Annotated in this window: 46 protein-coding genes; 23 read left to right on the top strand and 23 right to left on the bottom strand. The window is 40.4% G+C overall.

The window, feature by feature from the left end:
• Positions 1–305: 305 nt before the first annotated feature.
• The 10 genes from IQ244_RS12530 to IQ244_RS12575 form a co-directional block, all read right to left on the bottom strand.
• Entirely contained in the window at positions 306–1,466 is a 1,161-nt protein-coding gene (locus tag IQ244_RS12530; RefSeq protein WP_193894401.1) for a hybrid sensor histidine kinase/response regulator, read from the bottom strand.
• A 132-nt stretch (positions 1,467–1,598) separates the two neighbouring features.
• Entirely contained in the window at positions 1,599–2,045 is a 447-nt protein-coding gene (locus tag IQ244_RS12535) for a response regulator (RefSeq protein ID WP_193894403.1), read from the bottom strand.
• Positions 1,999–4,296 (bottom strand): sensor histidine kinase, encoded by a 2,298-nt coding sequence (locus IQ244_RS12540; RefSeq protein WP_193894412.1) that lies wholly within the window; start codon positions 4,294–4,296, stop codon positions 1,999–2,001. The genes IQ244_RS12535 and IQ244_RS12540 overlap by 47 nt, the downstream gene beginning before the upstream one ends.
• A gap of 413 nt (positions 4,297–4,709) precedes the next feature.
• A complete protein-coding gene (locus IQ244_RS12545; RefSeq protein WP_193894421.1) occupies positions 4,710–6,161 on the bottom strand; it encodes a dolichyl-phosphate-mannose--protein mannosyltransferase in 1,452 nt (483 codons plus the stop codon).
• A 17-nt stretch (positions 6,162–6,178) separates the two neighbouring features.
• Positions 6,179–6,760 (bottom strand): GNAT family N-acetyltransferase, encoded by a 582-nt coding sequence (locus IQ244_RS12550; protein ID WP_193894422.1) that lies wholly within the window; start codon positions 6,758–6,760, stop codon positions 6,179–6,181.
• A gap of 123 nt (positions 6,761–6,883) precedes the next feature.
• Positions 6,884–9,397, bottom strand: a complete 2,514-nt coding sequence (ppsA, locus tag IQ244_RS12555) for a phosphoenolpyruvate synthase (protein ID WP_193894424.1) — start codon at positions 9,395–9,397, stop codon at positions 6,884–6,886.
• A gap of 493 nt (positions 9,398–9,890) precedes the next feature.
• Positions 9,891–11,654 carry a response regulator gene (locus IQ244_RS12560; RefSeq protein ID WP_193894427.1) on the bottom strand — a complete coding sequence of 588 codons (1,764 nt, stop codon included), beginning with the start codon at positions 11,652–11,654 and terminating at the stop codon, positions 9,891–9,893.
• 255 nt (positions 11,655–11,909) lie between these two features.
• A complete protein-coding gene (locus IQ244_RS12565; protein ID WP_193894429.1) occupies positions 11,910–14,921 on the bottom strand; it encodes a response regulator in 3,012 nt (1,003 codons plus the stop codon).
• Positions 14,922–15,260: 339 nt separating this feature from the next.
• Positions 15,261–17,096, bottom strand: a complete 1,836-nt coding sequence (locus IQ244_RS12570) for an alpha-amylase family glycosyl hydrolase (protein ID WP_193894431.1) — start codon at positions 17,094–17,096, stop codon at positions 15,261–15,263.
• Between the two features lie 126 nt (positions 17,097–17,222).
• Positions 17,223–18,362 carry an acyltransferase family protein gene (locus tag IQ244_RS12575; RefSeq protein WP_193894433.1) on the bottom strand — a complete coding sequence of 380 codons (1,140 nt, stop codon included), beginning with the start codon at positions 18,360–18,362 and terminating at the stop codon, positions 17,223–17,225.
• Between the two features lie 42 nt (positions 18,363–18,404).
• Between IQ244_RS12575 and IQ244_RS12580 the strand changes: the two genes are divergently transcribed.
• Positions 18,405–20,060 (top strand): glycoside hydrolase family 10 protein, encoded by a 1,656-nt coding sequence (locus IQ244_RS12580; RefSeq protein ID WP_322746061.1) that lies wholly within the window; start codon positions 18,405–18,407, stop codon positions 20,058–20,060.
• A gap of 266 nt (positions 20,061–20,326) precedes the next feature.
• On the opposite strand, the gene IQ244_RS12585 is transcribed toward IQ244_RS12580, so the two are convergent.
• Positions 20,327–20,512, bottom strand: a complete 186-nt coding sequence (locus IQ244_RS12585) for a hypothetical protein (RefSeq protein ID WP_193894435.1) — start codon at positions 20,510–20,512, stop codon at positions 20,327–20,329.
• Positions 20,513–20,713: 201 nt separating this feature from the next.
• On the opposite strand from IQ244_RS12585, the gene IQ244_RS12590 reads away from it, so the two are divergent.
• Positions 20,714–22,699 (top strand): potassium channel family protein, encoded by a 1,986-nt coding sequence (locus IQ244_RS12590; RefSeq protein ID WP_193894437.1) that lies wholly within the window; start codon positions 20,714–20,716, stop codon positions 22,697–22,699.
• A 184-nt stretch (positions 22,700–22,883) separates the two neighbouring features.
• On the opposite strand, the gene IQ244_RS12595 is transcribed toward IQ244_RS12590, so the two are convergent.
• A complete protein-coding gene (locus IQ244_RS12595; RefSeq protein WP_193894605.1) occupies positions 22,884–23,738 on the bottom strand; it encodes an amino acid ABC transporter substrate-binding protein in 855 nt (284 codons plus the stop codon).
• 308 nt (positions 23,739–24,046) lie between these two features.
• On the bottom strand, positions 24,047–24,484 hold the full coding sequence (locus IQ244_RS12600; protein ID WP_193894439.1) for a BON domain-containing protein: 438 nt from the start codon (positions 24,482–24,484) through the stop codon (positions 24,047–24,049).
• Positions 24,485–25,062: 578 nt separating this feature from the next.
• Between IQ244_RS12600 and IQ244_RS12605 the strand changes: the two genes are divergently transcribed.
• Positions 25,063–25,407, top strand: coding sequence for a DUF760 domain-containing protein (locus IQ244_RS12605; protein ID WP_193894441.1), 345 nt, complete (start codon positions 25,063–25,065; stop codon positions 25,405–25,407).
• Positions 25,408–25,515: 108 nt separating this feature from the next.
• Here IQ244_RS12605 and IQ244_RS12610 read toward each other — a convergent pair whose 3' ends face one another.
• A complete protein-coding gene (locus tag IQ244_RS12610; protein ID WP_193894443.1) occupies positions 25,516–26,010 on the bottom strand; it encodes a pentapeptide repeat-containing protein in 495 nt (164 codons plus the stop codon).
• A 130-nt stretch (positions 26,011–26,140) separates the two neighbouring features.
• Here IQ244_RS12610 and gcvT point away from each other — a divergent pair, with 130 nt between their 5' ends.
• The 6 genes from gcvT (at position 26,141) to IQ244_RS12640 (ending at position 33,991) form a co-directional block, all read left to right on the top strand.
• Positions 26,141–27,256, top strand: a complete 1,116-nt coding sequence (gcvT, locus tag IQ244_RS12615; RefSeq protein ID WP_193894445.1) for a glycine cleavage system aminomethyltransferase GcvT — start codon at positions 26,141–26,143, stop codon at positions 27,254–27,256.
• Positions 27,257–27,532: 276 nt separating this feature from the next.
• Positions 27,533–27,919, top strand: coding sequence for a glycine cleavage system protein GcvH (gene gcvH, locus IQ244_RS12620; RefSeq protein ID WP_193894447.1), 387 nt, complete (start codon positions 27,533–27,535; stop codon positions 27,917–27,919).
• Between the two features lie 306 nt (positions 27,920–28,225).
• Positions 28,226–31,063: an aminomethyl-transferring glycine dehydrogenase gene (gene gcvP, locus IQ244_RS12625; RefSeq protein ID WP_416209773.1), complete on the top strand. Its 2,838-nt coding sequence runs from the start codon at positions 28,226–28,228 to the stop codon at positions 31,061–31,063.
• A gap of 74 nt (positions 31,064–31,137) precedes the next feature.
• Positions 31,138–32,109: an AEC family transporter gene (locus tag IQ244_RS12630; protein WP_193894451.1), complete on the top strand. Its 972-nt coding sequence runs from the start codon at positions 31,138–31,140 to the stop codon at positions 32,107–32,109.
• A gap of 323 nt (positions 32,110–32,432) precedes the next feature.
• On the top strand, positions 32,433–33,338 hold the full coding sequence (locus tag IQ244_RS12635; protein WP_193894453.1) for a M23 family metallopeptidase: 906 nt from the start codon (positions 32,433–32,435) through the stop codon (positions 33,336–33,338).
• A gap of 119 nt (positions 33,339–33,457) precedes the next feature.
• Positions 33,458–33,991: a late competence development ComFB family protein gene (locus tag IQ244_RS12640; RefSeq protein WP_193894455.1), complete on the top strand. Its 534-nt coding sequence runs from the start codon at positions 33,458–33,460 to the stop codon at positions 33,989–33,991.
• A 70-nt stretch (positions 33,992–34,061) separates the two neighbouring features.
• Here IQ244_RS12640 and IQ244_RS12645 read toward each other — a convergent pair whose 3' ends face one another.
• Complete coding sequence (locus IQ244_RS12645; protein WP_193894457.1) at positions 34,062–34,856, bottom strand: L,D-transpeptidase; 795 nt, start codon at positions 34,854–34,856, stop codon at positions 34,062–34,064.
• 1,022 nt (positions 34,857–35,878) lie between these two features.
• On the opposite strand from IQ244_RS12645, the gene IQ244_RS12650 reads away from it, so the two are divergent.
• Both IQ244_RS12650 and IQ244_RS12655 read left to right on the top strand, forming a co-directional pair.
• The gene (locus IQ244_RS12650) at positions 35,879–36,535 is read left to right on the top strand and encodes a sigma-70 family RNA polymerase sigma factor (RefSeq protein ID WP_193894459.1); all 657 of its coding nucleotides are present in this window, start codon (positions 35,879–35,881) and stop codon (positions 36,533–36,535) included.
• Positions 36,536–36,707: 172 nt separating this feature from the next.
• Positions 36,708–37,334, top strand: coding sequence for an anti-sigma factor family protein (locus IQ244_RS12655; RefSeq protein WP_193894461.1), 627 nt, complete (start codon positions 36,708–36,710; stop codon positions 37,332–37,334).
• 1 nt (position 37,335) lies between these two features.
• On the opposite strand, the gene IQ244_RS12660 is transcribed toward IQ244_RS12655, so the two are convergent.
• Entirely contained in the window at positions 37,336–37,770 is a 435-nt protein-coding gene (locus IQ244_RS12660; RefSeq protein ID WP_193894463.1) for a gamma-glutamylcyclotransferase family protein, read from the bottom strand.
• An 80-nt stretch (positions 37,771–37,850) separates the two neighbouring features.
• Positions 37,851–38,216, bottom strand: a complete 366-nt coding sequence (gene folB, locus IQ244_RS12665) for a dihydroneopterin aldolase (protein WP_193894465.1) — start codon at positions 38,214–38,216, stop codon at positions 37,851–37,853.
• A gap of 124 nt (positions 38,217–38,340) precedes the next feature.
• On the opposite strand from folB, the gene menD reads away from it, so the two are divergent.
• Complete coding sequence (gene menD / locus IQ244_RS12670; RefSeq protein ID WP_193894467.1) at positions 38,341–40,071, top strand: 2-succinyl-5-enolpyruvyl-6-hydroxy-3-cyclohexene-1-carboxylic-acid synthase; 1,731 nt, start codon at positions 38,341–38,343, stop codon at positions 40,069–40,071.
• A 184-nt stretch (positions 40,072–40,255) separates the two neighbouring features.
• On the opposite strand, the gene IQ244_RS12675 is transcribed toward menD, so the two are convergent.
• The 3 genes from IQ244_RS12675 to IQ244_RS12685 form a co-directional block, all read right to left on the bottom strand.
• Complete coding sequence (locus tag IQ244_RS12675; protein WP_193894469.1) at positions 40,256–41,068, bottom strand: hypothetical protein; 813 nt, start codon at positions 41,066–41,068, stop codon at positions 40,256–40,258.
• A 45-nt stretch (positions 41,069–41,113) separates the two neighbouring features.
• Positions 41,114–41,782, bottom strand: a complete 669-nt coding sequence (locus tag IQ244_RS12680) for a hypothetical protein (protein WP_193894471.1) — start codon at positions 41,780–41,782, stop codon at positions 41,114–41,116.
• Between the two features lie 153 nt (positions 41,783–41,935).
• Entirely contained in the window at positions 41,936–42,757 is an 822-nt protein-coding gene (locus IQ244_RS12685; RefSeq protein ID WP_193894473.1) for a DUF2887 domain-containing protein, read from the bottom strand.
• Between the two features lie 110 nt (positions 42,758–42,867).
• On the opposite strand from IQ244_RS12685, the gene menB reads away from it, so the two are divergent.
• Positions 42,868–43,701 carry a 1,4-dihydroxy-2-naphthoyl-CoA synthase gene (gene menB, locus IQ244_RS12690; protein WP_193894475.1) on the top strand — a complete coding sequence of 278 codons (834 nt, stop codon included), beginning with the start codon at positions 42,868–42,870 and terminating at the stop codon, positions 43,699–43,701.
• 191 nt (positions 43,702–43,892) lie between these two features.
• Here menB and IQ244_RS12695 read toward each other — a convergent pair whose 3' ends face one another.
• Together IQ244_RS12695 and IQ244_RS12700 are read right to left on the bottom strand one after the other, a co-directional pair.
• A complete protein-coding gene (locus IQ244_RS12695; RefSeq protein ID WP_193894477.1) occupies positions 43,893–44,234 on the bottom strand; it encodes a hypothetical protein in 342 nt (113 codons plus the stop codon).
• 929 nt (positions 44,235–45,163) lie between these two features.
• Positions 45,164–45,709 carry a DUF721 domain-containing protein gene (locus IQ244_RS12700; RefSeq protein WP_193894479.1) on the bottom strand — a complete coding sequence of 182 codons (546 nt, stop codon included), beginning with the start codon at positions 45,707–45,709 and terminating at the stop codon, positions 45,164–45,166.
• A gap of 133 nt (positions 45,710–45,842) precedes the next feature.
• Between IQ244_RS12700 and IQ244_RS12705 the strand changes: the two genes are divergently transcribed.
• The 10 genes from IQ244_RS12705 (at position 45,843) to IQ244_RS12750 (ending at position 55,621) form a co-directional block, all read left to right on the top strand.
• Positions 45,843–47,087 (top strand): hypothetical protein, encoded by a 1,245-nt coding sequence (locus IQ244_RS12705; protein ID WP_193894481.1) that lies wholly within the window; start codon positions 45,843–45,845, stop codon positions 47,085–47,087.
• Between the two features lie 178 nt (positions 47,088–47,265).
• Positions 47,266–47,973 carry a PspA/IM30 family protein gene (locus IQ244_RS12710; RefSeq protein WP_193894483.1) on the top strand — a complete coding sequence of 236 codons (708 nt, stop codon included), beginning with the start codon at positions 47,266–47,268 and terminating at the stop codon, positions 47,971–47,973.
• A gap of 160 nt (positions 47,974–48,133) precedes the next feature.
• A complete protein-coding gene (locus tag IQ244_RS12715) occupies positions 48,134–48,919 on the top strand; it encodes a PspA/IM30 family protein (RefSeq protein ID WP_193894485.1) in 786 nt (261 codons plus the stop codon).
• A gap of 219 nt (positions 48,920–49,138) precedes the next feature.
• A complete protein-coding gene (locus IQ244_RS12720; RefSeq protein ID WP_193894487.1) occupies positions 49,139–49,474 on the top strand; it encodes a thioredoxin family protein in 336 nt (111 codons plus the stop codon).
• Between the two features lie 67 nt (positions 49,475–49,541).
• Entirely contained in the window at positions 49,542–50,735 is a 1,194-nt protein-coding gene (locus IQ244_RS12725; protein ID WP_193894489.1) for an LL-diaminopimelate aminotransferase, read from the top strand.
• A gap of 172 nt (positions 50,736–50,907) precedes the next feature.
• Positions 50,908–51,291 carry a hypothetical protein gene (locus IQ244_RS12730; RefSeq protein WP_193894491.1) on the top strand — a complete coding sequence of 128 codons (384 nt, stop codon included), beginning with the start codon at positions 50,908–50,910 and terminating at the stop codon, positions 51,289–51,291.
• Between the two features lie 309 nt (positions 51,292–51,600).
• Positions 51,601–52,968, top strand: coding sequence for an NF038130 family PEP-CTERM protein (locus IQ244_RS12735; protein ID WP_193894493.1), 1,368 nt, complete (start codon positions 51,601–51,603; stop codon positions 52,966–52,968).
• A gap of 494 nt (positions 52,969–53,462) precedes the next feature.
• The gene (locus IQ244_RS12740; protein WP_193894494.1) at positions 53,463–53,885 is read left to right on the top strand and encodes a response regulator; all 423 of its coding nucleotides are present in this window, start codon (positions 53,463–53,465) and stop codon (positions 53,883–53,885) included.
• 559 nt (positions 53,886–54,444) lie between these two features.
• The gene (locus tag IQ244_RS12745) at positions 54,445–55,488 is read left to right on the top strand and encodes a diguanylate cyclase domain-containing protein (protein WP_322746062.1); all 1,044 of its coding nucleotides are present in this window, start codon (positions 54,445–54,447) and stop codon (positions 55,486–55,488) included.
• Positions 55,460–55,621, top strand: coding sequence for a hypothetical protein (locus IQ244_RS12750; RefSeq protein WP_193894496.1), 162 nt, complete (start codon positions 55,460–55,462; stop codon positions 55,619–55,621). The genes IQ244_RS12745 and IQ244_RS12750 overlap by 29 nt, the downstream gene beginning before the upstream one ends.
• A gap of 35 nt (positions 55,622–55,656) precedes the next feature.
• Here the strand turns inward: IQ244_RS12750 and dxs are convergent, their stop codons facing one another.
• The gene (dxs, locus tag IQ244_RS12755) at positions 55,657–57,564 is read right to left on the bottom strand and encodes a 1-deoxy-D-xylulose-5-phosphate synthase (protein ID WP_193894498.1); all 1,908 of its coding nucleotides are present in this window, start codon (positions 57,562–57,564) and stop codon (positions 55,657–55,659) included.
• Positions 57,565–57,671: the final 107 nt, after the last annotated feature.

The following is a 57,671-nucleotide window of genomic DNA, read 5'->3' on the forward strand; positions in this document are numbered from 1 at the left end:
GTTCAGATTTGTTACTAGGATTCAATCATTTAATTGCCGCAATGAATCAATTTAAACCCTGTTATGCTTCTGGATGATTTAGCTTCTTTACTACTTGCTTAGTCCGGAAAGTGACAGAAGAGGGATAACCAGAAAGTCCCGCTGAAACCAGAAAAGTAGTTTGGTTAGAGCAGTAGCGAAACCCAACAAGGTCTTAATAATGTTGGTTTACTAAAGCCAGCGTGTCTAAGTTCCTTAACCAAGCTCCGCTTAACAAGTAATCAACAAGTCAGTGCGTGATGCAATTGCAAACAGCCTTTCAGAGTTTAAAGCTTGATTAAAGGTAGATTGACGATAAATGTAGTACCAATCCCAACTTCGCTATTCAGCATAATTTCGCCACCATGTGCATCGACGCACTTTTTGACAATTGCCAAGCCTAAGCCAGTACCCGGAATTCTGCCAACGTTTTCTGCACGTTGGAACGGCTGAAACATCCGCTTTTGGTCGTGCTTGGGAATGCCAATTCCCCAATCTTGAAAGCGAAACATCACGGAATTTTCTTGACCAATTAATTCAAATTGAATTTTGCCATTGGGGAGTGAATATTTAATCGCATTGCCTAGTAAATTACCTAAAATGTGGCGCAGTAGTGTTTCATCCCAGACTGTTTCAACTAATTCTCCATAACTTGTGAAGACAAGCGTCAAATTCTTGTCTTTGAGAGATAATTGTGCTTCTTCGACTAGTTGACGGCAAAATATTTCTAGATCTAATGGCTCAAGGTCACATTGGAATTTGCCAGAATCAGCCCTACCAATTAAGGAAACTTCATCTAACATTTGTGCCATATTCTTGATAGCTGTGCGAATCATCTGCAAATGATTGCGCTTTTTCTCTTGAGTTAATTTATCTTCGTTATTTTGCAGTAATCCAGCGGCTAAGAGAATGGTATTTAGCGGTTGACGAATATCATGAGAAAGCATCGAAACAAATTCTGATCGGAACTGATTGATTTCATTTGCTTTCACTAGTTCGGCGGTGCGCTCGTCCACGCGCACTTGTAATGTCTGATTAACTTGACGTAATGTTTCTAATAGCTGTTTACGCTCGATCGCATAAGAGATAGAGCGAAGTAAGCCATTGGCGTTGACGTGACGCTTGACTAAATAATCTTGCGCTCCTTCCCTCACTGCTTCTACTGCCAGTTCTTCGTCGTTAGTATTGGTGAGTACGACAATTGGCAAGCTAGGCGCACAATTAATCAAGACTGGCAGAGATGATAATCCTTGACTGTCAGGTAGGGTGAGGTCTAATAAAATGATGTCGTAATTGTCGGAGATGAGTTGATTGAGTCCTTCTTGTAATCGCTTGACATGAACTAGCACAAATTCTTTCGCATCGGCTTGCTGCAAAAACTCTTGCAATAACCTAGCTTCTGCCAGATTGTCTTCAATTAACAAGATTTTTACTAAGCTTCCAGCCATAGTTTTCTGATTACAATCCTGGGAAGTGGGAGTGGGGAGGCAGGCGGCAGGAGGCAGACGGCAGGAGGTAAAAGACTATGTGGCTTTTTCTCCCCTGCACCCTTACACCACTGCACCCTTACACCCATATACTTACTCTGACGGTAAGGTAACGATAGACAACCAAAAGTCTTCGATGCCTTTGACGATTTGGAATAGTTGGCTGAGGTTACGAGATTTAGTAATGTAGCAGTTTACGTGGAGGTCGTAGCTGTGAAAAATGTCATCCTCGTTTTTGGAGGTTGTCAGCACTACTACGGGGATACGTTTGAGTAGGGGATCGTTTTTAATTTCTGCTAACACTTCCCGACCATCTTTTCTCGGTAAGTTCAAATCTAGCAAAATCAGGTCAGGACGGGGAGCATCGGCATACTCCCCTTCTTGGCGTAAGAATGCCATAGCATCTACGCCATCTCTCACTGTCACTACTTGGTGCGGCACTGAGCTATTTTTCAATGCTTCTTGGATTAAGCGCACATCGGCTTTATTATCTTCAACCAAAAAGATTGTTTTGAGCTTTTCTTCCATTTCTACGCTCACGCTCACGCCCTCCAACTGGAATTGTAAAGTAGAAGGTAGCTCCCTCTCCAAGTTGTGATTCTACCCAAATGCGACCTCGGTGGCATTCGGCAATCTTTTTACAGATAGCTAGACCCATACCTGTACCTGCATACTCGTCTCGTGTATGTAGGCGTTGAAAGATGACAAAAATGCGATCGCTAAATCTGGGGTCAAGACCAATACCATTATCTCGCACCCAGAACAACCATTCATCTTCTAATCTCTCGGCTCCGATATGAATTTGCGGTGGTTGGTCGCTACGGAATTTGATGGCGTTAGCAATCAAGTTCTGAAATAGCTGCATTAGCTGAGTACTACCAGCCATGACTGTGGGTAAGGGGTCATGGGTAATTATCGTGCCGGTTTCGGCAATGCGCTGTCTGAGATTACCGAGGGCGCGTTCTAAGGCGGTTTCGACTTCAGTTAGTTGAAAGGCGATCACCTGTGTGTCTACTTTGGAGTACGCTAGGACATCATCAATTAATGTCTGCATTAAGCTGACACCCTGAACGGCGAAGTTGATAAACTCTTTCGCATCTTCGTCCAGTTCTGCGTTATAGCGCATCTCTAACAACTGCACATAGTTCGCCACTTGATTAAGTGGTTCTTGCAAGTCATGAGAAGCAACGTAGGCAAACTTTTTCAATTCGGCGTTGGAACGTTCTAAATCTTGTGCTAATTGCGCTAGTTCATCGGCTTGGCGCAATACAATATTAACAATTGCTTTCCGTAATTCTAAGGCGGCTTTAATTTCAACAAGTTGCCACGGTAAAGATGTCAGCTTAACTGTTTCTTTCCACAGTTCAAAAGATTTTCTGGGACATAGACGCACATCGCCATCTGTTTGGCTAACTTCAAAAGCCTGATTAGGATTACCACCCCAATTCACTGTTTGAATAACTTCGGGACGGAACCACAAAACATAATTCCGCTTGGAAATGGGAATCGCTAACAAACCACTGGCAACATTTTTAAATCTCTCCGCATCGGGATAAACCTGTGGCAAAGAATTTGTATAGAAAACTTCTTCATTGACATTATTCTTTAACCACTGCACCAAAAAATTCAGGTCTTCTTCTGATGGAGTCTCACCAATTAGTGTACAGCGATCGCCAAAACACACAGCCGCACCTTGGGCGCTCGTTAAATCTAAAAGATTTGGCTGATGTTTAACTAAACCATCAATAAAGTTTTCTTCTTGGGACATATATTCAACCAACAATGATTGAATATGTGTCAAATTCATGCGATAGTCGTAATCTTCTGTTTCTTCTCTGGCTGAAATTTCTGCAAATATCACTCGTCCTAAAAATTCGCAGGCTTTTCGCATTTCGTAAGAGACAAATTTAGGCGTTTGATGATGACAAGCAATTAAGCCCCAGAGTTTGTTGTCTTTAATTAAAGAGATACTCAAAGAAGCACCGACACCCATATTGTGCAGATATTCCAGATGACAACTAGCCGCACTTCTAAGAATTGAGTTAGTTAAATCAACGGGACGCTGACTAACTGGATTAGTCGCCGGAATTAGTTGCACTGCTTCTGCTTTAGCATCTGGGATGATTCTAATAGAATTAGATGCAAATAATTTTCTCGCTGGTTTGGGAATATCTGACTCAGGATAATGTAAACCCAAATATGGTTCTAGAGTTTCTAGCTTTTCTTCGGCGATGACTGAACCATGTCCATCATCATCAAATTTATAAAGCATTACCCGATCAAAACCCGTCACTTTCCGCACTTCTTGGACAATTATCTGACAAAAGTCCCGCAGATTTGAGCTTTTCTCTAACTGATTAATAGAAGCTCTCGCCAGATGGTAAAAACTTAAAAATGGGATATTTTCTTGGGTAAATGTTGGCTCTAATTCTAAGATTAAATATCCTTCAGGATTGCGGTGAAAAACTGCGTCAAAAATTACATATTCATCACCTTTTTTTCTGAACCAAAGTTTCGTTGGGTTGATAAATTCCAGATTATCTTCTGCTAACCCTGCTTTAATTCTTTCGAGTTGAAACGAGTCGAGTAAATCTTCTAGTTTTTTTTGCAACATTTGTTCGGGGTCTATCCCGAAAACAGTCCAAGTATTATTACTAACTTGTAATATTGCTAATTCTGGTTCTGACAATACTAACAAAACTCCGTGGGGCTGAATTTGCCGCGAAGTATGAATTGGAGCTTCTTTCAAACTAGTAACATTGATGCTTGGAAGTTGTAAGTTTAATTCCATTAAAATTATCCTCTATTTCTAGAGAGCATCAAAAATAGAGTCTATATAGGTTTTGTATACCTATTGGCTTTATAAATTTATGACACTTCCTAGATGTAAACTTGTATAGTTTTTACGCTTAGAAATTAACTAGTTAATCAATTTTTACTGTTAAAAATTCAGAATGATGGATTTTGAGAGATTTCTTCATCAATTCTGTTGTTGGCGAGATCTGACTTTTAATACCTCAGTTGCGTTGTATAGCTTTTATCTATCCTACTTGCGTTTTCAGTCTAGCAGGCAGGCTCTATAAATACAGATAAGAAATGTAAAAAATAGGTGATTGGCTACATTGCATATATGTAGCATTATTAAGTATGAAGAGGTTACAGGTTATAGATTATAGGTGACAGTTATTTTAAGGCTAAATAGCTTTAAATCCAATAGCTAAACCACATTCGTAGCCTATAAGCTTCGCTTGAGATTGGTAAACCTAAATAAATGGGCAACCAAAACACAAAAGCAGCCAAAATAATTAAAGAAAGGGTGAAGCCAATCGCCTGCAATGGCGCATAATAGCTACGTAGACACTGATCGACAAACCAAGCGATCGCTAAAAATGCAAATACTACAGCCGTCATGTAGTGGTAAATAAAAGCGCACCGCGAAACCCTCATCCAAGGTGCTAAGTTAGTGGCATAATTTACAACTAAATATAAGGCAATCCATGTATCAACGGTGATATTTTTTGGGAAGGTAAACTGTTTTTTCTGTTGCCAAAATGTGAATATTGCCACAATCAGCATTCCCATTAAAAATAATATGGCAGCAGCACCAAACCACCACAAAAAAGGATTACCCATTGCATGAACATCATAAATAGTTTTTCCAGCGTTAGCAGGTAAATCAGGCCCCAAAACAGGTAATGGTTCTCTAGAGTTTTGGGCAGTTTTGTAATAATATGCCATTGGTCTTGTCAACAATGGCCATTTATACCAGGCTGCACAGTAGGGATGCACTTGAGCATTATTCCCCCCTAACCGTTCGTGAAAGGCTAAAATTTGCTTGTGGACTTCGATAAATCCGTATTTGCTATCTAGTTGTAAATGGGGAATCCAAATCAGACTATAAACCGTAAGTGGGAGAAATCCTAAAAATAAGACAACTTGCCAAATATACAATTGAGTTAAATTTTGTAGTGGTGAGGAAGATTGTTGATGATCCTCTGGAGGATTCTGATTAATTTTTTTGCCTAATATTTCCCATATCCAAGCAAATATCCACAAAAAATAAACACCAGCTAGAAAAAATAACCCATTCCATTTAGTAGCAATTGAACAACCAAAAGCGATACCCGCAATTATTAAATATAATTTCCGCTTTTGTCTCTGGTTATTTAAGGCTAAAAGAAATAACCAATGGCCTAACAAACCAAATAAAACTATATATATATTAATTAAGGCATAGCGAGATTCAACGATAAATATGCCATCAACAGCGGTGAATAAACCAGCAATTAAGGCAAAACTACGCCGAGAACTTAATTGATAAGCAATCCCCGCATTTAATAAAGGGATAAACGAGCCTAAAAAAGCATTAATCCAACGATAATCCCAAGGCGATCGCAGTGAACCAGTAAGTCCATTGAAGCTTTCATGCACAAATGTTACATGACTACCGAGCCATATTCCGATCGCAATAATATACTTACCTAATGGGGGATGACCATCAAAAAAGGGAACATGGGTGAGATAGTTGTTCCCAAATTTAGCGTAGTAAACTTCATCAAAGACTAAGGTGTTAAACCTATCTAACCCCCAAAACCTCAAAGCGAGTGAGAGTAAAAATATACTCGCTAACCCAATGCGGAACCAAGCTTTAGTCATTAGTCAATCGTCAATATTCATGTGTTATTTGTCATTCTTTGCCGTGTCTCTGTGTTCCCTGGTTCCCCAGCTTCTTTTTGGAACAAAAATAATTCTATGCCGTAATACTTGTTTGTTCTACCCATAGGTTTCATACCTAGTCGCTGAGTAACGCGGATAGAGGCATGATGTTCTGGTTTGACAACAGCATAAATTACAGGCAATTGCAGTATATTAAATCCGTATTTGAGCATAGCTTGTGCTGCTTCTGTTGCATACCCTTGACCCCAAGAAGCACGTCGTAAGTGCCAACCAACCTCATAATCCTGAGTAGGTAAACGATGATTATCAGGTAGTTGTTCGAGGAGGATCGTGCCGACAATTTCTCTGGTTTCTTTTTCTACAATTGCCCAAGACCCAGTACCATTATTTAATCTTTGGTATTCCTCGACGTTCTCTATTAAGTACTGGCGTTGTAATTCTATGCTCTTGATCAGAGCATTTATACCAAGAAAGTACGTTACTTCCGGATCACCATAAATTGCAAACGCTTGTTCAGCATCGCTTTCGGGTATCCAACTGCGAATGAGCAAGCGTTCAGTTTCAAACAGAATTGTCATCTTACCTTGGGTTGAGATTAGCAGCGATCGCTACCTTTAGGTCATAATCTTTCACTGCTGCTAATCTTACTAACTCTAGATGCACTTTTAACCATCCTACGGCTGAAAATCTATTTCTAGTTTTTACTCAGGATTTTCCACTTTGGCGATTTCCAGCATTGTTTTTAACACCGAATCAGGATTTAAACTGATAGAATCAATTCCCTGTTCTACTAAAAACTGGGCAAATTCTGGATAATCGCTTGGTGCTTGTCCGCATATACCGATTTTGCGGTGGCGTTTTTTGGCTGATTCAATGGCCATTTTGACCATTTGCTTAACGGCTGGACTGCGTTCATCAAATAATCTGGCGACTAAAGCTGAATCTCTGTCTAAACCCAAGGTTAGCTGCGTTAAATCATTGGAACCAATAGAGAAGCCATCAAAGACATCAGCAAATTCTTCTGCCAAAATTACGTTACTAGGTAACTCGCACATGACATAAACTTGCAAGTTATTCACACCTTGTTTCAAATCATTTTTTGCCATCTCTGCTAATACCAAACGCCCTTCTTCAGGAGTGCGACAAAATGGAATCATCGGGATGACGTTTGTTAAACCCATTTCATCTCGAACGCGTTTGATGGCTTGACATTCTAAGGCAAAAGCGGCTTTATAACCTTCATCATAATAACGTGCTGCACCACGCCAACCCAGCATAGGGTTTTCTTCATGAGGTTCAAATTGTTTACCACCTAATAAGTTGGCGTATTCATTACTCTTAAAATCCGACATCCGCACAATCACAGGTTTGGGATAAAATGCTGCGGCAATTCTGCCTATACCTTGGGCTAATTTATCAACAAAATATTGCGGTTTATCATCATAAAGTGAAGTAATTTCCGTAATTTGGGCTTTCACTTTTTCATCTTGCAATTGGTCGTAGTGAATTAACGCCATTGGATGAATTTGAATTTGATTCGCAATGATAAATTCCGTCCGCGCTAAACCTACGCCATCATTAGGAATTGCAGATAAACTAAAAGCCTCTTGAGGATTTCCCACATTCATTAAAATTTGGGTGCGGGTGCGGGGTAGGTTTTCTAAGGGGACTTCTTGGACTTCAAAAGGTAATAAGCCGGGATAAACTTGACCTTCTTCGCCTTCAGCACAGGAAACGGTGACTTCTTGATTATTTTGCAAGACTTGTGTCGCATTCCCGCAACCCACAATTGCCGGCACACCCAATTCTCGTGCAATAATCGCTGCATGACAGGTACGTCCGCCAGCATTGGTAATAATTGCACTGGCGCGTTTCATAATTGGTTCCCAGTCGGGGTCGGTTCTCTCGGTAACTAATACATCCCCTGGTTGAAATTCCTGGATGTTGCGGACATCTAAAATTAGGCGGACTTTACCTTGGCTGATGGCTTCGCCTATAGCGCGTCCTGTAACTAGAGGCGTTGGGGTTTCCTTAGCTGATATCAAGCGATAACTCCGCAATACATTGCCGTTTTTCTGCGACTGCACAGTTTCCGGACGCGCTTGCACTATAAATAGTTGATTGGTAATGCCATCTTTTGCCCACTCAATATCCATTGGGGTGTAATTACCGTGGACTTGGGAGTAATGGTCTTCGATAACGCACGCCCATTTTCCTAGTTGTAAAATTTCTTCATCATTCAGGGCAAATTTAGTGCGATCGCTTTCACTAACGGGTACATTTTTGGTTAACTTACAATTATCATCATCGGCTCTAACTGTTAATGTATGGGCGCTATCAGCAGCACAAGCCATGACATCTATTTCCGTTGCCGGCACATAAATCATTTTGATTTCTTTACTACCCAATTTCTTATCTAAAATTGGGTGGAAACCTGTTTTTAATGTGGGTTTAAATACAACATATTCATCGGGATTGACTGCACCTTGCACGACGTTTTCACCTAAACCGTATGCAGCCGTAATCAAAGCGGCATCTTTAAATCCGGTTTCGGTATCAATAGAAAACATTACTCCCGAAGTTGCTAAATCAGAACGCACCATTTTCTGCACACCAACTGATAAAGCCACATCAAAATGATCAAATCCTTTAGTATGACGATAAGAAATAGCGCGGTCAGTAAATATAGAAGCAAAACATTTATGACAAGCTATGATTACTTCTTCAACACCAACAATATTTAAATAAGTTTCTTGCTGTCCGGCAAAACTCGCATCGGGGAGGTCTTCAGCCGTGGCGCTAGAACGAACTGCAACATCAGTTTCTGTTAAGTATTGCTCACATAAACTTGCGTAAGCTTTAGCAATCGCCTGTCGTAAATCTTCAGGGAATGGTGTATGCAGTAATAGCGATCGCGCTTTTTCTCCACGTTCGCGTAAATTGTTCACATCCTCAACATTTAAATCAGCAAAAAGTTGGCGTAACTTTGCTTCTAAACCTGCTGATTTAATGAAATAACGATAAGCATAAGCAGTAGTCGCAAACCCCATTGGTACATTCACACCTTTGGGGGTTAATTGTTGAATCATCTCTCCCAAGGAGGCATTTTTTCCACCTACTAGGTGTATATCTTTAATGCCTACCTCATCAAACCAAAGAATTAGCGATCGCTCTTGAGAAAGTGAAGACAATGTTTGATGAGATACTGTAACCATAAGTGTTACCTCCCAAATAGATACTCTAGTTAATGAGCTTTAAATTTTAGTGAATAACTTTGATATCTCGCACCCAGCAGGTATTTTGGCGCTTAATCAGCGTTTGACAAATCTTGTGGGGGCTTAATAATTCCTTTGGGATCACGATAACAAATAAATCCAGTTTTTGGGTACGATATGCAGCATTCCTTAAAATAGTGCATCAAGTGTCAACAAATACTCCATGAATCCGTAACTCTCTCTCACAATTACGCAAAATGTAACGAAAAATCAAGAGACATTGCATTGCAACATCTCTACAAAGGTTTGAGGTAGATGCACTACTTTGATTCGCCGTTAAGTTAGCGAGGCTGATTCCGCCGTTATTGAGTGGAGGAGATAAAAGCATTTGGTTGTGGTGTGTAAGTAACAGGATGAACTATGATGATTGATTGCGATCGCTCACTGTTGATTTTGACCCCAGAATCCACACGCCTGTAGACTGGGGAGTATGTCAAGGGTGATTATAAGTATAAGGAAGCAACGGCAAAAGTAGGGTAAAGCAAATTTCTTTGGTGCGTGATTCGACAAAGATAGAACCACCCAGATTTTCTGCTAATTTTTTCACCAATGCCAACCCCAAACCCGTACCTCCAGGCGTTAAATGTCCCATATTGGGGATGCGGTAAAATTTATCAAAAATGCGGGATAATTCAACTTCAGGAATTTCTACACCAGAATTAATCACACAAAGATGTAACTTATCATCTTTTTTGTGAGCCGTTACTGTAATATTTTCGCCGGGAGGCGTATACTTACAAGCATTTTTAACTAACTCACGCAGAATCCTGCTCAAGCTAGATATATCGGTAGTTATTAATGGTAAGTCAGGAGATAGTTGAATTTGCAGATTTTTGTGTTGTTGTTGAGATTGGATGATAAAGACTTCTATCGTGTAGGGAATCCAATCAAACAGATTAATAGTTGTCAATTGTAAGGGATAAAACTCAGCGTTTAAATATTGTAAATCAAGTAAATCTTGAATTAGCTGGAGTTCGCCTTCGCACTCTTCATGCAAAGTTGTCAAACACTGAGATATCTGTTGATCATCTTGAATCGAGTGAGTTAATTCTGTCTCTAGTAATTGGATAAATGATTTAATATTAGCTATAGGATTTCGTAATTCGTGAGAGATAGAACAGAGAAAATCATCTTTTAGTTGATTCAGCTTTTGTAACTCTTGCACTTGTATTTGAGCAGCCTGATATAGTCGAGCTTGACGCAAAGCGATCGCACATTGATTTGCCAACTGTTTGACTAATCTGACTTCCAGTTCATCAAAGGCTTTAGCTGCTGATTTGAACAACCACAAACTACCCAAAATTTTTTGATTATCAAAAAGTTGGCATAATAAAATAGCATATTTTTTCTCATTTTCATTATCACTATTGAGAAAATACCAGCAAAATTGAGTGCTGTGTTCTGTCCGCAATTTCGTCGGAAATTCAACCCAGCTTTTGACTTGCTGAATACAATTAAGTCCCCAACCATGATCGCTATCGTTGCTATATTCATAGGCAACAGAACAAGTTTTCAAATTATTATTACAAATAGTTGCATAACAGCAATCTAGTTCCAAGCCAACTACCAACTCTGCTACTGCTGCACGCCAAATTTGTCCTTCATCCAAACTGTCACGGACTGTATCTGTAATTCGTTTCAATCTGTCCTCAAATTCTAGCGCTCTTTCTAATTGCTTAGTACGTTCAATAATTTGTTGTTCAAAACCCCGATTGAGTTCTTGCAAAGCTGATTGTGCTTGTTGACGTTCTTGAATTTCTTGCTGTAACTGTTGGTTTTGAGCCATCAGTAATTGTCGTTGCTCATAAATAGTTAATTGATTTTGCACCCGTGCCAGTACTTCCAACTCTTGAAAAGGTTTGGTAATATAATCTGCTCCCCCTAACTCAAAGGCTTTGATTTTATCTGTGGTTTGATCTAACGCACTAATAAAAATTATGGGGACATTAGCTGTTTTTTCATGTAACTTTAATTGCTGACAAACTTCATAGCCATTAATCTCTGGCATATTGATATCTAGTAAAATCAAATCAGGCGGTTCCATTTGTGCAGCCTGAATTGCCATTTTACTACTGACAGTTTTTTTGACTTTAAATCCTTGAGACTCCAGTATCTTAGTCAACAGGCGCAGATTATCTGGTGTGTCGTCAACAAGCAATATTAATGCCGAATGAATCAGAGATGGAGATAAGGACATAATTGAAAATTCCTTGGAGAAAACAATGGAAATACTCAGTCATAAGTCAATACGGTTCAGTTAAGAAAGTTTTCTTGTGGAGATAAGGGAACAGGGAACGGGGAACAGTACAAGATAAAAAAGCTTATCTGAAGCGTATTAAGTCATAAGTAACAATAATTAATTTAAATAACTTGTATTGCTATAGCTAGATATAGCGGTATGCACTTGAATGATATATAGAATAGGCTGCAAGATCCCTATATTAAAAGACTTCTAATCCTGTCCCCTACTATATTGTTGATATTTGATAATATCTTCAGTTAAGTTTAAGATTGTTTCTAAATGAAAGTTCTCAACCAAATCTTTCAATGCATCAGCAATATGATGCTTACTTGTAGGTATCTCTTGGAAGAGTTGATAGAGTTTTTCATCATCAATAATTACAGCGGCTTCATGGACTTGGGTAATCCAGGTTGTTGGCATTTCTGCTAAATCAGATAAAGTTACTTTTTGATATGGGGGTTTTAACTCAGGCAATTCTTGTTGATTATTTTCGGCATAAATGTAACGTACACCGAGATATTTTGCCATTTTGTCAAATAAAACTGTTTCTTCAAAAGGTTTGGCAACAAAATCATCACAACCTACTTGCAAAATTACTTGTCTGTCTTCTTCAAAAGCACTCGCCGTTAAAGCGATAATTGCTAAAACTTTACTTTGAGCATGAGCGCGAATTTGCTTAGTTGCTTCATAACCGTTCATCACTGGCATTTGTATATCCATCCAAATGAGATGGGGTTGCCAAGCTTTGCAGATATCAACGGCTATCACACCATTCTCCGCAGCACGTACTTCAAAACCAACAGACTCCAGCAGTTTTACCATTAACTGCCGATTTTCTAAAACATCCTCAACAATTAAAACTCGATATCTAGGTTGACCAGGTTCTAAACCAATTACTCGCTTAGTTGCTTGTGTAGATGGCAAAACATCGACTTTCTCTGCAACATTCATTTGCACGTGACAAGTAAAAGTTGCGCTTTGACCGAAGACACTCTGAACGCAAATATCACCTCCCATCAATCTGGCAAACTGGCGGCTAATAGCGAGTCCCAAGCCTGTACCTTGCATAAATTGTCGTCCACCTTTAGCCTGGACGAATGCTTCAAAGATTAACTCTAAATCTTCAGTCGCAATTCCTGGGCCAGTATCTTCCACAATAAATTCTACAGTTATCTTGCCTGATTCTTTTGAAAATGAAGCATGATCAACATAAGATACTCGCAGGGCGACATGACCAACAAGTGTAAATTTGATCGCATTGCCTAGCAGATTAATTAGTATTTGTCTGAGTTTACCTTCATCACCATAAACATATTGATTTACTTCTGTACCTAATTCAGTAATGATGTTTAATCCTTTATCCGAAGCTTTAAGGGTAAACATTTCTTGCATTGAGTAAATCAAACGATGCAAGTCAAAATAATTCTCATTCAGAGTTGGCTGACCAGCTTCAATCTTCGACATCTCTAAAACATCATTAATTAAAGCCAACAAATGTTCACCACTACGACTAATAATATCTAAATGCTCTTTGTCTTTGTGAGATAAAGAACTATTCCGAGTCATAATCTGCGTGAACCCTAAAATAGCATTCAGTGGCGTACGCAATTCATGACTCATCTTAGCTAAAAACTGACTTTTAGCACGGTTGGCAATTTCTGCTTGTTCAGCGGCTTGCTGGAGTGCTACATGGGAAAATTCCAGCGCTGCTAACATTAAATTATTTTTCATCTCCTGTGCAACTTCAATTTCAAATATTTGCCAGGGATAAGATTTATCTTGAACTGTTTGTTTCCACAGTTCAAACGACTTACGTGGAGTTAGACGCAAAGTATTATCTGAAGTTACGGAAATTGATGTATGAGGATTACCAGCCCAATTTACTATTTGCACTTGCTCAGGGCGTAACCAAATAATATGATAAGACCTTTGATTGAGAAAAATAGAAATTGCAAGAATGCCGCTGACTTTATCTTTAAATTGTCTGGCTGGAGGATAAATTTTGGGTAAAGAATCTGTAAAGAAAATTTCTGGAGGTTTTCGCTCAGAAAGCCAATTTATGAGCTTTCTTATTTCGGTTTCAGCAGGAGTTTGACCAATCAGGGTTAGTTGTTCTTCTAATAAGATGGCAACGCCTTGAGCTTGGACTAAGTTTAATAAATTGGACTCATTGCGTTGAAAGACATTGCCAATATATTCTAATTTGTTAGATAATGCTTGCCTAAGTTGTTCTTGAATTGCTTTAACTTGTTGGCGATAGGAATTTAATGCCCGTTCTTTCTGGTTGATTAATTCCACTGAGGCAAACTGTCCGATAAATTCACACATTTTGCGAGTTTCATAATCAACATTTTTGGGAGTGTAATTATGGCAGGCAATTAAACCCCAAAGTCTATTGTGGTTGATAAGAGAAATACACATAGTTGCTGTCACACCCATATTCCGCAAGTATTCTATATGCCAGGGTGAGACACTTCTCAATGTTGCTCCACTCAGATCTAAGGGTGAATTTACTGGAATTAATTGAACTGGTTGATAATTGATATCTGGAATTAGCCGCAACCATTTTTCGTAATAAAGTTTTCTGGCTTGCTCTGGAATATCCGAGGCTGGATAGTGAAGTTCTAAATAACTTTCAAGATGGTTGTGTTTATCTTCAGCAATGACAACTCCACTGTAGTCTGTTTCTAATCTATAAAGCATTACCCGATCAAATTGAGTAATGCTTCTGATTTCTTTGACGATAATTTGAAATAGTTCTAGGGAATTTTTAGCCCTGACTATTTGAGCAACTGTTTTTTCTAAAAGATGATAATTTTCTAGAAAATAATTAGGTTTTGGAGGAGAATATGGTTCTAATTCTAAGATTAAAACATTGTGCGATCGCTGCATAGTTCCGAGAAATACTGTATGAGGATTGCCTTTATCAAAATTAGGCAATTCAGGTTTTATTTCTAAGAGGTGAATAAAAGTGAAAGCTTCTATTTGAAGAGAATCATTAATCAATTTAATTTGTTCTAAAGAAAACAGATAATTTAAATTTTGACCAATTAAATCCGCTGCGGGTATACCAAAAAATTGACTAGTATTCTCACTCGCTTGCAGAATTTTTAGCTGTGTTTCTTCTAAGGCTAAAAGTAACCCATGTGGCTGGATATAACCAGGAATATGAATTGGCTCATGATCACAGTCAATAATATCGATTGTGTCTAAATTTAGCATTTTAAAATTTATTTTTTTGAATATGATTTGATTATAAAAAATTACATCTAAGACTAATACTGTGTGAAGTGACACAGTAGCTACCCATAAGATGCCGTTGGTAGCTATGGGAAACTTCCTCTTTACATACCATGTAGGTTGGAAATTATATATATTTTCATCCTGACGTAGGATTAATTTTTATATTCAAGTCTGTTATTCTTGCATAGAATATTCCTTGCAGGAATATTTTAGTGACAAAAATTTGAAAACTGCGATCGCCTGTTAAATCCAAATGAAAAAAGGGCGCATATATATATGCACCCTATGAGGAGAGAAATTTGAGCAATTAAGGGAAATTTAGCCGTAAATTACAAAGCCAGCCGCTGGGACAGTAATTTTCACGGCTTTACCATTCCTCGCTTCAATTTTCACCTTTTGACCTTCTTGTTGTTTATCGGTGGAGTAAATGCAAGTCAGGAAATCACCTTCATTGTGTAATTCGTTATCAATAGTTACCCAAGCTTCACGCGGTTGGTTGTAGTCAGTATTCAAAGCCGCGACTATTTCTTGGTCGCTGAGAATGCGAGACCAAGGGACAATAGAACGAATTTCATTACCAATTATCTGCGGTAAACCAAAGCTTACACCATCACCAGAAATGGAGCGGAGATATTGGCGACCACGGCTCAAGGCTTTTTTCTCCCTTCTGATTTTGAGAATTTTGGAGATTTCTTGATAAACGTAATTTTCTTCATTGAAGAAGTGAACGCCTTTAGTCCCAAATGCGCCGAACTCACCACCGAACATAGCCTCGCGTAAATAGCGATCGCTATCTCCATGACCATCAAAGGCTTGTTCTGTCCCATAATAAATACAAGGGATTCCCAGGGTTAAAGCATTGAGAGCTAAAGCATTGAGTACTACTTTTGCAGCGTCCTTGTCTGCACAAAATCTCGCTTTGTTTTGTCCTTTACGCACTTGGTCATGGTCGTCAAACATCGTCACGACCTTATCTCTAAACCAAATGTGAGATTCTTTCTGCACCAGCAAAGAATTGCGGAATAAACTAAAGTAATCTCTAGGGTTGCGATATCCTTTCACTAAATATTCGAGTTTGTCAGGAATCTCATCTACACCTAAAGCCGCATCCAAACCTGTTTCTTCTAAAGTTTCAAATGCTCTTTGTCTTCCGCCAGTAATCTCACCAACTAAAAAGAACTTTTCCTTACCAATACTTTGAGCAAACTCATGAATCATCGAAGCAAAAATCCGAGTTGCTCCTTTATCCATGTGTTTGACAGTATCAATGCGGAAACCATCAATATCAGCATAGGCTATCCAATATTTATACGCCTGAGCCAGATATTTCAAAGCCGGAGATATCACATAATCATCAAGTCCGCCAAAGCCATGACGAATATCTTTTAAATCCTCAAAATCGCCTTCTAAAAATTCGGGATAACCATCCCAATTTCTAATGCGTCCTTTTTGAGTATATATAGATGGGTCTTGAAATTCTACTGGCCAAATTGCGTCATTTTCTTGAGGCCAAGTTGCAGGATTATTGGGGTCAGTTTTGCGAAATGGAATACTAGGTTGACCTTTTTCGTCATTAAACCCCTTGACTTGATAAGGTGTGTCACTGTAATTTACATTACCTGCTTCGTAGCTAAAGATATTACCAGAATGATTCAGAATAATATCCAGAATTACATAAATACCATTGGCATGAGCAGTTTGCACTAACTCTTGCAAATCTTCACCGCTACCAAACTTAGGGTTAACCTCTAAGAAATCTTGAATACCGTAGCCGTGATATGTTTCTTGAAAAGATACCTGCTTGAAAATTGGACTAATCCAAATTGCTGATATGCCTAAACGCTTTAGGTATCCGACTTTACTAGTTAGTCCTTTAAGATTCCCGCCAACGTATTTTATCCCTGCTTCTCGCCAACGATCTGCACCTTCTGGTGTGCGTGTCGCATTATTTTGATCACCTGCAAATAAGGGAGTTACACCATTAGAGACAACATTTCCCGAAGTGTCTTTATATCCATTCTCCTTACCGTCAGAAAATCTGTCGAGCATCATAAAATAAAACACTTGATCTTCCCAAGCATTAGGGGAAGGATAAAATGTTTTGTTGGAGGTATAAGAAGCTAAATTTAGTTGTGATAGTTGCTTTACTGCCATTTCCGTATTTTCAGATTAATGACTGAAATAATTGCTGTGTGGATACGGAAAGCTACAAAACTCAATTTTTCAATTCCGGATAAATAAGGAATTTTTTATGGTGGGGGGAACAGCAATTTACCCCTATTAAATCTTGAAAAACCAACGCCGACGATACATTCCATAAAGAATCGTCCACCAAAATAAAACCATGACTATGGCAAATATTAGCGAACCATTGAATGTCCCAGCCCACGGGCGAAATAGGTGTTCATAAATCCAGGTATAAGTTGTGCTGTTGCCAATCTTAGTTTTAAGTAAGATTCTGCTAAATACACCAGAACCAACAAACAAAAAGATGGCATTTAGCCCCATGACTTCTAATGGTAGTCCCCAGCGTCTTAAATGGCGGACTTCTATGAGTTCATAACACAAAGCTAAAGTTAATAACGCCCAACCCGCAGTAAATAAAACGTAAGAACTTGTCCATAGTTGTTTATTAATGGGAAATAAAAATCCCCACAATTGCCCAATAATTAAAGCAATTAAACCAAAAATTACTAAATTTATACTAGTGCGGCTTTTAATTGGCTGAGTTCGCAACCAATCACCAGTAAAATAGCCTAAAAACACAGTAACAACTGCTGGCAAAGTACTAAATAAACCTTCCGGGTCAAAAGAACCACTACGATAAATATGCTTACCAAGAATTATCCGGTCGATGTAGCCGCCAAGATTACCTTCAGGAATGAGATTTCCTGCACCGAAGCCGGGAACGGGGATAAATTGCATTGCTAACCAGTACCCAATGAGGAGAACGGCTGATAATATCCACAACCAACGGCGGGACAGGTTGAGAACGCTTAGTGCGGCTAATACATAAGCGAGGCTAATACGCTGTAATACTCCCATAATTCGCAGTGTGCTGAAATTGGGAGGTATACCTTTAATTAACCAATCAAGGGTTAAAGAAAACAAGGCCAGGAACAACCCCAGGGCAAATAATATCAGTCCGCGGCGGAGAATGCGCTGATAGACAATAGCCGTGGGGCGATTTTCTGAGGTGTACTTGGCGAAAGAAAACGGCATAGCGACACCGACGATAAATAAAAAGAACGGGAAAACCAAGTCTGTCGGTGTGCAACCGTGCCATTCGGCGTGGTCGAGAGGCGGATAAACATAATCCCAACTACCGGGATTATTCACTAAAATCATAGAGGCGATCGCAATTCCCCGAAATACATCCAGGGAACTAAGACGCGTAAAGGGTGTAGAGGAATTTTCCATAACGTTATAGTTTAATCTGTTCAACGCTCCTCCAAAATTTTTGTGAATATCAAAGACATTTTTCTTAGTGGATTTTTACGTTTAGCACAGCATCGGAAAAATCACCCTAAATGGAGAAACATCAAGTTTCTTGCCTACTTTCTCCTACCTGTTGCTTTGTGTCTTCTCCCAGTCCAAATTGCTAACTCCTCAACTCAGCCAACCGCAATCATCCCCCCATCAATAAATCGAGAATTTCGGGGCGCATGGGTTGCTAGTGTCGCCAATATTGACTGGCCTTCTAAACCGAGTTTAACCACCAGCCAACAACAAGCAGAGTTAATTACAATACTCGATCGCGCGGCTAAATTAAAACTCAACGCCGTAATTTTACAAGTCCGTCCTGCTTGTGATGCCTTATACCAATCTGCATTAGAACCTTGGTCAGAGTTTTTAACTGGAGAGATGGGTAAACCTCCCGCGCCTTATTATGATCCCTTAGTTTTTGCCGTAGCAGAAGCCCATAAACGTGGACTAGAATTACACGCTTGGTTTAATCCTTATCGCGCACGTCATCCCCAAGCTAAATCGATCACGGCACCAAATCATATCAGCAAAACCCATCCCGAATTAGTCAAACATTACGGCAAATATCTCTGGTTAGACCCAGGTGAAAAAGCTGTGCAAGATTACACAGTGCAAGTAATCATGGATGTTGTCAATCGATATGATATCGATGGCGTTCATATTGATGATTACTTTTATCCTTATCCAGAAAAGAATCGCAGAAATAAAACCATCGATTTTCCTGATGAAATTAGTTGGCAAAAATATCAAAAATCAGGAGGTACAGAAAACCACAATGATTGGCGGCGGGAAAATGTCAACACATTAATTCAACGACTGTATCAAAGCATTAAAAGTACTAAACCTTGGGTAAAATTTGGTATTAGTCCTTTTGGAATATGGCAACCAGGATTTCCCCAACAAATCGGCAATGATAAAGCCTTTAATGCTTATCAAGAACTATATGCAGATTCTCGCAAATGGTTAATGAATGGCTGGTTAGATTATCTCTCACCGCAACTTTATTGGAAAATTGAACAGGCACAACAAAGTTATCCTGTATTGTTGAACTGGTGGATAGAACAAAACACTCAATCTCGGCATATTTGGCCAGGAATTTTTACTAGCCGCATCGGTCAAAACAGTAGCACAGCCTGGCCGGCTAAAGAAATCGTCTATCAAATTAAAACCACACAAAGACACACTGGTTCAGATGGCAATATTCACTTTAGTATGAAACCGCTGCTGCAAAATCGTGGCGGAATTGCTGATTTATTACCACAAGATGTTTATAGTCATCCGGCGTTAGTGCCGTCATCACCTTGGTTAGATAATACACCGCCAGAAAAACCACAAGTGAGTTTAGAAAAAGATGTCACTGGGACTAAAACAGTTCTGCGATGGCAACCTACAGGTAAACAACCAGTTTGGTTATGGGTTGTGCAAATCAAAACAGGCAATGAATGGAACACTAATATTTTACCTGCTGGGCAAAATTCAACTTTGTTGAATAATAATCAAGTTGAAGATGTCGCTATTTCGGCGGTGACTCGTTATGGTATTCAAGGGACAAGCGCCATTGTGGAAATGCCAAAATATCAGGCGAGAAACTCTAATGTTCATACTCCTGTGCCAACATTAAATTCTCGTTAATGGAGTTCTGATACTCATTAATGAGTCTTTGATACTCGCGCGAGAGTCTTTGATACTCGTGAGCGAGTCTTTGATATTCGTGAATGAGTCTTTGATACTTGCGCGAGAGTCTTGAATACTCGTGAATGAGTCTTTGATACTCACGCGAGAGTCTTGAATACTCATGAATGAGTCTTTGATACTCGCACGCGAGTCTTGAATACTCGTGAATGAGTCTTTGATACTCGCGCGAGAGTCTTTGATACTCGCTCACGAGTCTTGAATACTCATGCGAGAGTCTTGAATACTCGTGAATCAGTTTTACCCCTCCCTAACCTTTCCCTTGGAAAGGCTACTGTGTACATCAAGGCAAAAACTTTCATGTTCAACCACATCCCGCCTAGAACTAAAGTTCCAGGCTCATAGCCAAAGTCCACAAAGCGTGGACTGGAAGACATTTTTAGTTGAGTCATCTTCAGATGACTTGCGCTATGAGACTCGGAATTCATTCCGAGGCGGAACAGATGCATTACACGAATATTTGTGTGTACACGGTAGCTTTTTAAGGGGGCTAGGGGGGATGAGACAAAGTGTATAATACTTTTCAACTATCAAATTGATAACAGATTGAATAAATTATTACCTGTAATTTCTAAACTATTTGGTTTGGGGTAATGGGACAGAATACAACAATAGATCCGAACTTGTTCTTAGTTTGTGGACTGGGTAGTTTAGGTGAATATTGCGTATCTGCGTTGAAGGAATTTGGTGTTAAAGTAAACGCTATTGAACAGACAAATCATCAAACTTGGGAAATTTCTGAATTACCAGATTGTATAGATAAATTAGTCACTGGTGATTGTCGCCAACCAAAAATATTAGAACAAGCCGGAATTAAACAGTGTCGGGCAATTTTGATTGTAACGAGTGATGAGTGCGTAAATATAGCCGCAGCATTTGCCGCGCGATCGCTTAATCCGCAAGTTCGTTTAGTTATCCGTTCCGCCCAAGATAACCTGAATGAGTTACTACAACAAAGTTTGGGTAATTTTATTGCCTTTGAAGCGACACAATTACCAGCTAATAGTTTTGCTTTAGCCGCATTAGGCTGTGAAACCAGAGGATTTTTTAATTTAGATAATCGTTTACTACAAGTGTTCGGAGTACATATCAATGGTTCCCATCGTTGGAGTCATTGTTGTCTTTCCGAAATTAATACTAACCACCGCCGTGTACTTGTCCACGCCAAGGGCGGAAAACCAGTATCCCCAGGTTTCTATCAATGGAAACCAGATGCAAAAGTCCATCCCGGAGACTCTATTTTTTATGTAGAAGCAACTGAAAATCTCACTACTCATTCCCCCAAAGAGATGCACACATTTAGACAATTCTGGAATGAGATTGTCGCTGAGATAAAATGGCAAAATCTCCGCCACAAATTAACTCAGTTTTGGCAAGAAAGTACTCAAACCCGTCGAGTTGCTTTTGTTGGCGCATTATTTTTGGTGATTTTGTTCTTGTTAGGAACACTGCTTTATAAATCACAGTATCCTGAAATAACTTGGCGCGATGCGCTGAATGTAGCTTTGGTATTAAGTCTCGGCGGCTACGGTGATTTATTTGGTCAACAAACAATACCTTTTGTCATTACATGGTGGCTGCATTTATTCAGTATTATCATGAGCGTTACTGGTACTTTGTTTGTCGGCATTCTCTATGCTTTAATGACCGAACGTGTGTTATCTGCGAGATTTCAGTTTTCTAAACGTCGTCCCCGCATCCCTAAAGCAGACCATGTAGTTTTAATTGGTATGGGGAGAGTCGGTCAAAGAGTCGCCCACTTGTTGCAAGAACTCAAACAACCCTTAGTAGGTGTAAATACCAAAGACCTCGAACCGGGAATGTTACCCCAAATGCCTTTAGTATTGGGAAATATCAACAATGCTTTAACTAAAGTCAATATTCACACGGCGAAAAGTGTGATTGTCGTCACCGATGATGAAGTGACAAATTTAGAAATTGCCTTAAAAGCACGCACAGTCAACCCCAAAGCCAACTTAGTCATTCGTACCTTTGACCCACGTTTTAGTGAAAATGTGGCAAATCTGTTACCTTATGCGAGAGTTTTGGGAGTATATGAATTAGCCGCCGAAGCATTTGCAGGCGCAGCATTTGGCGAAAATATTGTAAATTTATTTCGTTTAGATAACCAAACAACTTTAGTTACCGAATATCAAATTGAAGCTGACGACACCCTTAATGGCAAATTAATCGCTGATATTGCTTATGGCTACGGACTAGTGCCAATTTTCCATCTGAGAGGGAACCAGTATACACCGAAGTTTATGCCTTCTGATGATATTAGATTAATTGTGGGCGATCGCTTAATAGTTTTAGCCACCATTGAAGGACTACAAGCAGTCGAACGCGGAACCATAAAAACAGGTAAATGCTGGGTGCGCGTCGCAAAAACCATTTCCCCAGAAGCCGCCTTTGAAGGCGCAGCCGTAATTTCACGCGTCACTGGTTGCGATATGCAGCTGGCGAGAACTTTAATGAATCATATACCCGCCACTCTGCAACATCCCCTCTACCTGCACCAAGCACATCGTTTAGTACATGAATTGAATAAATCCCAAGTTTCCGCCTATATTGAATAGTGCTGAGTGCTTTACACTGAGCGGAGTCGAAGTGTGAGTGCTGATACCAATTCACCAAAATCTTGATACACATACAAGAACTCGTAGGGGCAAACGGCTGTTTGCCCCTACACCTGTATTTGCATCATCCATAAAGTGAAATGGTATGAGTCATATATTTTTCCATACACCCTCACACCCTTAATCAAAACTCTCTTTTCGGAATTTCCTCACGAAATTCAATCACCAATTGCATCGTTTCCACAGTTAAATCGCGTAAATCTCGATTGAGAAAAACAGCGCCTTGCGGCCCGAACCAACGGTCAAAAATAGCTACATATTGACTATCGCCATTAACAAAGCCTTGCATAAACTTGACCAGGGAATAATTTACAGCGTCGAGAAATTTAGAATTATCCTCTGGAACCATGCAAGCGATACCTTCTCGTGAAAAAGGTCTATCAGGTGCGATCGCAAAATTATCAGGATTTTTGGCCTTTTGCAACCATCCCTCCAACAAAATACTATCGGATGCAAAAGCATCTATTTTCCCTTGTTCCAAAGCCGTATAACCTTCTGCACGAGTTTTCAAATAAACTAATTTGGACTGGGGTTGTACCTGTTTAATTGCCAGTTCATTTGTAGTTTGCGCCAACACACCAATTCGTTTACCAACCAAAGACTCAGCCGAACCAATATTACTTCCTGATTTCACTAATAATTGCGTCCCAGTCACACCATAACTCACCGAAAAATCAACTTGTTTATCTCTTTCCCAGGTAAAACTACTAGCATCGCAAACAATATCAACTTCCCGTTTAACTATTTTCGGAATCCGCTGTGCAGGAGTCAAACCAACCAATTTTAATTGATTTTTTTTGCCTAATTGTTTTTCTAATTGTTGTTTAATCACATTCAACATATCTACCGAATAACCAGTCAATTTACCTTGGTTATCGGTATATGCAAAAGGCAGTGCATCTTTACTAGTACCAGCAGTCAGTACTCCTGTACGCGCAACTTTTTGCATAACAGTCTCAGCGACAGCCGCACTAGGCATAATTGCTGCCAAGGCGAGACTAATCACCGGGATAGCTACTTTCGTATATTTAGTTATGTTTATGAATCTAGATAAGCACTTTAAATCAACACTTGTATTCACAGCACCCTCACATTTAAACTTTAAGTTATCAAACATCTGTTGTGATGCACAAAATACAGTAATTATCCCTGTCAAATACAAATTAAGTGAATCCGGTAATGATTCTTTACCTTTGTCCAGGTATCAAATAATCAATCAAAAATATCAGCAATAAAAAACAGGACTTACATAGATTTAAGTCCTGTCAAACTAATTTTTAGCTAGATTTAAATTTTGTTTGGCACTAGCACTTTTGCTTCTATTTTTACACTCTTTACACCTGGAACTTCCTTGACTAATTTTTCGGCTTTCTGTAATTCTGCACTAGAAGCAGCAGTACCTTTAATTACGATGTCACCAGCTTTTGCTTCCACCTCTAATTTATTGTTTGGTAAGTCTGCTTTCAGCTTTTTGGTAACTTCATCTTTTAATCCACTTTCAGATTTCGGAGTTACAGGAGTATTTTTTGTTGCTGCTGTTTTTTCAGTTGCAGTCTTTGGTGTTTTGTCTGTCGTTTGAGTAATCTGTGAAGCGGGTTTTGCAGATGCTGAAGAAGCTTCATTATTAATGCTAGGAATTTTAGCCGCATCTTTAGGTGTTTCTTGACAACCAAAAGCACCAACTAACAGAATGCTACTGATGATAAACGGAACTAACTTTTTCATTTCTGTCTCCAAATTGAATACTTGCAGCGGTCAATAGAGATAGATGCTTTTCTGAAGAGGAAAATTTAAAAACAATCAATTAGGCTATAGCAAAATAGCTATAGCGTTTCCAACTCTGATGTGTTACAAAATTACCCCTCCCCAACCCTCCTCTTGCCAAGGGGAGGGTGCGCGACAGCGCGGGTGGGGTGTATTTCATCTGCCTGAGAATTGCTATAAATTCAGCAGATATAAGTTAATAAGCAAGTTGCCAGCTATTAACAAACTGTATATGCCAAGATAGTTTTACAGAGTTATCCTGTGCAATTCAATAACAGTTTTATGATGTTATCAAATTAATTTGGTATTTGCCTAAATTTTGTCAAAAATTTATATTATTGCATAAATGTTTTGTGAGTAATTTATGATACATAAACTCTAAAAAATATATTTTTAATTACTAAGTAAGATAGGTAACTCATACAACCAAATTTCCGCTGGAGAAAAAACCAGATTGAGGATGTTCGGTTAATCTGAATTTTCTTGATCTAGAAAACCTGATAAATTCAATATAGTGAAGTGCAACCAGAAATAATACTATGAGTAATCTTTCCCATCATCAGCCAGATAATTTTATGCCAGAAGATGTTAACCAAAATCAGTTTTGGCAATACGTCCAATCTCTCAATCGAGACACAGTTGTTCAACTATCTAAACCAGATTCGCCAGAAGTTTTACAGTTAATTCAACAGGCTATTGTAGCTATGTTGGGAAATTTACCTCACGACAGATTTAATACTATGGTTACTACTAACCGTGAAGAATTGGGTAGATTATTAGGTTCGGCAATGGTAGACGGGTATTTTTTACGTAACGTCGAACAAAGATTTCAAATAGAAAAAACTTTGCACTTAACGGATGACAAAGCGACAAATCCAGAGTAATTAGAACGCTACCAAACATCCAAAACTTGATATATTATTCGGCTTCTCTGCGTTATGAAATTTACATTAATAACCCTCCCGATATTGGGGAGGGTTATTTGTATAACTTTACTTACAACCTAAAGACTCGCGGGTGTCCACACCAGTTTTAGAATTTATACCACTAGCTTTAGCACAGAGTTTTTTCACCTGTGTCCCATCTAAAACTGCATTAGTGAAATCAGCACCTGTAATTTCCACATTATCAAAGGTCGATCGCAGCATCATCGCATCTGTCAAAACTGCATCACTTAAATCTGCGTTTTTGAACCTAGCTAGATAAGCTATGCCATTGCTAAAATCTACACCGTGCAGATTCACCCCTTCCAGGGCAATACCGTTAAACACGCCTCCACGTAAGTCAGCATTGCTAAAATTCGCATTTTCTAAATCAATGTTGGTAAACTCACTCCCAACTAAACTTTGACCAGAAAAATCTTTTCCCTTAATTTCATCCCCAGCCGAACGGGTAATACTCGAAGAACTAGCAGCCTCCGCCGACAAGGGAAATAAAAATAGAACCATCGCTAAAGCAAAACTAGCTAGTATGCGGAAATATTTCATAATCTATTCTTAACAAATCTCAACACTCCTATAAATAACATTACTAGCTTGAAGTCTGAAGGGTGAAGTCTGAAGTATAAAATTTCTGCCTTGACTTAGGATATATAGAAGTTGAAGAGCATAACTACCTGTGGCTAATCAAGAAAACATCGCCGCATCCTTGGCGCGAACTCCTTTATATCAACTGGGTGTAGAACTCAAAGCCCGCTTCACCAGCTTTGGTGGTTGGGAAATGCCTGTACAATACAGCAGTATTACCAGCGAACACGAAGCGGTGAGAAATGCTGCTGGGATGTTTGATATTTCCCACATGGGTAAATTCACCCTGGAAGGTAAAACAGTCATTGACCAACTCCAGGGTTTAGTACCTTCAGACTTGAGTCGCTTACAACCTGGGCAAGCGCAGTATACAGTATTGCTCAATCCCCAAGGGGGAATTATTGACGATATTATTGTTTATCATCAAGGTGAAGAGAAAGTGGCGATCGTTGTCAATGCAGCGACCACAGCCAAAGATAAAACATGGCTATTGCAAAACCTCAACTTAGATGAAATCCAATTTCAAGACCTCTCACCCGAAAAAGTTTTAATTGCCCTGCAAGGGCCACAAGCTGTTAAATATCTCCAGCCATTTGTCACAGAAGACTTACAACCAATTAAAGCCTTTGGTCATTTACAAGCAACCATCTTCGGTAAACCCGCCTTCATCGCCCGTACAGGTTACACCGGGGAAGACGGCTTTGAAATCATGGTAGACCCAGAAATCGGCATAGAACTATGGCGTAGTCTCTACGCTGCTGGTGTTGTTCCGGCTGGACTGGGTGCAAGAGATACCCTGCGTTTAGAAGCCGCAATGGCCTTATATGGCCAAGATATCGACGATAATACCACACCCCTAGAAGCAGGTTTAGGCTGGTTAGTTCACCTCGATAGTAAAGGCGACTTTATTGGTCGGACAGTATTAGAACAGCAAAAAGCCAACGGAGTGCAACGCCGACTCGTAGGTTTACAAATGCAAGGGCGTAATATAGCGCGTCACGGCTACCAAGTGTTATCAGCAGGCAAAGTTGTCGGAGAAGTTACCAGTGGAACTATCTCTCCTACACTTGGTTACCCAGTTGCCTTGGCCTACGTTCCCAATAAACTAGGAAAAGTCGGTCAACAGTTAGAAGTAGAAATTCGCGGTAAAGCCTACCCCACAGTTGTAGTTAAACGTCCCTTTTATCGGTCAAAAACTAAAGTATGAGTTTTAAATGAGACAAGAGAGAAAAAGCTGATGACTTCGTATATCAAAGAGTCCAAACTCACCCTTTGATCAAAAACCTACACCTGTGAATAGAGGGGTATATTCTGTAAATGAACAAAACCCTGACACCCAATCTCCACAAATAACCTTTGTGTGTAAGTTCTATATAAGGAATAATGTGTTGTGAACTACTCAATCTACAGTAAAGCTCATGATCAAATATGACCAGCATTACTGTTGCAACAATAATTTTTTTAATATTGGAGGGTAATTTATATGTCTGAATATCCTGATGATTTGAAATATCTGGATAGTCATGAATACGTACGCCTAGATGATGATATTGCTACCATTGGTATTACTCAATTCGCCATAAATCAATTAGGTGATATCGTGTTTATAGACTTGCCAGAAGTTGGTACTACTGTTGATAAAGGTGGTGATTTTGGCACAGTTGAATCAGTCAAAGCCGTTGAAACACTAGTTTCACCAGTAACCGGCACAGTAGTAGAACGTAATGAACCCTTGATTGATGATCCTGAAGCAGTGTCAGACGACCCCTACGGCGAGGGGTGGTTTTTGAAAGTACGCGTTGATGACCCCGGTGAACTTAACAATACCTTGACGGCGGAACAATACAGCGCCCTAGTAGAAGGAGAGTAAGAGTCTTGGGGATTAGGGATTAGGTACAAGTTACTAGGTATGGGATAAAATATTTGGTTTACGATTTTGCTTTGGTTGCAATCAAACATCCACAATCTAGAATTTCTAGTCCCTAACCTCTAGCCCCTTTTATTTAATGTTCACTTCTTAAAAGTATTTTTTATTGCAAAATATTAAATAGTTGCGTCCGGAGTTCAATTTGTGGTATCTAATACCCCTCAGTCCAAGTCTACCATCCCAGCAAATTCACCGTCTTCTAATTTTATAGAACGGCACATAGGCCCTAACCCCGATGAAATCAAGCAAATGCTGGAATTGTTGGGTTTTACCAGCCTAGACGACCTCATCGATCGCACAGTACCACAAGCCATCCGATCGCAGCAAACACTACAATTACCCGACGCACAAAATGAGTACGCCGCACTAGCAAAATTAAAAAATATTGCGGCAAAAAATCAAGTGTGCCGTTCCTACATTGGTATGGGATATTACGACTGCGTTACACCCCCAGTAATTGGACGTAATATCTTAGAGAATCCCGGTTGGTATACTGCTTACACACCTTATCAGCCAGAAATTGCCCAAGGACGGTTAGAAGCACTGCTGAATTTCCAAACCATGATTATTGACTTAACAGGTTTGGAAATTGCCAACGCTTCATTACTTGATGAAGCCACCGCCGCCGCCGAAGCTATGAGTCTGAGTTATGGTGTCAGCAAAACTCAAGCCCATAGCTACTTTGTTTCCCGTGACTGTCATCCTCAAACTATCGATGTGTTGCAAACACGGGCGAAACCTCTAGGAATTAACATTATTATCGGCGACCATCAAACCTTTGATTTTGCTGAACCAATTTTTGGCGCAGTCTTGCAATACCCCGCCACTGACGGCACTATTTACGACTATCGCGCCTTCGTAGACAAAGCCCATGCAGTCGGGGCTTTAGTTACAGTCGCCGCCGACCCCCTCAGCTTAACTTTACTTACCCCACCCGGTGAATTTGGTGCTGATATTGCCGTAGGTAGCACTCAACGCTTTGGTATTCCCTTGGGCTTTGGGGGGCCTCATGCAGCCTACTTTGCCACCAAAGAAGACTATAAACGCCAAGTTCCAGGGCGCATTGTCGGACTATCCAAAGATGTCAACGGTAAGCCAGCATTACGTCTAGCACTCCAAACCCGCGAACAACACATCCGACGGGAAAAAGCGACAAGTAATATTTGTACTGCCCAGGTACTACTGGCTGTGATGGCGGGTATGTACGTCGTCTATCACGGGCCAGCAGGACTGAAAAATATTGCTGAAAATATCCACAAGCTAACTGTACTTTTGACAGCAGGATTAAAGCGTCTGGGTTATCAAATTAGTTCGGAAAATATCTTTGATACATTACGAGTAGAGTTAGGAAGCCACAGCCTCAAAGCTATTCTGGAAAGTTGCCAAGGTAGGAATATCAACTTACGGATTTTTGATGAGACTGCCGTTGGTATTTCTTTAGATGAAACAACTACAGCAGAAGATTTAATTGACCTGTGGCAAATTTTCGCTGGTAAAGATGAATTACCTTTCACGATAGAAGAATTCACTAACTCAACTTCTGATATTTTCCTATCTCGTCAAAGCAGCTACCTCACCCATCCCGTATTTAACCGCTATCACTCCGAAACAGAGTTGTTGCGTTACCTGCACAAACTAGAAACCAAAGATTTATCGCTAACAACATCGATGATCCCCTTGGGTTCTTGTACCATGAAGCTAAATGCCACAGCTGAGATGATTCCCGTCAGTTGGGAAGAATTTGGTAAGATACATCCCTTTGCACCATCATCGCAAACCTGGGGTTATCAAATTCTCTTCCAGCAACTTGAGGCTTGGTTAGCCGAAATTACTGGGTTTGCGGCAATTTCTCTACAACCAAATGCCGGTTCCCAAGGGGAATACGCTGGACTGTTAGTCATTCACGAATATCATGCTAGTCGCGGCGAAGCACACCGCAACGTTTGTTTAATTCCCACCTCCGCCCACGGGACAAATCCCGCCAGTGCGGTTATGTGTGGAATGAAGGTGGTAGCAGTTGCCTGTGACGCTGACGGTAACATTGATGTTGATGACCTCAAAGCCAAAGCAGAAAAGCACAGTAGTGAACTTGCAGCGTTGATGGTGACATATCCCTCAACCCACGGTGTCTTTGAGGAAGGTATTGAAGAAATTTGTGATATTGTGCATCGCCACGGTGGACAAGTATATATGGATGGGGCAAACATGAACGCCCAAGTCGGGCTGTGTCGTCCCGGCGATATTGGTGCAGATGTTTGTCACTTGAATCTGCACAAAACCTTCTGTATCCCTCACGGTGGCGGCGGCCCAGGTATGGGGCCAATTGGTGTAGCCGCCCATCTCGTACCCTTCCTCCCAGGACACGCCGTAGTTCCTCTCAATAAATCCACTCAGCACGGGCTAAACGCCCCGCTACCGCTAACAGCACTTAGCACTCAGCACTCAAAAAGCGCAGTCGCCGCCGCACCTTGGGGTAGTGCCAGCATTTTGGTAATTTCTTGGATGTACATCGCTATGATGGGGGCGGCTGGTTTGACGGAAGCAACCAAAGTGGCAATACTCAATGCTAACTATATTGCCAAGCGGCTCGAAACCTACTATCCAGTTTTGTACAAAGGCAAAAATGGCCTAGTTGCCCATGAGTGTATTTTAGATTTGCGATCGCTCAAAAAATCCGCCAATATCGACATTGATGATATTGCTAAACGCTTAATGGACTATGGTTTCCATGCGCCGACTGTCTCCTGGCCTGTAGCTGGAACTATCATGGTGGAACCCACAGAAAGCGAATCGAAGGAAGAATTAGACCGTTTTTGTGATGCCCTAATTGCTATTCGTCAAGAAATTGCCGACATCGAATCAGGCAAAATGGATATTGAAGATAATCTTTTGAAGAACGCACCCCACACCGCCGAAAGTCTCATCGCTGGGGAATGGACTCATCCCTATTCCCGCGAACAAGCCGCCTACCCCGCACCTTGGACGCGCGAAGCTAAATTCTGGCCTAGTGTAGGTCGTATTGATGCAGCTTTCGGTGACAGAAATTTTGTTTGTGCTTGTTTGCCGATGGCGGCCTATGCAAATTAAATCATAAAGGGCGCTGTGCTGGCATACTAGCAACAGCATCCTTTTTGACACCCTAACCAAGGTGCCATCCGACAATGATTGACAGTCTGATTCATGCTTATACCCCTTTTCTCATTTGGGTTGGTATCGGATTACTAGGCTCTCGGTTAATTCCAGATAGTTTCCTGAAGTGGCTTGGTAATGGGTTGTATTGGGTGGGGGTGCCATTACAAATTTTAGTTTTGGCGCGTCATACTGATTTATCTCACGGCTTCGTTATACCTGGAGTTGCAGTTGGAGTATTACTGCTGAGTCTGATTTTAGCGTTATTGATTTGGCAAGTTTTACAATGGTTGAAAAATCAAAAACAGCAACCAGATTTGCCAAATTCAGACTTGGCAGTAGACATCCCATTGATGCAAGCCAGTTTGGGCAGTTTTATTCTAGCTGCCATTTTAGGTAACACAGGTTTTGTTGGACTTACACTCACCCAAGTACTAACTAGTCCCAAAAACAACGACTGGGCAGTTTTATTCAGCGTTACCAACAATGTGATTGGTACTTATGGCATTGCGGTCTTAATTGCTAGCTACTTTGGCAAAAGCAAAATCAATACCCAGTGGTGGACTCAGTTACGAGATTTAGTTACAGTTCCCAGCTTGTGGACATTTTTTTTGGGCGTGAGTACTCAATTTGTGCCATTACCAGCCGTAATTGAGTCAGGATTAGAACAAGCTGTTTGGGTAGTTATCGCCTTTGCTTTGTTACTTGTCGGCCTGCGACTAGGTACAATTACAGGCTGGAAAAGTTTAAAAATTGCTTCTATTGCCAGTGTGCTAAAGGTATTTGTTGTACCTGTACTAGTGGGCTTAGGCGCAACCTTTTTCGGTGTAACTGGAGAAGAACGTCTAGTTCTGGTGTTAATGTCAGGAACACCCACAGGGCTTTCTGTACTAATTTTGGCAGAAGTGTATGACCTAGACCGAAACTTATTAGCCAGCAGTATTGCTTTGACGTTTATCGGCTTATTTATGGCGCTACCTTTGTGGTTAATCTGGTTTAGCTAGTTGGCCGCAACCATTTTACTAATTTTTGATACAACTTCTAATTGGATTATCAATGTTAGGACACTATAGTGTATCGGCTCCTTCAGGGGTTGCTCAAAAATCTCCCAACCCTTTCAGACAGCCTAGTTTTTCCTTCACCAGATATAGTATTTAATTTAAATGAATGATGATCATTGGCGATCGCATCCAAATAGGTATAGCTTATTCATGAGAATGTTTATTGACCGCATATTATGATGTTTAAAAATATCGGCTGTGGTTAAAAAACCTGAGAGCCATCTGGTCTGTTTGTGAACAAAAGTAAGGGATTATATTGTATTTCTATGGCTATCGAGAATCGCGCGAGAAATTCTCAGAGTTGGCAAGTAAGTCGCCACACCACCAATTTTTTCTATGGGATATTTGTATCTTTCCCCCTAGCCTTGGCATTGCCAGCAGCGGCTTTGCAAGTCCAGTTATCTCCCACTAATCCGCAGTTGGGAGATACTCTGTCTGTAATGGTTGATGTCACTCAACAAGATAATCAGCCACCAACAGTGGTAGTAGGCGAAAAAACTTACCCAGCTTTTGCCGTTTCCCCGAATAAATATCGCGCCTTCATTCCCACAACTCCCCTAGAAACAGCAGGAACGAGAACCTTAAAAATCGCCGGAGATGGTCAAGTCAAGAACTTAAGCGTCAAATTGCGATCGCGCAAGTTTCCGATACAACGCATCACATTACCACCAGGCAAATCTGCCGATGGCGCTACTGAGTATGAACTCAAGCGTGTAGCAGCTTTCAAAGCCTTGCAAACACCAGAAAAATATTGGGACGGTAAATTTCTTGCCCCAAGTAAAGCCCGGATTAGTACAATCTATGGCGTACGTCGTTACTATAATGGTAAATTTGCTAAGGATTATTATCATCGGGGTGTTGACTACGCCGGAGGCACAGGTTCACCTGTAACTGCTCCAGCATCTGGGCGAGTTGCTTTAGTTGGTAAAGTGTCTCAAGGCTTCCGCATTCACGGTAATGTAGTTGGCATTGATCACGGTCAAGGAGTGACAAGCATATTCTTACATTTAAGTCGCATTAACGTTAAGGAAGGCGACTTTGTGAAAGCTGGTCAATTAATTGGCGCAGTGGGTTCAACAGGTGCTGCTACAGGGCCGCATTTGCACTGGGGTTTATATGTCAATGGCCAATCTGTTGACCCAGTACCCTGGCGAACACAGGTTTTTGAATAATAAATGTGAATTAATATTGTGTGTGCATAATTTGTAGATTATGCACCGATAATTGGGCAAGATAAATTGGATTTGTACCGTCCTTACCTTACTTGGGTGGCTTAAACAAGATGAGCGTTATGAGTATTGAAAAAATTGTAGAACAAGCTCTTCAGGATGGTTATCTCACACCAGCAATGGAAGCAGAAGTTGGGCGAATTTGTGATAACGCATCGGAACTCTCGATAGAAGAGTATATGGCCCTAGATCGATTAATGGGAGCCTTATTAACTGGTGAGGTAGTGGCGGTGCCTCGCAAACAATTTATCAACGTCATGGAAGAATTAGTCTTGACTGAAGCGATCGCCCGCGTCGCTGAAATTGAAGCTACCAGCGAAAGTTCTCTAGATGTGGGTGATATCGCCGCTTATGCCCTCAACCGCTTACCACCTTTATATGCCACCACAGAAGAAGGTGCTAACTATCAACGTCTACGTGCTAAAGCCGACCTACAAGAGTTGATTTCCCAACAAGTCAGTGAAGCCATCGGTCGTAACCTCGACCAACCAAACGATAATAGAACACCATTTTTGCCCAAAAACACTGGTAATGAAGTTCTCCGCCAAGTTAGTAACTTACTTCAAGTTTACGCCCCTAGCTTTGAGCAAAAATAAATTAGAGTCAATAGTCAATGGTCAATCTGTTTTGACTAGAGACTCTTGACTAGGGACTGTTGACTCTTGATTAATCACGCACTGTTACCAATGTGCCAACTTTAACTTGGTCATATAACAAACGCACATCAGAATTACGCATTCTCAAGCAACCGTGAGAAATAGCCGTCCCCAGCAGGTGGATATCCGGTGTGCCGTGAAAGCCAATTTCGTTGCGTCCATCTGTCCAAAAACCAATCCAGCGTTCACCTAAAGGACTATCAGTTCCTGGCGGAAAGACTTTGCCAGTGATGGGGTGTCGCCAGATCGGGTCATGCTGCATATTCATCACTTCAAAAGAACCCGTAGGTGTTTCCCAGCCTTTCTTGCCTACAGCAATTGGGTAACTAGCTATAACTAAATCTCCTTGATAAACATAAGTGCGGCGATCGCTTAAATCAACTACTACTTGTGTTTTCAATCCCAATTTATTAGAAGTTTTTTGTTGATTGGAAAACTGGGTAAAAAAGGAGCGCGGTTGAGCATCAGGATTGAGATTTTCTGTTTGTTCTGCTTCTAAAGCAACTAATTGCTTGTTATTGGGTATATCAGTGTCCCTAGCTACATTTTGGATAACTGTACCCGACTTATGATGAGGCAAAATGTCAGAATTCCCTTGCGGATTTTGCCCCCTCAACGGTTCACCAGCAGTTGTAGATGCACCAAAAGCTGTTTCCCCTATACTTCCAGGAAATTTCCGATTAGTGGCTAAATTATCTGACTGTTGTTGCGTTGTTGTCACTCGCCAATGGACAGCTAACGATAAGATGGCTGTGCCAAAACAGAGAAACATTGCTATTCGCGTTACAGATTCATTTCTTACCATTGCGATCGCCTATTATTTATCCCTGACAGATCCATCTCTTGGAATAATTGAATGCGCTCATCATCCAATTATCAATAATTTATAAATACTTATCTGTTTCCTTATAAATTTGCCAATCTTTCTGGGCAAACTAAGTCTAAGCGAATGTCCCAGCAAATAAGACTTCTGGTGAGAAACCTTGATTCCTGTAAAGACCGAGCGAAGGTTTCTTCCGTTCAGGCTTTTTTCTAGAACTCTCCAAGTGCGGGAATCAATTATTAATGGTGTGGGTGGGAGGAAATCCATGTTTGAAAAACTATTGCTTGCAATCACAATCACATTTTCCATTAATTTCTTTCTTCAAGTGCGGATACCAAATCCAACTAATACTGGTGCTATTTATCAGGAACATCCAGAAAAAAATACAATTCTGGTAACTAGACCGGAAAAATAACATTCCTTTTAAAGGATGCCAGCAGAAATTCATAATTCCTGACTCATAATGAATAATTATGAATTTCTGCGAGCTTCATAATTTCTGGAAACAATCACCAGAACCAAGATTCTACTCTACCCTTAGTGAAGTTACCACGATCTCTAAAACAGTCTAACGGCTTCTCTAACATCAATTCAGTATTAAAAGTAGAAGCTCAGAAATTTAGCTATTTGTCTGTCAGCAGATCCAGATTTTTCCCATCCAGCCTGACTTGCTCCCCTTAACCTCTGATCACGTCATCTCAAAACTAGTGACTATAACCCAGTGATGGGAATGCACACAAACTTGAATTTGTCAAAGGTAAATAGTCAGTTGCGATCAGCAGCACAATTATACGTAAAATACCTATGAGTATAAATGTGGTCTTATCCCACTGAAATTGCTACTTTTCGGGTAAAAACTAGAGTTTATCACTGTTCGGGCTAACAGAAATCTCATCCAGATTCTCCACTTTGATGTTCCAGTCATTAATCCGGCACTTAATTGCGGAACATCCAGTCAGTTAATAGGTCTAATAGTAAGGGATGATTTAAAGCCAATACGATCTATGAGTCAATCGATTGCTGTATCCTGGTCAACGGTTGATGCGAAGTGTTCAGAAGCATCGGTGCAAGTTGACAAACTCTCAAATCACGATCTAATTTTGCGCTGTCAAGTGGGATTGCGTCCAGATCGTGTTGCGTTTGCAGAACTCCTGCGCCGCTATCAGACCCAAGTTGATCGAGTTTTATACCATTTGGCTCCAGATTGGGCCGATAGAGCCGATTTGGCTCAAGAAGTGTGGATTCGAGTGTATCGGAATATTAACCGATTGCAAGAACCCGCTAAATTTCGCGGCTGGTTAAGCCGGATTGCCACCAACTTGTTTTACGATGAATTGCGGAAACGCAAGCGGGTTGTCAGTCCCTTGTCTCTAGATGCTCCCCGCACCCTAGAGGATGGGGAAATGGATTGGGAAATTGCTGGTGACACTCCAGGCCCCGAAGAGGAGTTGACCACTAGAGAGTTTTACGAGCAATTACGAGAGGCGATCGCCGATTTACCAGAAGTGTTTCGCACTACAATTGTCTTACGAGAAATCGAAGGCATGGCTTATGAAGAAATTGCCGAAATTACAGGGGTTTCCTTGGGAACGGTAAAATCGAGAATAGCCAGAGCAAGATCCAGATTGCAAGCTCAATTGCAAAATTATCTGGATGCCTAAATTACAGTTTATTTCTTTTGTTTAATGCCAGAATTTAAACATTGATTAAGAATTGTCAGGAATCAAAAAGCGTGCTTCTGCCGTCATAGAGAAACAAATCATGAATTTCTCGATGAATTTCTGAGAATTGCTGGCTTGGTTTACCCGTATATGAATTAGTAATAATGTTAAGATGACTACTGATTCTCAGTTTAACGACCGTTCCCATTTGCAATTTCTTGGAGATTTGTCAGAAGGGATGGATCAACATACCAATGAATCAACGGGTACTATGAATATGGTGAAGCGCGATCGCTTCGAGTTATTAAGTGCATACCTCGATGGAGAGGTAACAGCTACAGAACGCAGGCAAGTAGAAGAATGGCTGGCAAATGATGCCTCCGTTCAATGTCTGTATGCCAGATTATTGAAACTGCGGCAAGGTTTACGGACTCTACCAGTCCCAGATACCGCACAATCACCAGAAGTCACAGCCCAAAAAGTATTTTCACGTTTGCGCCGTCGTTCGCGTTTAGCCTGGACATTTGGTGGTGCGGCGGTTGCAGCTTGTGTGATTAGTGTAGTTTCTGGTTTGCTACCTGGGAGTGAAATTAGAACACCGCAGTTGGCTCAAAAACCGCAAGTAGAAGTAGAAGAATCTACACCAGTTGCTAAAACGCCGCCTACGCCTGCTGCACCGCTGATGGTGGCCTTAAATAATCCCGTCATCGAAATTCCGAAAGCAGCAGTTACTACACCAGAAAAAACTATTGACCTCACACAGCCTGGACTGGAAAAAATTGAGCCAGACTTGAATTAAATTAATTTTCAGTGAGCGTTAAACCGCAGCTACTCCACCAACCATCGGCTAAAAGAGTACCATTTAATTGGTTAACAAGCTCTAAGGTCATCAGATAAACCCAAGCTAAACCCAGAACATCGCCTTGTGGAGTGTAAACTTCAATTTCTTGGCGATTGTAAAAGTTTTCTGTGATTGGTCTATTGGGTTGGTAATCTTCTAGATGATCTAAAGCTTGTAAAATTTTTGGTTCAGCAAAAGAAAGCAAATAGCCGTGGACTTGATTTTGTCCCGGTGTCACGGCTGGGTAGCCCAAAGGCAAAGCAAACAGTTTGCCTGGTATAACTGCCCTTTGAGCATTTACCATTTTTCCTGCACAGTATTTTTGATAATTAGCTTCACCGGGTTTGAGTGTACCGTAAACAAAAACCCGCACTTCTTCAGAAATTTTTGTCATTGGCTAAGGTGGTCATGTTTCAGGTTTATCAGTCAAGGTAGTTACAGTAAAAGTCTTTTAACTCTGTCCCCTGTAGCCTGTCACCTTTTCCCTGTTCTCGTCAATTCAATACTAATTTTGCCGCCGAAATCAGGAATAGGTGCTGCGGGTTTGGTGACGACGACTTGGACTTGCGTGACGCGATCGCTCTGTTGCAAGATAGTGTCGGCAATTGTACCTGCTAACTTTTCGAGTAAAGCGAACCGGGATGTTTTGACTAAATTTTGAATAGTACTAATGACACTGCGATAATCCAGAGTATCGGCGATCGCATCAGTTTCCCCAGCTTGGGACAGATCTAACCATAACTTGATATCCACTTCAAACCATTGTCCTAAAACCTGTTCTTCTGGTAAATATCCCGTGTAGCCATAGCAGCGAATTCCCGTTAAATAAATACAGTCCATTGTGTTTGAGATAAATTGCCATACAAAATTTAACAAACAACAGGTGGAAAACCTATAAATTCACTAAAAGTCAGTCTGGGAGAATGTCACAATTGAATATTGTCTGATAGCTATCTGGGATTTGATGCTGGTCGCCTATAGGAATGTTAATCAACTTTGGGCTTTTGTCTTGACGGAGACATTAAAGCGTCTAGGTTTAACTTGTGCTGTAATTTGTCCTGGTTCTCGTTCTACACCCCTAACAGTTGCCTTTGCTCAACAAGTACCAGATATTGAAGCTATATCTATTCTCGATGAACGCTCTGCGGCTTTTTTTGCCTTGGGAGTAGCTAAAGCCACCGGACGACCTGTCGCACTAGTTTGTACGTCTGGGACAGCAGGCGCAAACTTTTATCCCGCAGTAATTGAAGCTAAAGAAAGTCGTGTACCACTGCTAGTATTAACTACCGATAGACCACCAGAACTGCGAGATTGTCACTCTGGTCAAACCATCGACCAAGTGAAATTGTATGGTAGTTACCCAAATTGGCAAGCTGAGTTAGCTGTACCATCCCCAGATATGTCAATGCTGGGGTATCTGCGGCAAACGGTAATTTATGCTTGGGAGAGAACGCAAGCACCAACAAAAGGGTCAGTACATTTAAATATTCCCTTCCGTGACCCTCTTGCACCAGTTCCCGACGGTACTGACTTTCAGTTTGACCCAGAAGTATTCTTCGCCGCAGTTACAAATACTCTCCCCACTCCCCACTTTCAATTTCCCATTCCTCAAGTATGGCAAAATTGCGATCGCGGGATAATTATTGCTGGAGTTGCTCAACCCCAAAATCCTGAAGATTATTGTAGAGCGATCGCTACACTTTCCCAAACTCTGCAATGGCCTGTCCTCGCTGAAGGACTTTCGCCACTGAGAAATTATGCTGACCTCAACCCTCATTTAATTTCCACCTACGACCTGATTTTACGCAATCAGCAATTAGCAAAGCAGTTAGCACCAGAAATGGTAATTCAGGTGGGAGATATGCCTACCAGTAAAGAATTACGGACTTGGTTAAGTGCTACACAACCCCAACGCTGGGTAATTGACCCTAGCGACCAAAACCTTGACCCTCTCCACGGAAGAACGATTCATCTGCGAATCAGTGTAGATCAGTTGGGGATATGGGAAAGCGACAAAGAGAATTTACCATCTGAATATTTGCAAAATTGGTGTATTGCAGAAGCGAAAGTCAGAGTCACGGTTGACCAGACTATGGCGAAAATGGAATATTTATTTGAAGGTAAAGCGGCCTGGTTATTATCTCAAACACTACTACCAGGAACACCTTTATTTATTGCTAATAGTATGCCTGTGCGGGATGTAGAGTATTTTTGGCAACCCAATAATTTAAGAGTGCAAACATATTTTAACCGCGGCGCTAATGGGATTGATGGCACATTATCCACCGCTTTAGGAATTGCTCATCATCAACAAAGTAGTGTCATCTTGACAGGAGATTTAGCGTTATTACATGACACCAATGGTTTTTTAATCCGCAATAAATTTGTTGGTCATCTCACAATTGTTTTAATTAATAATAACGGCGGGGGCATTTTTGAAATGTTACCCATCGCAAAATTTGAACCGCCATTTGAAGAGTTTTTTGGCACTCCCCAGAATATTGATTTTGCTCAATTGTGCGTTACATACGGTGTACAGCATGAATTAATTACTTCTTGGGAAGAATTACAGAGAAAAATAAATCCATTACCAAGTCAAGGAATTCGAGTTTTAGAGTTGCAGACAAATCGTAAAGTTGATGCTAAATGGCGACGGGAAAATCTAGGTAATATTGCAAAAAATCTTAATATTTAACTATTTTGTTAGTGTTGATGAATCGGCTTATAAATTATGATAATTATGTGAAGGCTGGTATTAAAAGTAAAACTGCTTGTAGTCAAGCAGTTGAAGTAGTTTAGCCATTTATCGATATTACTTAGCTACATAATATTTTTCTAAAATAAGCTTCTTTACCCTTTAAGCTAAAGAATTAACATAACTATTCTGATTCATCAATCATTTTTTCATATATATTATTAACATCTTGATCGTAAATTCTGCTTAAAACGCTATCTTCAGACATAAATTCTATTAACTCTTGGGCCTTTATATTTAAATGCCCAGATTTTCTAAGAAAATTTTCTAGATTAACTTTCATAAAAATATTATCATTAATAAGAATTTTGAAAGTATGTCCCCATATAGTAAAAGCTTCAATAGTTAATAATTGCTCAAATCTCTTAGGTGGAATAGTATGAGATGGAATAGTAAATGATTTTTTAACCACTTTAGGAGGAAATTGCATTATTATACCTGGGTCAAACTCTTTTTCAATTTCATGCCTCGTAACAATTATGGGGTATATACTTTCATCTGGTGCAATTCCTTTTAATAATATATGTCTTAGCTTATCCTCATGAATTCCTAATTTATATAAACAATGATAGGGATGTGATGATACTGACAAACGCCATAAAATAGATAAAATAGCAAGTTTAAATTCATTATACCTAATCCCTTCAACCTGAATAAAATTTTCTTCTAAAATCGGAAATTTTAAATATTTACTTTTCTTGTTTCCAAAATCAACTAAATCTCTTTTTAGAAAATTTTCCCACCTAGAAAATCTTTGTTCGCAATTGTGGCATAATAGTTTTTCCTTAATTCCAGTTTGAATAAATTTAAGTTTAGTATCTTTTAAAGATAGAAAAACCATTCTATGCAAATTATCATATATTTCTTCATAAAATGTTTCTGGTATTATATGTGATTCTCTTAAATCGGTATTTTTCAGGCAAAGTTTACAATACATCCTTCGTTACTTATAAGGATTTCAAAAAAATTTTCTTGCAATCAATTAAGCAAAACCACCATATAATCTTGCTCTGAGGGCGCAAATATAAAGAATGGCTGGAATGACTCTTTTATAATTAGGGCCTGTCAATTGCCATGCAGTGAATAGTCCTGCACCTATCCACCCAACTGGCCCGATAATTACAGCTATTGTACTTGACATTGTTGTGTAGGCAACAAAGGGTAAAGTAACTCCTATTATTCCCGTAAGTGTGCCTAACGTTGTTGAAGCTAGTAAGTAAATACCAAAACCAGACAATTGAGCGCCTGTTAAAGCAAGAAAAATACTAGTACTTCCTAATAATTCACTTCCTTTATCAAATTGTGATGCTGTTTTTCTTAACTGCTGTTCGATTTCTTGCTTTTGTTCTGGTGTCATTTTCTCCAACATTGTGGCCATCACCTTCTGTGCAATTTTTATCTCCATCTCACTAGCAGATTCATATTTACCACATTTGATTTTTAACTTTTTAGCAGCTTTCTTAACTATTTTGTGATAACTGGGTTGATCATCACATATTTCGTTAAATATATAAATTGCAGCATCTTGACTTGCCTCCCATAGACGATTAACAATAGCATCGACTGTTGGTTTTGAGGCTTTAAGAATATCTGCCAATGCTTTCCTATCCTCTAATGAAGCACGATCTAGTAAAGATTTAAGGTCATTCATATTTTTATACCCTTTAAGATAAGCAATCCTAATAATAGGATTCCCAACAGTATTGTTTATATCTCAGGGCTGAATATAACAAGGCTAAAAAGCTACTTCATCAAGGAAACCATTTCTCGCTGCCATAATCGTTTTACTGTAGTAATATCGCTCTCAACTAGTAGCGTGTGCCTGTAACCAAGTTTCTAAATCCGCGATCGCCACAAAATCCAACAAGGCTTCACCCAATGCTTCTAACTGTTCTAAAGACAACGCCTGAATCTGGCGCTGAAGTTCATCAGAAATTGTACCTACTCGTCGGTTTAACTGTCGGAGAATGAGCGATCGCGCTTCTTGTTCTCGTGCTTCTCGAATAGCCCGTGGTTCTTCTGAAATCAGTCCCAACATTGCTTCAATCTCCTCTCGGCTTAGGGTAGAAAACTTGTAGAGTATAATCGTCGTCACTAAATTTATTATCGCTTGTTCCGATTGTTGCTGTGCTTGTTCTAGCAGATACCGTGCTGCTTCCACTGCTTCGGTTTCAGGCGTTGTCGTCAGCAACATCAAAGCCAATCCTAAAGGTTGTTGTCGTAAATCGCCTAATTCATCCAAATACACTCGCCGGACTTGATTGCTTTGTAACAATGCTTGGTGAATCCGAGGATTTGAGGGTTCTAAATTACGTGAAGGAAAAATAATCACGCCAAACCAGTCATCATAACGAATCAAGTGGCGGTAGAGAAACAAAAACAATTCGCTAAAAAAGCGATGATACAAGTCTTCATCTTTTTGAAACTGCACTTCAGCAAAGAAGACAACTTTGGATGCTGCATTAGCTGGAGGTAGAAACACTCCGTCAATTCGGAATGCTGTTTCTTTAATTTCCACCGATTCAAATAGATAATTTTCAGCTTCTGATGGTGGTTGATCTACTAATTCAAACAGCAAACCGGGAAATTGTTGGAATAATTTGTAGAAAATAGAGTCGCGGCGCATTTTGATTGTAAGTCAATTACCAGCCCTGATTTTACTGGAGAGAGGAAATTTTAGCGATCGCTTCTCAGTCCGCGATAAAATTCTCAAGCACAATAGCGCAATTCTTTCTCATGCAAGTTAACTGGCAATCTGTCAAAACCTACGAAGATATTCTTTATCACAAAACCGATGGTATTGCAAAAATCACCATCAACCGCCCACACAAACGTAATGCTTTCCGTCCGAAAACTGTCTTTGAATTGTACGACGCGTTTTGTGATGCCCGTGAAGATACAAATATTGGAGTAGTTCTATTTACTGGTGCTGGCCCCCACACTGATGGTAAGTATGCTTTTTGTTCTGGTGGTGATCAAAGTGTGCGAGGGGAAGGGGGTTATGTAGATGATGCGGGAATTCCTCGCTTGAATGTGCTGGATTTGCAGCGCTTGATACGTTCGATGCCAAAAGTCGTGATTGCTTTAGTTGCGGGATATGCGATCGGTGGTGGACACGTTTTACACTTGATTTGTGACCTCACCATTGCGGCGGATAACGCTATTTTTGGTCAAACTGGCCCCAAAGTCGGTAGTTTTGATGGTGGTTTTGGTGCTAGTTATCTCGCCCGCAGTGTTGGGCAAAAAAAAGCGCGAGAAATTTGGTTCCTCTGCCGTCAATACAATGCCCAAGAGGCGCTAGATATGGGTTTAATTAACTCTATTGTGCCAGTAGAAGAATTAGAAAATGAAGGTGTTCAATGGGCGCAAGAAATTTTACAGAAAAGCCCGATCGCCATTCGCTGTCTCAAAGCCGCATTCAACGCCGATTGTGACGGACAAGCTGGTTTACAAGAACTGGCGGGGAATGCAACTTTACTTTATTACATGACAGAAGAAGGTGCTGAAGGCAAACAAGCATTTTTAGAAAAGCGATCACCCAATTTTCGTTCCTTCCCTTGGCTACCTTAAAAATGGCAAAAATCGCACCTTTGAGGCATACCAATTTGAGCTTAGGTATTTTGGAGTTGTCAAGAAAAGCTTTTTGAGAAAGTTTTCCATTCACAAGCCAAAATTGGTATGAGGTGCGATTTTCGGAGATGTCAACGTTTACAGCACTAGCAATTTTCAAGAGAAATATTTTTTATGTCTATAAACCAAGTCTAATAAGAAATAGTAGCTAAATTAGCACTTACTGTTTTAGTCTTAGCCTCAGCCTCTTCAGGAATTAAATTAACGATTTCCTCAATCGGCACAACCGTTATATTGTCAACAACAGCAACTAGAGGATGGGAACTCTCTAAGACGGGTGTTCCATCTGGCAAACTCCACGAATCTTCTAAAGTTTCCCAAGAAGGTGCAAAAGGTGGAAGAGCTAAAGAACAAGCTTTCCAAGCGGCTTGCACAGGCGCTCCCAACTGTTGACACGTTCCGCCACGGCGGCCTTCTGGTTTGTAATGACGACAATATCTACAGGCAGATGTCAAAAAGTTTATCGGTTTCATTTGAGTTCATCTTTAGTGCTGTTCAGGGCTGTCTTACATATTTATATTCTGCGCCTAGATATAAATACGTAATATTGCCAGCAAATTATTATTTACTCTGGGTTCTAGCGATCCCAACAGAAAAATAAACTTCAGGATGTTTTTAGAATCTTGTTATATTTTTAAATGATCGCTAAAGTATCTACCCACTAATTTTTGGCTAAAAATAGCTAGGGATCAAGGCTAAAACTAAAAGTTTAGATTTGGCACACATTCAACTTTGATGTTTCAAACGAGCCTGTATATAGCTAGTTGACTATAAAATTGTGTATATAATTTGGCAATTCAAACTTAAATTTACATAATTATTACTGAGATATCAGCCGTGAACATTTATTGGCTGAGAAATACTTTTTACGCAATTAAGTACTCAAATATTTTGAAAATCAAACTTGATAGGTGTCGATAAATACTCAGGAATGTGAGAAAAACAGGAAAATAATTTAGTGGGATTTTAGACAACTTTGCCCATAGAAATTACCTAAAGTCCCGGTAAGCACAACAAAATATATAGCTTGATTGAAACTAAAAAACTATATAAGGACTTTTCTAGCCTTTTAATATCTCAGGCAGAAATATTAGACTTTAGTTTTAGACTTATTTTCGTGAAACCAATCAGCCAAATCTTGAGTTAATTGGGAGAAATATCAACTTGAAACCCCAGTTATTAATTTCTAACTGTTTTTTGAGAGACTAGGAATTAACCTAGATTTCTTAAGTATTTATCAGAGGATGCCTGTAAAATATAAACTTTACAAAAACTTTTCCTCTTTTTTTGGAAAAAATATCAATTTTATTAAACATTAATTACAAAATTCGCAATGTTAGATTGTTTGGTAGTAAGCAAAATTTTGACACTCTTACACCCAATCTCAACCATTAACTTAGGTTCAAAACTGCTTAGAGGCACAAATAGCACAAACTTGCCAGCGTTGTAGTTCACCGGGAGGGGTAGGAGATTGGCATTGGGGGCAAAGGGGTAAACCATGCGATCGCACTTGCATCTTTTCCGCCCATAGTCCAAATGCACTTTGAGGATTTTCCCGTGTCGGCGAAGCATCAGGCGGAACATTACTCAGATTTCCTAGATAACTAGGATGTTCCTGTGGCGAACCTGTGAGTGGTTGCGGTGGCGTGGCTGAAGGATGTTGCCACCCAGCCGTAGAGAAGCGGATATCCACCAAAGGTGTAGGCAACTTTTCATTTAACTTTAATAAAATGATTTGGCGTTTAAAAGCGAGATTCTGCGCCCAAGCAGCACTGGAAGTCGCCACGCGCAAAACATCACGCTGAATCACCAAAGGTTGGGTATGTTTAGCCGCCACTACACCTACAACTTCTGCCCAAAAATGCAGCACTTTTGGCAATGGTTGTTCTTGCCATCTGGCTTGCTGTTCGAGAAAGCCTAAAATATCATTGACTGATTTCCAAGACATCCTTACTTCAAAGTGCTGAGTGCTGAAATTCAAGATAATTCAAGAAAGTTTATAGTGATGGGAAATTTTTCGTTAGCATTAGCAAAAATTATCTACAGTTAATTCAACAGTCTAGGTTTGAGGTAGACAGGCAATGAGTCAAAACTCACCAATAGATTCCGGTATTCAATCATCGAAAACACCTGAGTTGAAGCCAGCATTAGCCGCAGCCCTGTCTAGTGTGGAAGTACAGCTAGATCAAGAGTTGGCTAGATACCGTCGTTCACGCATAGCATCCAAAACAGCGTATCAACCCCGTAAAGGAAGTAACATTAACACTCAAACCCAGGACATAACAGAAATAACGACATTGGCTGGCAAAATTCAGCTACCCCCAACAGAAATTCCCACGAGTATACAGTCTGTACCTGTAACCGAAGTACCTCTGGAAAAACCAGTAACAGCCAAGACAGAGGCAGTAGAACATCTACAGCAGCCATCTTCTAGCGATTTTAGTCCAACCCAAATTCCCCTACCATCACCAAATTCTACTAGCAGTATAGTGCCGGCGACGGCTAAGGTTGCTCACAGTGAAAATCTGATGCAAGCGCAGGAAACTTCAACTCAACCAGAGGATTATTTGGAATCGAGTGAAGCATTACTGCGGAGTTTAAATGATGAACAACAACAACCAAGCAAGCCACCCAGCAATTCTAACGATACTCTGCTTTCACCGTTGGGTATCGGCTCGATGTTGCTGCTGTTGATGGCTAGTTTGACCTTGGGTTACATAGTATTTAATCCGAAAAGCTTGCCACAGTTGAGTTTCGATAAAATATTTAACAGTAATCCCGCTGCTAGTACCGATAAAACTCAGACTCAAGAAACAGCCAGCCAACGCCAAATCTCAGAGCAGACTGAACTGACTCCTATCCCCAAGTATCCCAATTTAGCGGCGAAAGAATTTCCCGAACTGAAAGACCCCAACGATATAGTTGGCTTACAACCAAAAACTCTCCCAACAGCGATCGCACCGATTAATCCGCCTGTGGTAATTCCCACGCCAGTTGCGCCGCCTGTGGTTAACCCGTTACCAGATGTACAGCCAGTACAACCGTTGAATATACCGCCTATCGCCACAGCACAACCTGTACCCCAGCCGACAGTTACTCCCCCACAGGTAAACGCCGAAATCAAACCCGCAGCAGATGGGTTCTATCATATTGTGACGGACAATGAAGGCGATCGCACTGTTGCCACTGTTCGGCAATTAGTTCCCGATGCTTATTTATCGCGCGATCAAAAGCTGATTTATCTTGGGGCGTTGAAAACCAAAGAGCAAGTAGAAAGAAGATTACAAGAACTACAAGCTAAAGGCATTAAAGCACGGGTGCAGTAGCCATAAGGGAGAAAAATCTACGATAGGATGAATCAAAGAGAATAGGGTGTATACTTCAACTCCCTTGGCTACGGGACACTAGAGCAAGTCGCTCAGTAACCAGAGATGCAGGGGGAGATAAGACTACTATTTGATAACTACTGGCTTCTGACTTGCTGAGAGTGAATGGAGAGCCGAGATGGAATTAATCAAGCGTATCCTGCGGGTGATTCGCGCTAACCTCAATAGTCTGATAGGCAGTGCAGAAGATCCAGAAAAAATTTTGGAACAAGCCGTTGCCGAAATGCAAGAAAATTTAGTGCGATTGCGACAGGGATTAGCCCAAGCCATCGCTACCCAAAAACGCACTGAACGCCAAGCAATAGCCGCCCAAGCCACTGCTGAGGACTGGTATCGCAAAGCCCAAATGGCAATAAAACAAGGCAATGAACCTCTAGCCAGAGAAGCCTTAACCAAACGTCGTGCTTATCAAGAAACCGGCACTTCCCTCTCCAATCAAGTCGGACAACAAACCGACATTGTTGAGCGACTAAAGAAAGATATGCGATCGCTAGAAGCCAAGATTTCGGAAGCCAAAACCAAAAAAGATATGTATATTGCCCGCGCCCGTTCGGCGGAAGCATCCTATCGACTTCAGGAAATGCTCAGTGGAGCTTCGGCCACCAGTAGTTTGAATGCTTTTGAGCGAATGGAAGAGAAAGTTTTTCAAATCGAAGCAAAATCAGAAGCTATAGCCCAACTAGATAGCGACGATTTACAAAAACAATTTACTTCCCTAGAATCTGGCAACAGCATTGATGCCGAATTGGCAGCAATGAAACAACAGGCACTGCATGAATCAGAAATTCCACTACCACAGCAATTGCCCCAATCTCCAGAGCCTTAAACACTGGTCAATCGTTATAGCCAGGGTATATCTTAACAATTAAGAGGTATCAGGAGGTACCGAAGCAAGCCGGAAAGATTACATTTAAATAAGAAACTATTAAATAGTAAAAACCTTAACTGTTCATCCAAGTACCGAAACTGCAAAAGGAAAACAAATTATGGGATTATTCGATCGCATTAAGCGAGTAGTCAGTGCAAATATCAATGACTTGGTAAATAAAGCTGAAGACCCAGAAAAAATGCTAGAGCAAGCCATCCTGGAAATGCAGGAAGACTTGGTACAGTTGCGTCAGGGTGTAGCTCAGGCGATCGCCGCCCAAAAACGCACTGAAAAACAATACAATGATGCCCAAAATGAAATCAACAAATGGCAGCGCAATGCTCAACTCGCACTGCAAAAAGGCGATGAAAATCTCGCCCGCCAAGCCCTAGAACGCAAAAAGACTTTCACCGAAACCGGCACAGCACTCAAAACTAGCTTAGATCAGCAAAGTACTCAAGTTGAAACACTAAAACGCAATTTAATTCAGCTAGAAAGTAAAATTTCCGAAGCCAAGACCAAAAAAGAAATGCTCAAGGCGCGGATTACTACCGCCAAAGCTCAAGAGCAACTTGAAGGTATGGTGCGGGGGATGAATAGCAGCAGTGCAATGGCGGCTTTCGAGCGGATGGAAGAAAAAGTCCTGATGCAAGAAGCCCGCGCCCAGTCAGCCGCAGAGTTGGCAGGTTCGGATTTAGAAAGCCAATTTGCCCAGTTAGAAGCGGGAAGTGATGTAGATGATGAATTGGCAGCTTTAAAAGCTTCACTCGCACCCGCAAGTCCACCCAATCAGAACTTACTACCACCAGAGCAAACTACTCCTTCCCAAACAACCCCTCCCAAATCGAATGAAGTAGTTGATGCGGAGTTGGAATCTTTACGCAAGCAACTGGATCAAATGTAAAATTTTGTTAGATACTGATTTGAGCTAGTCCCACACCTGTTGGTTGTGGGATTTTGCTTCGGTAGTCAAGAGTCAATGATCAATAGTTGAGGATGGAACGGCACGAAGAAAAGCGCAAATATTGACTATGAACTGTGGACTATAGACTTTTGACTCTTGACAACTTTGGGATAAAGTATTTTTTGTGCCAAGTATTGATGCCAACTAATGGAGACTGCCATGAGTAAGGGTGTAATCACCATCACTGATGCTGAGTTTGAAACCGAAGTGTTGCAATCTGAGCAGCCTGTATTAGTTTACTTTTGGGCTTCTTGGTGTGGCCCATGTCAGTTGATGTCACCACTGATTAATCTCGCCGCCAACAAATTTAGCGATCGCCTGAAAATTGTCAAAATGGAAGTTGACCCCAACCCGGTTTCTGTCAAACAGTACGGGGTCGAAGGTGTACCAGCCTTAAGGCTAATTCAAGGGGAAAAATTATTAGAATCAACTGAGGGAGTGATTAGTAAAGATAAATTACTGAGTCTGCTAGATACGCATTTAAATCAAAATTAGTTAATAGTCAATAGTCAATACTATGGACTGTTGACTATTGACCATTGACCATCGACCCTTGACTAATATGCAATTTGCACAGCGTTTACAACCTCTACGATTTAACGTGTTTGCGGAAATGGACAGAGCTAAAGCTGCGGCTTTGTCAGTTGGGCAACAGTTAATTGATTTGTCATTGGGGTCTTCGGATTTGCCCACGGAGGCGCACGTTCTAGCCGCGATCGCCCAATCTCTTGATGACCAGAATACTCACGGTTATTTGTTATTTAATGGCACGCAAGCATTTCGTCAAGCTGCGGCTGACTGGTATGAGCAAAAATTTGGCATCAAAGTTAATCCAGAAACAGAGGTACTACCTTTAATTGGTTCTCAAGAAGGTACGGCTCACTTACCTCTAGCTTTATTAAATCCTGGTGATTTTGCCTTATTACTCGACCCTGGTTATCCGTCCCATGCAGGCGGAGTCTATTTAGCCAGTGGCCAAATTTATCCTATGCCACTACTAGCGGAAAATGGGTTTTTACCAGTATTGGCAGATATTCCTACTGCTGTTGTGGCACAGTCGAAGATGATGGTGTTGAGCTATCCCCATAATCCCACAGCGGCGATCGCTCCTTTGGCTTTTTTCCAAGAAGCGGTGGCTTTTTGTCAGCAACACAATATTGTTTTAGTTCACGATTTCCCTTACGTAGATTTAGTATTTGCAGAAACTTCGGGAATCGTCAAGAGTTTTCCTCAGTCTTTAGTTCCATCAATTCTGCAAGCTGATCCAGAAAAAAGCGTCTCGATTGAGTTTTTCACCCTTTCTAAGTCTTACAACATGGGCGGTTTCCGCATTGGGTACGCCATTGGTAATGCTGAGTTAATCAAAGCTTTACGCCACATCAAAGCCGCAGTTGATTTTAATCAATATAGAGGAATTTTAAATGGGGCGATCGCCGCCCTCACAGGCCCCCAAGCCGAAGTCAAAAATACAGTCGCTACCTTCCGTCAAAGGCGAGATGCTTTCGTGAATGCCTTACATCGCATTGGTTGGCAAGTTCCTAGCCCTCAAGCCACTATGTATATTTGGGCTAAGTTACCTTCTCCTTGGGAAAACAATTCCGTAGAATTTTGTACCCAGTTAGTTAAACAAACTGGCGTAGCTGCTTCTCCCGGTGCTGGGTTTGGTAAATCTGGAGAAGGATATGTCCGTTTTGCCTTGGTACATGAACCACCTTTGTTAGAAACTGCGGTGGCAAGAATTGCTAAGTTTCTTTAAGTAAGTCGAGCTAAGTGGATTTATCAAGTCTTGATGTTAAACTTGCCAGAATTTTATTAATCCCCACCTACCCTGGGTTTGTTTAAGATAAACTACAGAGAAATTCCTGAAATGTCATCAAGATATTACAATCTATCGACGACAGTAAATTACAAGTAATTAACACAGGTGCATGGCAAGTAGTGTGGTAAAAATTAGCGTTTGTGCTTTGTCTTTTGCCGTGATTGGTGCTTTAGGACAGCAACCTCTTTGGGCATTCAGCAACACTTCATTAGCAAAAAATGTAGAAGAGATGAATTTCCAGCCTGAAGCCACTGAGGATGGGAAGAACATTGACAGCACAAATCATTACTACACACCAAGCTTAATTCCTCAACAGCCTACTGCTACTAGTGCGGCTCCTCTATCAACCTACATTCATCCATATAGCAATAGGTGGACAAACCTCCAGAGTACATCTCCTCGCCCACGCCAAGTGCCAGAATCTTCAGCATTACTAGGCTTGATGGCGATCGCCGGCTGGTTTGGCATACAACACCAAATGAAAAAAGCTTAGTCCAAAAAGCCACTTTTGGTATCCATGTAATATTAACAACGCTATCAAAGTCAGTAATCCAGTAAAATTGCTGACTTCGATAGCAAAATATTAGTCGTCTTTTTATTCAGAATCTACGACAACTTTACCCAATCAAGTCTCCTGGTTTCTTAAACTGGTTTAGTGTGCGTAACTACTAAACATGGCTAAGTGCTGGTTGCTCTTTTTACCAGCCGCATTCTAAAAAAGCCAAAGCCTGTAGTCAGGCTAATCCAATTCCAGAAACAAAGACAGTATATAAAATTACCCCAAAACTGGTGGAGACAGTAAATGAAAAGAACTTTCCAAACACTTGTAATTGGTGCCTCAATGGCTGTTGGCGTGAGTGCGATCGCCTCTAACCCAGCACAAGCATATGCACCACCAGCTTCTCCAGCAAATCCTGTAGGCATTACAGATGCTACAGTTGAAGGCACAGCACCCTACATTACCTATGGTGTTAGTGGTGGTAACACCGTCAAGGTAGATAATACAACAGTTAATGTTCAGACTGCATTACAAGGCAACAGCACATCACCTGGTGGTAACATCGAACTGTTTTCTAACAGTGAAGCTCTAAATTTAATTCAGTTCCTGAACTACGACCAAGCTACAAGTATAAGCGGCACAATTGCTGGTAAAAACATCACTCTTAGTAGTCTGACAGCTAAAGATTGGTTCGGTGACTCTGTTACTAGTATTAGCACCGCTTTGTCTAGTTTGCCTTCGACTTCTGATCCAGTTGCTTATACACAAGCGTTGATGTCTGCCATTAGCCCACTGTATAACAGTTCTAATTTGGCTACACAGTGGTTTAACACAGCTTTGTCTACTTACAATGTGGCAGGCACTCAAGATATGTTTAACGCATTTTTAGTTGCCGGTGGTTTTCAGCGCTTCAGCGACCCCAACCTATCTTATGTCAATCAAGACAAAGATGGTACAATCCGCATTGGCTTGGCTGGTCATGAAGATGCAAAAACTTTAATTCAACAAAAATTGGCTGGAGATCTCAGTCAAGCACAAACTGCGTTAGGTAAAGTACAAACAGCTCTGACTGATGCACAAACTGCATACAACATCCTAGATCAAGCTCAAAATGGACTTACTGCGTACAAGCAAAAATATCCAAACACAACTAATATAACCACAACAGCTTTAGGAATAGAGCGTCAAACGCTCAAGTCACAAAATAAGTCTACTAGTGATATTGACGCTCTATTGGGTTTTATGCAAAAAGGTAGTATCTCTACCATTTCATATACCCAATTGTCCAGTAAAGTAGATACAGCTAAAAATACAGCTAAAAGCGGAGTTGACTCTTTAACAACTCAGAAAGATGCTGTGATATCCAAGATCAATTTAATCAACGATGGTCTTGCTAAACTACCAGAAACAATCCAAGCCAGCGAATTAGTCAAAGTTGCGTATAATGGCGGCCCTGCTCAATACCTCTACAGCTTCAACGCAACTGGGTCTGGTGTAGTTGCACAAGATGACGGTATTTCTCACAACGGTAACTATGAAGTAACCATTCAAGGCGTACCTGTAAAAACTCCAGAGCCAACATCAGTACCAGAACCCTCAGTAGTACTGGGTATGTTGGGTGTCGCTGGAATCGTTGCTATACAACGCAAATCAAAAAAAGTATCCGGTTGAGGCTCCGGTTTCCATTCCCAAAAATAAGCAAAGGAGCATAAATTGCTCCTTTTTTTTATAAAAAATTAATCTGGTTTCTGTAAAACTACTGTTGTTTATATCACTAAGATAAGTCATTTTTTAAGTATATCTACATTAATAGGGCTTCTAATAAAGTAAATTTTTATAAAAAAAATAAATAAATATTTAGCAAATATTAATTGTTTATGAAGATTTATCAATAAATTGCAATCATGCTATTTAGTAAATATTAGAAAAAAATTAACTTTTATTTACTATTGGTTTAAAACAGCAAAATACCTTCAATAAAGTAGAAATACTTAATTTAATAACACACTAGGCTCTTTTTTTATTAAATCCATAAGCTTACATCACAGTTCCTAATCATATAAGGTGTAACTTCTCTAGGCTCTGATCTCAAAGAATGTACCTCACAAAAGTGAGAAAATCTATTAGTGTTTTTTGGGAATATTAGTCTTCAATTATGTTTAATAATGACAGCACATTTACCTACCATTAATCAGCAAGTGCATCCATATCAATTAAAAAGGGTATTACTAATTGAAGATCATGACGTAAATAGGATGTTGCTGAGTGACTACCTAGGTTACTGTGGATACGATGTCAGAAGTCTGTCAAATGGAGCAGCTTTGTTTTCAACCATCAAAAGCTATCAGCCAGATTTAATGTTATTAGACTTAAAATTACCAGATGTTGATGGTTATTGGCTGCTAGAACAAATCCAACAACATCCATATTTATCAAAGATACCTATTATTGTAGTTTCAGCCTTTGCTTTTAAAGCGGATCAAGATAGAGCTATAAGTTTAGGCGCGCGTCGTTATCTTGTCAAACCGATAAATCTGAATATTTTGGTGATGACAATTCAAGAAGAGTTGGCTTATTGCTGCATCTAAATTTGGAATTTTGACGATTTTTGAGATTTATTATTAACATTTTTATTGCTGCAAAATCGCTGAATTCTTAGTGATTTTACGGAAAAAGATTTTTAAATCAGACAAAATTATATATTTTTACGATGCTTTAGCAAGACAAATAATACTGTGGACAATAGATCATCTCAAACCTATTCAGCATTTTAGCCGAGCATATACGCCGATAATTTAGATATTGATTATCATAGAATTATTAACCTTTAGATTGGGTTAACAATTCAATCAATATCTGAACTTAGCAAGTAGGTAATTTTAATATGTTAGCACACAAAATCCTAGTTGCTGAGGATGAAAATTTACTTGTGCTTAATCTCCAAAGAAGCTTGTTGGAACGAGGATACAAGTTTTCAGGTATTACTGATTTGGGAGAAAAATCCGTCAAAAAGATCCGAGAATTTTCTTACATATTAGTATTAATTGACATCAAGTTAATTAAAAAAATCTGCTGGCACAAGCATATAATATTATCCATAAAATTTTTCCTATATTCGTATTATATTTAAATAGGAATTTGCTATAGATGAAATTAAATCAGAAAGAACCAAGTCAATCTTGGAAAGATATTGTCAAAAAAATCGCAGAAACAGAATTGCATCTTGCTGCCGAAATGGCTATTGATCAGCACAAAATTAACACAAAAATGCAAGAAGAACAGCAACCAATGGTGGCAATTATTAACAGTATGCAACATGCTGTAGTTGTCACAGATGCTTATGGTTGCATTCAATTTATGAATTCAATGGCTGAAGCACTCACAGGTTGGCAACAAAAAGAAGCTTATGGGAAAAATTTAGCAGAAGTTGTTAAACTAATTGACAAAGATATAGAAGAAACAATTGAAAGTTTAGCGACGCAAACCATCGTCACAGGAGCAATTTTATATTTACCAGATAATTGTGTGTTAGTTGCTAAAGATGGTAGAGAAATACTAGTAGGAGATTATGCTGCTCCTGTTCGGGATAGTAATGAAAATATTACTGGTGTAGTGGTAGTTCTTCAAGAAGTTACCCAACGCAAATTGATGGAGTCACAATTACTCCAGAATGCCTTTTATGATGGACTGACAGCATTACCTAATCGAGCTTTATTTTTAGATAGATTAAAGCAAGCGGTAGAAAGAAGTAAACGCCGAATAGATTATCGGGTTGGAATTTTATTTTTAGATTTAGATAGCTTTCAAGAAATGAACGATCGCTATGGCCATGCAATGGGTGATGATTTATTAGTAGCGATCGCTCGCAGGTTAGAATCTTGTCTACGTAGCGGTGATACCGTCGGACGCTTTAGTGGTGATGAGTTTGCTGTCCTGCTAGAAGATATTAAAGATATTCATGATGCGATTAATGTTGCCAAACGAATTCAAGATACTTTAGGCTTACCCTTGACCCTCAACGGCAATCTGATTTCTACCACAGCCAGTATCGGTATTACGATCAATCAAGGCGGTTGTGACCAACCAGAAAAATTGCTCCAAAATGCGGATGCGGCGATGTATCATGCTAAACAGCAGGGAAAAGCTCGTTATGCTGTATTTGATGCAATTGATAGTAGAAAACAGTCTTAAAAGTCTTTTGGTGTCTGTGTTGGAGAATTTTAGCATTGGTGGAGATTTAAGCGATCGCCCTAATAAAACTGAGAAATGCGATCGCCCCAATTCCATTACAAATACAAAAAAAGGTGGTAAATTACCACCCTGATCACAATATTGAATTGTGAATTTTACACAGCAGGTTTAAACTACAGCTGATACTTCCTTCTGAAAGTAAGCCTCCATAACTCTTTCAGAAATTTGACGACTAGTTAAACCTAATTCTGCCTTAGATTCTTCTGGAGTAGCGTGTTCAACTAAAGTGTCTGGGATACCAATACGCTTCACTGGGACAACAATATCCGCATCGAGTAAAGCTTCCGCCACAGCAGAACCAAAGCCACCCATCACACAACCTTCTTCTAGAGTGACAACGCGACCAATTTTCTTAGCCAACGGTAAAATCAACTCTGTATCTAAAGGCTTGACAAAACGCGCATTAATCACTGTTGCTTCAATGCCGTGTTCGCTGAGAATCTCCGCCACTTGCATACTGGGATAAACCATTGTGCCGTAGCCAACGATTAACACATCATCACCATTGCGGAGAATTTCACCCTTACCAATTTCCAAAGGTTCCCAACCTTCTTCCATCAAGGGTACACCGTGGCCATTACCACGAGGAAAGCGCATAGCGATCGGGCTACTGGTATGGTTAATTCCAGTGACGATCATCTGTTGCAGTTCGGCTTCATCCTTCGGTGCCATCAAGACTATGTTAGGAATGCAGCGCAAATAAGCAATATCATACATCCCTTGGTGGGTGGGGCCATCAGCGCCAACAATTCCCGCCCTATCTAAACAGAAGAAGACGGGCAAGTTTTGAATACAAACATCATGAATGATTTGGTCGTAAGCCCGTTGTAGGAAGGTTGAGTAGATAGCGGCCACAGGACGCATCCCTTCCGATGCTAAACCCGCAGCTAAAGTCACAGCGTGTTGTTCAGCAATACCAACGTCTATATATTGATTGGGCAATTTAACTTGGAGTTTATCTAAACCCGTACCTGTGGCCATTGCTGCGGTAATCCCGATGATTTTCGGGTTTTGTTCAGCGAGTTTAACTAAGGTGTGAGCAAAGACTTTGGCATAAGCAGGCGGTTTGGGTTTGTTGGAAGGGATAGCTTTGCCAGTTGTTAAATTAAAAGGAGTTTGGGCGTGGTAGCCTACTTGGTCTTGTTCAGCGATTTCATAACCTTTACCCTTGACTGTGGCTACGTGTACCAAAACTGGCCCTTGGATTTGATGCGCCTGTTGGAAAGTCGCAATCAATTCTTCTAAATTGTGTCCATCAACTGGCCCCATGTAGGTAAAGCCCAGTTCTTCAAATACCGCCCCCACTTTGGGAACCGCCAACCGCTTCATTCCTTCTTTAATGCGTCCCAATTCGGGAGATAGAGATTCACCAACGAAAGGAATTTGTTTGAATTGTTCTTCAAAGTTATCTTTGATGAATTGTACTGGCGGGCTAAGGCGCATTTTGTTGAGATAGCGAGGAATCGCACCCACATTAGGCGAGATAGACATCTCGTTATCGTTGAGAACCACTAGCAAGTTAGTTTTGGGCATATGTCCAGCATGGTTGATGGCTTCCAAGGCCATACCACCTGTTAAAGCACCATCACCAATGACAGCCACAGCTTTAAATTTTTCGCCTTTGGCATCTCTGGCTAATGCCATACCCAAGGCGGCGGAGATACTTGTAGAAGCGTGTCCTGCCCCAAAGTGGTCAAACTTGCTTTCGCCACGCTTGAGATAACCAGCGATTCCGTCTTTTTGTCTGAGGGTATGGAAGTTACTGTAACGTCCTGTAATCAGTTTATGGGGATAAGCTTGGTGTCCTACATCCCAAATAACTTTATCCCGATCTAAATCTAATGTTTGGTAAAGCCCTAGAGTTAACTCTACAACACCCAAACCTGGCCCTAGATGACCGCCTGTTGCTGCTACTGTTTGGAGGTGTTTATCGCGGATTTGGCGAGCAATCTGTTGCAGTTGCCGGATAGATAAACCGTGCAACTGATTAGGATGGGTGATTTCACTCAGATGCATATTATAGGGTTTTCCTCTCTAATTTCTACTTCTGGTATTCTGATTTTCCCACGGTCGGGTTGTCCCCATGATTTATGAGGAGTTGCAATTCTGTTACATAACCCATT

The sequence above is a fragment of the Nostoc sp. LEGE 06077 genome (genome assembly GCF_015207705.1).
Classification (GTDB): domain Bacteria; phylum Cyanobacteriota; class Cyanobacteriia; order Cyanobacteriales; family Nostocaceae; genus Nostoc_B.

What these genes read in the sequence shown, in the direction of transcription:
- IQ244_RS12550 (WP_193894422.1), bottom strand. Translation starts at nt 6,760, where the DNA reads ATGACAATTCTGTTTGAAACTGAACGCTTGCTCATTCGCAGTTGGATA.
- IQ244_RS12595 (WP_193894605.1), bottom strand. Translation starts at nt 23,738, where the DNA reads ATGCCTAGTGCGGCTGTCGCTGAGACTGTTATGCAAAAAGTTGCGCGT.
- IQ244_RS12680 (WP_193894471.1), bottom strand. Translation starts at nt 41,782, where the DNA reads ATGAATGACCTTAAATCTTTACTAGATCGTGCTTCATTAGAGGATAGG.
- gcvH (WP_193894447.1), top strand. Translation starts at nt 27,533, where the DNA reads ATGTCTGAATATCCTGATGATTTGAAATATCTGGATAGTCATGAATAC.
- IQ244_RS12585 (WP_193894435.1), bottom strand. Translation starts at nt 20,512, where the DNA reads ATGACTCAACTAAAAATGTCTTCCAGTCCACGCTTTGTGGACTTTGGC.
- IQ244_RS12630 (WP_193894451.1), top strand. Translation starts at nt 31,138, where the DNA reads ATGATTGACAGTCTGATTCATGCTTATACCCCTTTTCTCATTTGGGTT.
- IQ244_RS12655 (WP_193894461.1), top strand. Translation starts at nt 36,708, where the DNA reads ATGACTACTGATTCTCAGTTTAACGACCGTTCCCATTTGCAATTTCTT.
- IQ244_RS12740 (WP_193894494.1), top strand. Translation starts at nt 53,463, where the DNA reads ATGACAGCACATTTACCTACCATTAATCAGCAAGTGCATCCATATCAA.
- IQ244_RS12745 (WP_322746062.1), top strand. Translation starts at nt 54,445, where the DNA reads ATGAAATTAAATCAGAAAGAACCAAGTCAATCTTGGAAAGATATTGTC.
- folB (WP_193894465.1), bottom strand. Translation starts at nt 38,216, where the DNA reads ATGGACTGTATTTATTTAACGGGAATTCGCTGCTATGGCTACACGGGA.
- IQ244_RS12645 (WP_193894457.1), bottom strand. Translation starts at nt 34,856, where the DNA reads ATGGTAAGAAATGAATCTGTAACGCGAATAGCAATGTTTCTCTGTTTT.
- IQ244_RS12715 (WP_193894485.1), top strand. Translation starts at nt 48,134, where the DNA reads ATGGGATTATTCGATCGCATTAAGCGAGTAGTCAGTGCAAATATCAAT.
- IQ244_RS12610 (WP_193894443.1), bottom strand. Translation starts at nt 26,010, where the DNA reads ATGAAATATTTCCGCATACTAGCTAGTTTTGCTTTAGCGATGGTTCTA.
- IQ244_RS12700 (WP_193894479.1), bottom strand. Translation starts at nt 45,709, where the DNA reads ATGTCTTGGAAATCAGTCAATGATATTTTAGGCTTTCTCGAACAGCAA.
- IQ244_RS12685 (WP_193894473.1), bottom strand. Translation starts at nt 42,757, where the DNA reads ATGCGCCGCGACTCTATTTTCTACAAATTATTCCAACAATTTCCCGGT.
- IQ244_RS12605 (WP_193894441.1), top strand. Translation starts at nt 25,063, where the DNA reads ATGAGTAATCTTTCCCATCATCAGCCAGATAATTTTATGCCAGAAGAT.
- IQ244_RS12730 (WP_193894491.1), top strand. Translation starts at nt 50,908, where the DNA reads ATGGCAAGTAGTGTGGTAAAAATTAGCGTTTGTGCTTTGTCTTTTGCC.
- IQ244_RS12545 (WP_193894421.1), bottom strand. Translation starts at nt 6,161, where the DNA reads ATGACTAAAGCTTGGTTCCGCATTGGGTTAGCGAGTATATTTTTACTC.
- IQ244_RS12575 (WP_193894433.1), bottom strand. Translation starts at nt 18,362, where the DNA reads ATGGAAAATTCCTCTACACCCTTTACGCGTCTTAGTTCCCTGGATGTA.
- IQ244_RS12600 (WP_193894439.1), bottom strand. Translation starts at nt 24,484, where the DNA reads ATGAAAAAGTTAGTTCCGTTTATCATCAGTAGCATTCTGTTAGTTGGT.
- gcvP (WP_416209773.1), top strand. Translation starts at nt 28,226, where the DNA reads ATGCTGGAATTGTTGGGTTTTACCAGCCTAGACGACCTCATCGATCGC.
- dxs (WP_193894498.1), bottom strand. Translation starts at nt 57,564, where the DNA reads ATGCATCTGAGTGAAATCACCCATCCTAATCAGTTGCACGGTTTATCT.
- IQ244_RS12650 (WP_193894459.1), top strand. Translation starts at nt 35,879, where the DNA reads ATGAGTCAATCGATTGCTGTATCCTGGTCAACGGTTGATGCGAAGTGT.
- IQ244_RS12695 (WP_193894477.1), bottom strand. Translation starts at nt 44,234, where the DNA reads ATGAAACCGATAAACTTTTTGACATCTGCCTGTAGATATTGTCGTCAT.
- IQ244_RS12560 (WP_193894427.1), bottom strand. Translation starts at nt 11,654, where the DNA reads ATGTCCTTATCTCCATCTCTGATTCATTCGGCATTAATATTGCTTGTT.
- IQ244_RS12640 (WP_193894455.1), top strand. Translation starts at nt 33,458, where the DNA reads ATGAGTATTGAAAAAATTGTAGAACAAGCTCTTCAGGATGGTTATCTC.
- IQ244_RS12720 (WP_193894487.1), top strand. Translation starts at nt 49,139, where the DNA reads ATGAGTAAGGGTGTAATCACCATCACTGATGCTGAGTTTGAAACCGAA.
- IQ244_RS12570 (WP_193894431.1), bottom strand. Translation starts at nt 17,096, where the DNA reads ATGGCAGTAAAGCAACTATCACAACTAAATTTAGCTTCTTATACCTCC.
- IQ244_RS12530 (WP_193894401.1), bottom strand. Translation starts at nt 1,466, where the DNA reads ATGGCTGGAAGCTTAGTAAAAATCTTGTTAATTGAAGACAATCTGGCA.
- IQ244_RS12710 (WP_193894483.1), top strand. Translation starts at nt 47,266, where the DNA reads ATGGAATTAATCAAGCGTATCCTGCGGGTGATTCGCGCTAACCTCAAT.
- IQ244_RS12660 (WP_193894463.1), bottom strand. Translation starts at nt 37,770, where the DNA reads ATGACAAAAATTTCTGAAGAAGTGCGGGTTTTTGTTTACGGTACACTC.
- IQ244_RS12735 (WP_193894493.1), top strand. Translation starts at nt 51,601, where the DNA reads ATGAAAAGAACTTTCCAAACACTTGTAATTGGTGCCTCAATGGCTGTT.
- IQ244_RS12675 (WP_193894469.1), bottom strand. Translation starts at nt 41,068, where the DNA reads ATGTATTGTAAACTTTGCCTGAAAAATACCGATTTAAGAGAATCACAT.
- IQ244_RS12705 (WP_193894481.1), top strand. Translation starts at nt 45,843, where the DNA reads ATGAGTCAAAACTCACCAATAGATTCCGGTATTCAATCATCGAAAACA.
- IQ244_RS12540 (WP_193894412.1), bottom strand. Translation starts at nt 4,296, where the DNA reads ATGGAATTAAACTTACAACTTCCAAGCATCAATGTTACTAGTTTGAAA.
- IQ244_RS12590 (WP_193894437.1), top strand. Translation starts at nt 20,714, where the DNA reads ATGGGACAGAATACAACAATAGATCCGAACTTGTTCTTAGTTTGTGGA.
- IQ244_RS12565 (WP_193894429.1), bottom strand. Translation starts at nt 14,921, where the DNA reads ATGCTAAATTTAGACACAATCGATATTATTGACTGTGATCATGAGCCA.
- ppsA (WP_193894424.1), bottom strand. Translation starts at nt 9,397, where the DNA reads ATGGTTACAGTATCTCATCAAACATTGTCTTCACTTTCTCAAGAGCGA.
- IQ244_RS12635 (WP_193894453.1), top strand. Translation starts at nt 32,433, where the DNA reads ATGGCTATCGAGAATCGCGCGAGAAATTCTCAGAGTTGGCAAGTAAGT.
- IQ244_RS12725 (WP_193894489.1), top strand. Translation starts at nt 49,542, where the DNA reads ATGCAATTTGCACAGCGTTTACAACCTCTACGATTTAACGTGTTTGCG.
- IQ244_RS12750 (WP_193894496.1), top strand. Translation starts at nt 55,460, where the DNA reads ATGCAATTGATAGTAGAAAACAGTCTTAAAAGTCTTTTGGTGTCTGTG.
- menB (WP_193894475.1), top strand. Translation starts at nt 42,868, where the DNA reads ATGCAAGTTAACTGGCAATCTGTCAAAACCTACGAAGATATTCTTTAT.
- menD (WP_193894467.1), top strand. Translation starts at nt 38,341, where the DNA reads ATGCTGGTCGCCTATAGGAATGTTAATCAACTTTGGGCTTTTGTCTTG.